Origin of the sequence: uncultured Enterococcus sp., from assembly GCF_913775425.1 — a bacterium.
In the GTDB taxonomy this organism is placed as follows: Bacteria; Bacillota; Bacilli; order Lactobacillales; family Enterococcaceae; genus Enterococcus_G.
On the sequence record NZ_CAJYIS010000064.1, the window covers coordinates 1 to 57,005 of the forward strand.

General features: G+C 39.3%; 69 protein-coding genes (1 of these 69 running past the window's edge). 9 read left to right on the forward strand and 60 right to left on the reverse strand.

Translation table 11 applies throughout. The annotated features are described in order from the left end of the window. The first annotated feature begins 19 nt into the window (after positions 1-19). Positions 20-631 (forward strand): 30S ribosomal protein S4, encoded by a 612-nt coding sequence (rpsD, locus tag QZ413_RS07155; protein ID WP_297077932.1) that lies wholly within the window; start codon positions 20-22, stop codon positions 629-631. A gap of 204 nt (positions 632-835) precedes the next feature. Here rpsD and QZ413_RS07160 read toward each other — a convergent pair whose 3' ends face one another. The 3 genes from QZ413_RS07160 to QZ413_RS07170 are packed head-to-tail and all read right to left on the reverse strand — an operon-like array spanning position 836 to position 2,722. Further along, positions 836-1,444, reverse strand: coding sequence for a DUF1054 domain-containing protein (locus tag QZ413_RS07160; RefSeq protein WP_297077933.1), 609 nt, complete (start codon positions 1,442-1,444; stop codon positions 836-838). A gap of 13 nt (positions 1,445-1,457) precedes the next feature. Continuing rightward, the gene (locus QZ413_RS07165; RefSeq protein ID WP_297077934.1) at positions 1,458-2,345 is read right to left on the reverse strand and encodes a metallophosphoesterase; all 888 of its coding nucleotides are present in this window, start codon (positions 2,343-2,345) and stop codon (positions 1,458-1,460) included. Further along, entirely contained in the window at positions 2,342-2,722 is a 381-nt protein-coding gene (locus tag QZ413_RS07170; RefSeq protein WP_297077935.1) for an iron-sulfur cluster biosynthesis family protein, read from the reverse strand. Before QZ413_RS07170 ends, QZ413_RS07165 begins: the two co-directional genes overlap by 4 nt. A gap of 123 nt (positions 2,723-2,845) precedes the next feature. Here QZ413_RS07170 and QZ413_RS07175 point away from each other — a divergent pair, with 123 nt between their 5' ends. After that, positions 2,846-3,280, forward strand: coding sequence for a YueI family protein (locus QZ413_RS07175; RefSeq protein WP_297077937.1), 435 nt, complete (start codon positions 2,846-2,848; stop codon positions 3,278-3,280). Between the two features lie 107 nt (positions 3,281-3,387). Here QZ413_RS07175 and QZ413_RS07180 read toward each other — a convergent pair whose 3' ends face one another. Then, positions 3,388-3,642: a hypothetical protein gene (locus QZ413_RS07180; RefSeq protein WP_297077939.1), complete on the reverse strand. Its 255-nt coding sequence runs from the start codon at positions 3,640-3,642 to the stop codon at positions 3,388-3,390. A gap of 287 nt (positions 3,643-3,929) precedes the next feature. Beyond that, on the reverse strand, positions 3,930-4,451 hold the full coding sequence (locus tag QZ413_RS07185; protein WP_297077941.1) for a hypothetical protein: 522 nt from the start codon (positions 4,449-4,451) through the stop codon (positions 3,930-3,932). 186 nt (positions 4,452-4,637) lie between these two features. Here QZ413_RS07185 and QZ413_RS07190 point away from each other — a divergent pair, with 186 nt between their 5' ends. Continuing rightward, on the forward strand, positions 4,638-5,108 hold the full coding sequence (locus QZ413_RS07190; RefSeq protein WP_297077943.1) for a transcriptional regulator: 471 nt from the start codon (positions 4,638-4,640) through the stop codon (positions 5,106-5,108). Between the two features lie 32 nt (positions 5,109-5,140). After that, positions 5,141-6,658 carry an ABC transporter ATP-binding protein gene (locus tag QZ413_RS07195; RefSeq protein ID WP_297077945.1) on the forward strand — a complete coding sequence of 506 codons (1,518 nt, stop codon included), beginning with the start codon at positions 5,141-5,143 and terminating at the stop codon, positions 6,656-6,658. A 178-nt stretch (positions 6,659-6,836) separates the two neighbouring features. Here the strand turns inward: QZ413_RS07195 and QZ413_RS07200 are convergent, their stop codons facing one another. The 20 genes from QZ413_RS07200 to QZ413_RS07295 all read right to left on the reverse strand — a co-directional run bounded on the left by QZ413_RS07200 (position 6,837) and on the right by QZ413_RS07295 (position 31,321). Continuing rightward, entirely contained in the window at positions 6,837-7,055 is a 219-nt protein-coding gene (locus QZ413_RS07200) for a hypothetical protein (RefSeq protein WP_297077947.1), read from the reverse strand. A 223-nt stretch (positions 7,056-7,278) separates the two neighbouring features. Further along, positions 7,279-9,537 carry a bifunctional glutamate--cysteine ligase GshA/glutathione synthetase GshB gene (gene gshAB, locus QZ413_RS07205; protein WP_297077949.1) on the reverse strand — a complete coding sequence of 753 codons (2,259 nt, stop codon included), beginning with the start codon at positions 9,535-9,537 and terminating at the stop codon, positions 7,279-7,281. A gap of 35 nt (positions 9,538-9,572) precedes the next feature. Continuing rightward, complete coding sequence (gene ftsY, locus QZ413_RS07210) at positions 9,573-10,586, reverse strand: signal recognition particle-docking protein FtsY (protein WP_297077951.1); 1,014 nt, start codon at positions 10,584-10,586, stop codon at positions 9,573-9,575. Between the two features lie 18 nt (positions 10,587-10,604). Next, positions 10,605-11,414 (reverse strand): Cof-type HAD-IIB family hydrolase, encoded by an 810-nt coding sequence (locus QZ413_RS07215; RefSeq protein WP_297077953.1) that lies wholly within the window; start codon positions 11,412-11,414, stop codon positions 10,605-10,607. Then, complete coding sequence (gene smc, locus QZ413_RS07220; RefSeq protein ID WP_297077955.1) at positions 11,411-14,995, reverse strand: chromosome segregation protein SMC; 3,585 nt, start codon at positions 14,993-14,995, stop codon at positions 11,411-11,413. The genes QZ413_RS07215 and smc overlap by 4 nt, the downstream gene beginning before the upstream one ends. A 13-nt stretch (positions 14,996-15,008) precedes the next feature. Then, complete coding sequence (rnc, locus tag QZ413_RS07225; protein ID WP_297077957.1) at positions 15,009-15,701, reverse strand: ribonuclease III; 693 nt, start codon at positions 15,699-15,701, stop codon at positions 15,009-15,011. Positions 15,702-15,989: 288 nt separating this feature from the next. Beyond that, positions 15,990-16,697 (reverse strand): antiholin-like protein LrgB, encoded by a 708-nt coding sequence (lrgB, locus tag QZ413_RS07230; protein WP_297077959.1) that lies wholly within the window; start codon positions 16,695-16,697, stop codon positions 15,990-15,992. Between the two features lies 1 nt (position 16,698). Continuing rightward, complete coding sequence (gene lrgA / locus QZ413_RS07235) at positions 16,699-17,133, reverse strand: antiholin-like murein hydrolase modulator LrgA (protein ID WP_297077960.1); 435 nt, start codon at positions 17,131-17,133, stop codon at positions 16,699-16,701. Positions 17,134-17,260: 127 nt separating this feature from the next. After that, positions 17,261-17,968 carry a LytTR family DNA-binding domain-containing protein gene (locus tag QZ413_RS07240; RefSeq protein ID WP_297077962.1) on the reverse strand — a complete coding sequence of 236 codons (708 nt, stop codon included), beginning with the start codon at positions 17,966-17,968 and terminating at the stop codon, positions 17,261-17,263. A 4-nt stretch (positions 17,969-17,972) separates the two neighbouring features. Continuing rightward, positions 17,973-19,718, reverse strand: coding sequence for a sensor histidine kinase (locus QZ413_RS07245; RefSeq protein ID WP_297077963.1), 1,746 nt, complete (start codon positions 19,716-19,718; stop codon positions 17,973-17,975). A 72-nt stretch (positions 19,719-19,790) separates the two neighbouring features. Beyond that, positions 19,791-21,569 (reverse strand): oligopeptide ABC transporter substrate-binding protein, encoded by a 1,779-nt coding sequence (locus QZ413_RS07250; protein WP_297077965.1) that lies wholly within the window; start codon positions 21,567-21,569, stop codon positions 19,791-19,793. Between the two features lie 20 nt (positions 21,570-21,589). Continuing rightward, on the reverse strand, positions 21,590-22,507 hold the full coding sequence (locus tag QZ413_RS07255) for an ABC transporter permease (RefSeq protein ID WP_297077967.1): 918 nt from the start codon (positions 22,505-22,507) through the stop codon (positions 21,590-21,592). Between the two features lie 19 nt (positions 22,508-22,526). Then, on the reverse strand, positions 22,527-23,489 hold the full coding sequence (gene opp4B, locus QZ413_RS07260) for an oligopeptide ABC transporter permease (RefSeq protein ID WP_016185961.1): 963 nt from the start codon (positions 23,487-23,489) through the stop codon (positions 22,527-22,529). Further along, positions 23,490-24,434 carry an ABC transporter ATP-binding protein gene (locus QZ413_RS07265; RefSeq protein ID WP_297077970.1) on the reverse strand — a complete coding sequence of 315 codons (945 nt, stop codon included), beginning with the start codon at positions 24,432-24,434 and terminating at the stop codon, positions 23,490-23,492. It abuts the gene before it with no gap. Between the two features lie 5 nt (positions 24,435-24,439). Then, entirely contained in the window at positions 24,440-25,438 is a 999-nt protein-coding gene (locus QZ413_RS07270; RefSeq protein WP_297077972.1) for an ABC transporter ATP-binding protein, read from the reverse strand. A gap of 324 nt (positions 25,439-25,762) precedes the next feature. Continuing rightward, a complete protein-coding gene (acpP, locus tag QZ413_RS07275) occupies positions 25,763-26,005 on the reverse strand; it encodes an acyl carrier protein (protein WP_297077973.1) in 243 nt (80 codons plus the stop codon). Positions 26,006-26,071: 66 nt separating this feature from the next. After that, on the reverse strand, positions 26,072-27,121 hold the full coding sequence (gene plsX, locus QZ413_RS07280) for a phosphate acyltransferase PlsX (protein ID WP_297077975.1): 1,050 nt from the start codon (positions 27,119-27,121) through the stop codon (positions 26,072-26,074). Positions 27,122-27,169: 48 nt separating this feature from the next. Further along, the gene (gene recG, locus QZ413_RS07285; RefSeq protein ID WP_297078860.1) at positions 27,170-29,197 is read right to left on the reverse strand and encodes an ATP-dependent DNA helicase RecG; all 2,028 of its coding nucleotides are present in this window, start codon (positions 29,195-29,197) and stop codon (positions 27,170-27,172) included. A gap of 57 nt (positions 29,198-29,254) precedes the next feature. Then, entirely contained in the window at positions 29,255-30,922 is a 1,668-nt protein-coding gene (locus tag QZ413_RS07290; RefSeq protein WP_297077977.1) for a DAK2 domain-containing protein, read from the reverse strand. A 36-nt stretch (positions 30,923-30,958) separates the two neighbouring features. After that, positions 30,959-31,321, reverse strand: coding sequence for an Asp23/Gls24 family envelope stress response protein (locus QZ413_RS07295; RefSeq protein ID WP_016185968.1), 363 nt, complete (start codon positions 31,319-31,321; stop codon positions 30,959-30,961). A 261-nt stretch (positions 31,322-31,582) separates the two neighbouring features. Between QZ413_RS07295 and rpmB the strand changes: the two genes are divergently transcribed. The 3 genes from rpmB to glnA all read left to right on the forward strand — a co-directional run bounded on the left by rpmB (position 31,583) and on the right by glnA (position 35,990). Further along, complete coding sequence (rpmB, locus tag QZ413_RS07300; RefSeq protein WP_016185969.1) at positions 31,583-31,771, forward strand: 50S ribosomal protein L28; 189 nt, start codon at positions 31,583-31,585, stop codon at positions 31,769-31,771. A 127-nt stretch (positions 31,772-31,898) separates the two neighbouring features. Next, positions 31,899-34,487 carry a YfhO family protein gene (locus QZ413_RS07305; protein ID WP_297077981.1) on the forward strand — a complete coding sequence of 863 codons (2,589 nt, stop codon included), beginning with the start codon at positions 31,899-31,901 and terminating at the stop codon, positions 34,485-34,487. Positions 34,488-34,649: 162 nt separating this feature from the next. Continuing rightward, the gene (glnA, locus tag QZ413_RS07310; RefSeq protein ID WP_297077983.1) at positions 34,650-35,990 is read left to right on the forward strand and encodes a type I glutamate--ammonia ligase; all 1,341 of its coding nucleotides are present in this window, start codon (positions 34,650-34,652) and stop codon (positions 35,988-35,990) included. 166 nt (positions 35,991-36,156) lie between these two features. Here glnA and truA read toward each other — a convergent pair whose 3' ends face one another. The 35 genes from truA to thiD form a co-directional block, all read right to left on the reverse strand. Continuing rightward, positions 36,157-36,897 (reverse strand): tRNA pseudouridine(38-40) synthase TruA, encoded by a 741-nt coding sequence (truA, locus tag QZ413_RS07315; protein ID WP_297077985.1) that lies wholly within the window; start codon positions 36,895-36,897, stop codon positions 36,157-36,159. Between the two features lie 64 nt (positions 36,898-36,961). After that, a complete protein-coding gene (locus QZ413_RS07320; protein ID WP_297077987.1) occupies positions 36,962-37,762 on the reverse strand; it encodes an energy-coupling factor transporter transmembrane protein EcfT in 801 nt (266 codons plus the stop codon). Next, positions 37,752-38,618 carry an energy-coupling factor ABC transporter ATP-binding protein gene (locus tag QZ413_RS07325; protein ID WP_297078862.1) on the reverse strand — a complete coding sequence of 289 codons (867 nt, stop codon included), beginning with the start codon at positions 38,616-38,618 and terminating at the stop codon, positions 37,752-37,754. The genes QZ413_RS07320 and QZ413_RS07325 overlap by 11 nt, the downstream gene beginning before the upstream one ends. Next, a complete protein-coding gene (locus QZ413_RS07330; protein ID WP_297077988.1) occupies positions 38,594-39,433 on the reverse strand; it encodes an energy-coupling factor ABC transporter ATP-binding protein in 840 nt (279 codons plus the stop codon). The genes QZ413_RS07325 and QZ413_RS07330 overlap by 25 nt, the downstream gene beginning before the upstream one ends. Before the next feature lie 276 nt (positions 39,434-39,709). Further along, on the reverse strand, positions 39,710-40,090 hold the full coding sequence (gene rplQ / locus QZ413_RS07335) for a 50S ribosomal protein L17 (protein WP_016185976.1): 381 nt from the start codon (positions 40,088-40,090) through the stop codon (positions 39,710-39,712). 25 nt (positions 40,091-40,115) lie between these two features. Continuing rightward, positions 40,116-41,054: a DNA-directed RNA polymerase subunit alpha gene (locus tag QZ413_RS07340; RefSeq protein ID WP_016185977.1), complete on the reverse strand. Its 939-nt coding sequence runs from the start codon at positions 41,052-41,054 to the stop codon at positions 40,116-40,118. Positions 41,055-41,133: 79 nt separating this feature from the next. Beyond that, positions 41,134-41,523 (reverse strand): 30S ribosomal protein S11, encoded by a 390-nt coding sequence (gene rpsK / locus QZ413_RS07345; protein ID WP_016185978.1) that lies wholly within the window; start codon positions 41,521-41,523, stop codon positions 41,134-41,136. 27 nt (positions 41,524-41,550) lie between these two features. Further along, positions 41,551-41,916, reverse strand: coding sequence for a 30S ribosomal protein S13 (gene rpsM, locus QZ413_RS07350; RefSeq protein WP_016185979.1), 366 nt, complete (start codon positions 41,914-41,916; stop codon positions 41,551-41,553). 18 nt (positions 41,917-41,934) lie between these two features. Next, positions 41,935-42,051 (reverse strand): 50S ribosomal protein L36, encoded by a 117-nt coding sequence (gene rpmJ / locus QZ413_RS07355; RefSeq protein ID WP_002288710.1) that lies wholly within the window; start codon positions 42,049-42,051, stop codon positions 41,935-41,937. Between the two features lie 32 nt (positions 42,052-42,083). Then, positions 42,084-42,302, reverse strand: a complete 219-nt coding sequence (gene infA / locus QZ413_RS07360; protein ID WP_002288695.1) for a translation initiation factor IF-1 — start codon at positions 42,300-42,302, stop codon at positions 42,084-42,086. A gap of 183 nt (positions 42,303-42,485) precedes the next feature. Further along, the gene (locus QZ413_RS07365; protein WP_297078823.1) at positions 42,486-43,130 is read right to left on the reverse strand and encodes an adenylate kinase; all 645 of its coding nucleotides are present in this window, start codon (positions 43,128-43,130) and stop codon (positions 42,486-42,488) included. A 58-nt stretch (positions 43,131-43,188) separates the two neighbouring features. After that, positions 43,189-44,484, reverse strand: coding sequence for a preprotein translocase subunit SecY (gene secY / locus QZ413_RS07370; protein ID WP_297078825.1), 1,296 nt, complete (start codon positions 44,482-44,484; stop codon positions 43,189-43,191). Beyond that, the gene (rplO, locus tag QZ413_RS07375; RefSeq protein ID WP_016185982.1) at positions 44,484-44,924 is read right to left on the reverse strand and encodes a 50S ribosomal protein L15; all 441 of its coding nucleotides are present in this window, start codon (positions 44,922-44,924) and stop codon (positions 44,484-44,486) included. Before rplO ends, secY begins: the two co-directional genes overlap by 1 nt. Positions 44,925-44,972: 48 nt before the next feature. Continuing rightward, positions 44,973-45,152 (reverse strand): 50S ribosomal protein L30, encoded by a 180-nt coding sequence (gene rpmD, locus QZ413_RS07380; RefSeq protein WP_016185983.1) that lies wholly within the window; start codon positions 45,150-45,152, stop codon positions 44,973-44,975. A 14-nt stretch (positions 45,153-45,166) separates the two neighbouring features. Next, complete coding sequence (rpsE, locus tag QZ413_RS07385) at positions 45,167-45,667, reverse strand: 30S ribosomal protein S5 (protein ID WP_016185984.1); 501 nt, start codon at positions 45,665-45,667, stop codon at positions 45,167-45,169. A gap of 20 nt (positions 45,668-45,687) precedes the next feature. Then, positions 45,688-46,044, reverse strand: coding sequence for a 50S ribosomal protein L18 (gene rplR, locus QZ413_RS07390; protein ID WP_016185985.1), 357 nt, complete (start codon positions 46,042-46,044; stop codon positions 45,688-45,690). A gap of 61 nt (positions 46,045-46,105) precedes the next feature. Continuing rightward, the gene (gene rplF, locus QZ413_RS07395) at positions 46,106-46,642 is read right to left on the reverse strand and encodes a 50S ribosomal protein L6 (RefSeq protein WP_016185986.1); all 537 of its coding nucleotides are present in this window, start codon (positions 46,640-46,642) and stop codon (positions 46,106-46,108) included. A 30-nt stretch (positions 46,643-46,672) separates the two neighbouring features. Then, positions 46,673-47,071, reverse strand: a complete 399-nt coding sequence (rpsH, locus tag QZ413_RS07400) for a 30S ribosomal protein S8 (protein ID WP_297078828.1) — start codon at positions 47,069-47,071, stop codon at positions 46,673-46,675. 35 nt (positions 47,072-47,106) lie between these two features. Next, entirely contained in the window at positions 47,107-47,292 is a 186-nt protein-coding gene (locus tag QZ413_RS07405) for a type Z 30S ribosomal protein S14 (protein ID WP_016185988.1), read from the reverse strand. 18 nt (positions 47,293-47,310) lie between these two features. Continuing rightward, entirely contained in the window at positions 47,311-47,850 is a 540-nt protein-coding gene (rplE, locus tag QZ413_RS07410; protein WP_016185989.1) for a 50S ribosomal protein L5, read from the reverse strand. Positions 47,851-47,878: 28 nt separating this feature from the next. After that, positions 47,879-48,190, reverse strand: a complete 312-nt coding sequence (gene rplX, locus QZ413_RS07415) for a 50S ribosomal protein L24 (RefSeq protein WP_297078830.1) — start codon at positions 48,188-48,190, stop codon at positions 47,879-47,881. A 35-nt stretch (positions 48,191-48,225) separates the two neighbouring features. Next, entirely contained in the window at positions 48,226-48,594 is a 369-nt protein-coding gene (gene rplN / locus QZ413_RS07420; RefSeq protein ID WP_016185991.1) for a 50S ribosomal protein L14, read from the reverse strand. A gap of 58 nt (positions 48,595-48,652) precedes the next feature. Then, the gene (gene rpsQ, locus QZ413_RS07425) at positions 48,653-48,919 is read right to left on the reverse strand and encodes a 30S ribosomal protein S17 (protein WP_016185992.1); all 267 of its coding nucleotides are present in this window, start codon (positions 48,917-48,919) and stop codon (positions 48,653-48,655) included. A gap of 23 nt (positions 48,920-48,942) precedes the next feature. Continuing rightward, positions 48,943-49,131: a 50S ribosomal protein L29 gene (rpmC, locus tag QZ413_RS07430; RefSeq protein WP_016185993.1), complete on the reverse strand. Its 189-nt coding sequence runs from the start codon at positions 49,129-49,131 to the stop codon at positions 48,943-48,945. Then, positions 49,121-49,555 (reverse strand): 50S ribosomal protein L16, encoded by a 435-nt coding sequence (gene rplP, locus QZ413_RS07435; RefSeq protein ID WP_016185994.1) that lies wholly within the window; start codon positions 49,553-49,555, stop codon positions 49,121-49,123. Before rplP ends, rpmC begins: the two co-directional genes overlap by 11 nt. Positions 49,556-49,557: 2 nt before the next feature. Next, positions 49,558-50,214 carry a 30S ribosomal protein S3 gene (gene rpsC, locus QZ413_RS07440; RefSeq protein ID WP_016185995.1) on the reverse strand — a complete coding sequence of 219 codons (657 nt, stop codon included), beginning with the start codon at positions 50,212-50,214 and terminating at the stop codon, positions 49,558-49,560. Positions 50,215-50,229: 15 nt separating this feature from the next. After that, positions 50,230-50,577, reverse strand: coding sequence for a 50S ribosomal protein L22 (gene rplV / locus QZ413_RS07445; protein ID WP_016185996.1), 348 nt, complete (start codon positions 50,575-50,577; stop codon positions 50,230-50,232). A 20-nt stretch (positions 50,578-50,597) separates the two neighbouring features. Further along, positions 50,598-50,876 carry a 30S ribosomal protein S19 gene (rpsS, locus tag QZ413_RS07450; protein ID WP_016185997.1) on the reverse strand — a complete coding sequence of 93 codons (279 nt, stop codon included), beginning with the start codon at positions 50,874-50,876 and terminating at the stop codon, positions 50,598-50,600. Between the two features lie 42 nt (positions 50,877-50,918). Beyond that, positions 50,919-51,752 carry a 50S ribosomal protein L2 gene (gene rplB / locus QZ413_RS07455; RefSeq protein WP_016185998.1) on the reverse strand — a complete coding sequence of 278 codons (834 nt, stop codon included), beginning with the start codon at positions 51,750-51,752 and terminating at the stop codon, positions 50,919-50,921. A gap of 41 nt (positions 51,753-51,793) precedes the next feature. Next, positions 51,794-52,081 (reverse strand): 50S ribosomal protein L23, encoded by a 288-nt coding sequence (rplW, locus tag QZ413_RS07460; RefSeq protein WP_016185999.1) that lies wholly within the window; start codon positions 52,079-52,081, stop codon positions 51,794-51,796. Further along, entirely contained in the window at positions 52,081-52,704 is a 624-nt protein-coding gene (rplD, locus tag QZ413_RS07465) for a 50S ribosomal protein L4 (protein ID WP_297078836.1), read from the reverse strand. The genes rplW and rplD overlap by 1 nt, the downstream gene beginning before the upstream one ends. Before the next feature lie 29 nt (positions 52,705-52,733). Then, positions 52,734-53,363 (reverse strand): 50S ribosomal protein L3, encoded by a 630-nt coding sequence (gene rplC / locus QZ413_RS07470; protein ID WP_016186001.1) that lies wholly within the window; start codon positions 53,361-53,363, stop codon positions 52,734-52,736. Between the two features lie 25 nt (positions 53,364-53,388). After that, entirely contained in the window at positions 53,389-53,697 is a 309-nt protein-coding gene (gene rpsJ / locus QZ413_RS07475) for a 30S ribosomal protein S10 (RefSeq protein WP_016186002.1), read from the reverse strand. Positions 53,698-53,948: 251 nt separating this feature from the next. Continuing rightward, positions 53,949-54,491: an ECF transporter S component gene (locus tag QZ413_RS07480; RefSeq protein WP_297078839.1), complete on the reverse strand. Its 543-nt coding sequence runs from the start codon at positions 54,489-54,491 to the stop codon at positions 53,949-53,951. Further along, positions 54,484-55,296 carry a bifunctional hydroxymethylpyrimidine kinase/phosphomethylpyrimidine kinase gene (gene thiD, locus QZ413_RS07485; protein ID WP_297078842.1) on the reverse strand — a complete coding sequence of 271 codons (813 nt, stop codon included), beginning with the start codon at positions 55,294-55,296 and terminating at the stop codon, positions 54,484-54,486. Before thiD ends, QZ413_RS07480 begins: the two co-directional genes overlap by 8 nt. Positions 55,297-55,398: 102 nt before the next feature. Between thiD and QZ413_RS07490 the strand changes: the two genes are divergently transcribed. Both QZ413_RS07490 and QZ413_RS07495 read left to right on the forward strand, forming a co-directional pair. Further along, on the forward strand, positions 55,399-56,811 hold the full coding sequence (locus QZ413_RS07490; RefSeq protein ID WP_297078844.1) for a PLP-dependent aminotransferase family protein: 1,413 nt from the start codon (positions 55,399-55,401) through the stop codon (positions 56,809-56,811). Next, a protein-coding gene (locus QZ413_RS07495) for a nitroreductase family protein (protein ID WP_297078846.1) crosses the window boundary here: on the forward strand, positions 56,804-57,005 show its beginning. Its footprint extends 536 nt past the window's final position; 202 of the gene's 738 nt are visible here — the first part of the coding sequence; it begins with the start codon at positions 56,804-56,806; its stop codon lies off the right edge, out of view. Before QZ413_RS07490 ends, QZ413_RS07495 begins: the two co-directional genes overlap by 8 nt.

Sequence of the window (57,005 nt, forward strand, 5' to 3'; positions counted from 1 at the left end):
TTATTGGAGGAAACATTTCATGTCACGTTATACAGGCCCATCTTGGAAAATTTCTCGCCGTTTAGGCATCTCATTATCAGGTTCAGGTAAAGAATTAGCTCGCCGTCCTTACGCACCAGGACAACACGGACCAAACAGCCGTGGTTCTCGTTCAGAATACGGTATGCAATTAACTGAAAAACAAAAACTACGTCACATGTACGGCATGAACGAACGTCAATTCCGTACATTATTCGTAAAAGCTAGCAAAATCAAAGAAGGTAAACACGGGGTTAACTTCATGGTATTACTAGAACAACGTTTAGATAACGTTGTTTACCGTCTAGGTCTTGCGACTACTCGTCGTCAAGCTCGTCAATTAGTAAACCACGGTCACATCACTGTTGATGGCAAACGTGTGGATATCCCTTCATACCACGTTGAAGTTGGTCAAGTGATCGGCGTTCGTGAAAAATCTCAAAACTTAAGTATCATCAAAGAAGCTGTTGAAGCAACTGTTGGTCGTACTGCTTTCGTAAGTTTTGACGATGAAAAATTAGAAGGTTCATTAACTCGTTTACCAGAACGTGACGAACTTTATGCTGAAATCGACGAAGCTCTTATCGTTGAATTCTACAACCAAAAACTTTAATTTTTGGACTTTACCAAAGCGAATTTTCGCTTTGGTTTTTTTATTGCAAAAAAAGCTGTGACAAAAGTGGGCAGCTTAAAAAAATAAGCCGGCATGATTCCAATAATAGATTCCTCTATTTCGGGAGTCATGCCGGCCTATTTATAAAAGAGCTACTTCTGGAACACCGTTTATTCGATTTTTAGAAGATGGGATAGACTTTGGTCACATCTCACTTGTTTCAGCTAATTCTTGCCATAAAGGATACAATTGCTCGATCGTCTTCAAGATTTTATCTGTTAGGTTGGGAATTGTCACTACTTCTTCTTTAGTCAACATTCGACCAATCTGATACTCACTTTTTTTGATCGTAACAAAACGCTCTAAAATTGCATGACTTTCTGATAGCGGTGTACAGTCAGAAACCAAGTGACTCCCGCTGACCACAAAATCAGACGGAAATTTTGCAAGTTCAGCTTTATGTTCGATCAAATATTGGGCCATTTGCGCTTTTGTTTTTGGTTGATCAATCATCGCTAGCCAAATAAACAAACGATCGTCCCATAAACTTAACTGAAAATGGGCTTCCATTTTATAGCCACGCTTACTACGTCCGATTGCTACCCACGTATTCTCTGGGGCATGAACTGTTCGTCTACGGTGTTGGGCAATATGAACATAATACGTTTCGCCTGTTTTTTGTGTTAAATGCTCCGCGATTTCTTGTCCCAGCGTAGCAAATGCCGGCTGGACATCTTTTCTAATCGCATCCATCCGTGCATCCAATCCTTCGACTTCAAATACCGCAAAACTTTCTTTGGTAAATCGCTCCATGTTGACCTCTTTTCTAAAACTCAAAATAACTAATCGATCGTTCAAATTCTTGTTGAAAAATCTTAGGCTTCACTTTTTGATATGCTTCGTGGTGTTGTTGCAATCCTTTTTTGACGGCTGCCATATTCGGCAATGCTTTTTTCGTATACTCTCTTAACCATTTTCTGGTCTCTGGCCACTCATACATATAACCTAATGGCCGACAGTGATACGTAATGCCTTCGATTGTTTTTGTTTCTAACTTACGGTGAGTATGTCCAAAAACAACTTGCTTTACTTGAGGGTATTTTTTTAAAACCTCGTGGATTTTTTCTGAACCTAAAAAAGCATTCATTTGATCCCATTTTTCATAGGGCGGACGATAATCAGGAACAAAGGTGTGATGCGGGACGAAATGGGTCGCTAAAATAAGCTGATCTTGCGTTTTAAACGTCGCTAGATATCGATCCAAACGCGCAGTGATCTGTGCTAATAACTCAGGATCTGGTAACGCACGTGTGATTTTCCGATCATACCAAACAAGTTGCTTAAAGCGCGAAAAATCTCGTGGGATTTTCGCAAAAGAATAATCGTACCAACCATTCATTCCAATCAGATACCTATTTTCGTTTAACTTGTGGTGAGAAAAATTCAAAAACTGCGGGTCAACATATGCTTCGATCTCTTCTTCACCGACTAAATCAGCCATTTCATGATTCCCCCAATGAAAGGTGACCTCAAAAAAATGGCTAAAATAGTTGACCACATCAAGTGCAACAGCTTTGGTATTGGCACTATCTCCGGCAATATGGACGTGAGTAACCCGTTGATCGCTAAGGTGTGCTACCATTTTAGCGTAGTAGTTGTCATCAAACTGATTGATATCAACATGCAAATCCGAAATAACTGCTAAACGACTCACGCTGTAGGCTCAGCCTTTGAACGGGTCACGATCTTCACATCAGAAGCTAAAATCCCACCATCTGATTTTAACTGAATCCGACCATATGTTGGTTCGATCACCAAACGATTTTCTTGATCGAGTAAACGTGTTGCAGATTCTTTAAATGAGACAGGACCAACTGCCGTTTCGACTGTCAGACTATAATCTTTTAGCTCTTCGTCTGTATAGGAATCATCGACTAAAAACAACTGAAAACTAGGATTTAATTGACAAGAGATCGCATGGTCGACAAAAGGCCCCCGTCCATCTTCATTGTCGAGTAAGATGCGCTCGTTTTCTTGTTTTTTGGCTAAAATTTTAGCTGCGACTTCTGGTTGAATATCTAGTTTTAACATATCTCTCACTCCTTTTAAGTAATTTCATCATACCAAATTTTTTTAAAAGAAGCGATTGGTGTGTTCGTTGTATTTTTCTTGCGTTTCATTTCTTGTTATACTGGTTAAAAAAGGAGGAATATTATGCCTGATGAGTTACAAAAGCACCTTGATAGCGGCCGCTACGGTTCTCCAAAGCTCCATCCAGATGAGCAACGTGCATATTTAGGTACTTTTCGTGAACGGTGCTATCTGAAAATGACAATCCCTCAAATGAAAGACTCCACGTGGAGCACGATCTTTTTTGATCATATCACGGACTATAAAGAAGCAAGTTGTTTGATAAATGATCAAGTTCCTCAAAGTGTCCAAGCACTTTATATCAAACAATTAACGGACAAAAGTATTCCTTTTCGAATTGTTTCTTATGAAGGAGCCCTTACTGAAGATACAGTTGGTCTATTAGTGGTCACTGATCATGCGGTTGATGAACCGATTATCGCGATTGATCAAAAATATGAACCAAAATCGACGACTCCCATTCCTGAAAAGCAATCGTTTTGGAAAAAATGGTTTTAAAAAAATAAAGAGCGCTCTAAAAAAAGCCGCACCATGGTCAAAATCGATGAAACGATTTTGACCATGGTGCGGCTTTTTTCTTAAAAGAGTTACTTTGAATACACTGTTTACTTTATCCAATAGAACATTATCAACCACAGACTAAATAAAAAACTGTCGCCTAAAATCACTTTGATCGGTACTTTTCCTAAATAACATAAAAAGTACAGATCAAGTAAAAAATAGCCAAGTACTAGAAAAAATGAGAGTTGAAATGGTGGCTTAAACCAAATCAAGAGAATTAAACTTGTGACCAATAGCCCTAAATAAAAAACATAATATGCTTGCTGCGATGGTTTAAGATAGTATTTATTGCTCCACATCATAAGCCCTCCTCTTTTATGTACTAATTTTTTTACGATAGCGTATCGTTTGATACACAAAATATAGACTACCTAATAAGAATGAATTCAATATCCATGATATACATGCAGTCAGAAGCATCGTGAATACGATCAGTCCGCTTTCCTTTGTATGGATGATTTGTGTGATCCAATGAAACATTGCTACTCTTTACATGATCACTTGATACACAACCTTAAACAAAATAAAAACGAACAGAAACAGACTTGCTTTTTTGACTACAACAGTAAATTTTGGTCTCACTGGATCATTCATTTACTCCACTTTCAAGACTTCCGTAATGGATAATTTCAGCAATCAAATAGACCAATATACCCATAAATGTTTGATATCCCAGACCAAAAACAATATAGTAACCTTTTTCCATTCCGATCGTTACCAACAGTGAATAGACTAATGGTTCCACTAGACTGACAATCAGCAAAATAATCGCAATTTGCTTAATGACGCGGTAGTTTTCTGTTGTAAATGGAGTCTGACCTTGTGATATGCGTGCACATACTTGACTCCCTCTAAACAATAAGAAGCTGTCAATCAAAGCCGAACAAAATCCGACAATGGCACTCATATTAGAGACCAATTGTGTTGATGGTGTTTCATAACTACGAAATAGTGAAAATACCGGTGCAGTGAAGCTAAACGTCACCTCGCCATTTAAAAATAGTAAGGCATACCCTACCATCAAACTGATCACAATCGTCACAAGAGCAAAAGCTTTCAATCCCAAATCGAATCCTCTAGCAAATAATTGAAAATGTCGTTGATCCATCTTAAACACCTGCCTTTTATAGTTATTATACGCTTACATTGTGAAAATTAAAACTATCAATATGACAACAATACTCTCGAAAATAACTATTGCAAATAAAAACCAAATGCTTTATATTTGTATTTATAAATCGATTTGTAAATACAAATATTTGATAAATCAAAGAATAGAAAGGATAGCTGCCTTATGAAATTTTCACAAATGAATGAAATGGAGATTAATTGGGAGCAACAAAAAGTGCTCGCTAACCCTACTCGCTCCAAAATAGTCGCCATGCTATATGAGACACCTATGACCTCAAAACAAGTAGCAGATACATTAAAATTGAATCCTGGTACGACGTATTATCATATCCAACAATTATTAAAACATGGTATTTTATCGATTCATAATACAGAAACAAAAAAAGGAATCATCGAGAAATACTATACCGCTAAAACAAAATTATTTAAGCATCAAACAGATCAATCTGTTTCTGATAAAGTACACCATGCAAAAACATCTATCTTTTTATCCGAGACACTTTTAGAGCAATTCAATCAAGATATGCACGCCTTACTTTTTAAATATGGACACTTATCTTTCAATGAACAACATGAAGCAACACAGATGCCCTATGAAGTGGAATATATGATTAAAAAAATAGAAGAGGAATAACACTCTTCACTTGATGAAAGGAGAGTCAACTTATGAAACAGATTATGCTAGCATTTTGGAAAGAAAACTCAATCATTTTGTTTTTTATGATTGGTTCAGCAATTAGCATCTCCATTATTAGTTTTATTAATGCTGATATTGTCAATGCATTAACATCACGTAACCAATCGATTTTTTTTACTTCTGCTTTGAAATTAGTAATCTGTTATACCTTCTTTTTATTATTTACTTATCTAAAAATGCGACAAGTTAGCGCAACTACACAGTCAATGGCCACACATCTTCGCGTCCAAACGACTAAAAAATTAGTGTATAGCGGATATCAAAATTTTGCCAAACACTCTACTGGAACTTACGCTTCTTGGTTAACTAATGATATTTCTCAGATCGAGCAATTGGGATTTGCCCCATTTTATGAATTAGTCGCAGGTTTGATTACCTCTTTCATCGCATTAGGTTCACTTTTTTTCTTCCACTGGTCTCTTGTTGTACTTACTTTGTTTGAAGTTGTCTGTTTATTACAAATTCCCCGCCTTTACAAAAAAGCAATCGCAAAAAAAACTCACCATGTAACGAAACAAAACGAACTATTTTTAGAAAAAGCAACGGATTTTTTTAACGGTTTTTCTGTTTTATATTCTCTCAATAAGCAAGAATTCATTTTAAAAAAAATAATGTCGTACTCTACTTCTCTTGGACAAGCAAAAAACAACTATGTTAAAACTATGGCTAATGTAGCCATTACCGGAGGAATCGGAAATGTTCTAGGCCAAGTATCGATGTTTATTCTAACGGGATTTTTGATCTTAATCCAAAAAATAGCATTAGGTTCGATTGCTGCTACAGGTTCACTTTCAGCCAATATTTTTAATACGGTGGGGAATATTAGTCAGTTTATGTCCTCGATTAACGGAACGAAACCACTCTTTGAAAAACTAGCAGCGATTCCCGAATGCGACACGCATCCGTATACTACGTCCACTCCCATGCATTCTGGTATTGTATTAAACAATTTACGGTACCAATATGATTCCAAAGTCGTTCTAGAAGACATTACTTTTTCTTTTGAGTTAAATAAAAAATACGCGATTGTAGGTGCTAGTGGTACCGGAAAATCTACTTTACTCAATATTATTACTGGTAAATTTCTCAATTACACTGGTTCCGTAATGCTCAATCAGCACGAAATCGCCGCTATACAGTATGAGGAAATAACCAATCAAATCACCTATATTGATCAACATACACATTTATTCAACACCTCTGTCAGAGAAAATCTAACTTTAGATGATTCATTTTCAGACGAACAGCTATGGGCTGTTCTCGAGTTGGTCGATTTGAAAGAATTCGTTGCGCAATTACCTGAACAATTAGATACGAATGTTGGCGAACGTGCCAATCTTATCTCTGGAGGACAAGCACAAAGAATTGGTTTAGCAAGAGGCTTAATTAGAGAAAAACACATTCTAATCATAGATGAAGGCACTTCCAGTTTAGATCAAAAGAATCTTTTGATGATTGAAAAGTATCTCGTCACAAAAAAGAATTAACTTTAATCATGGTAACGCATCATTTGCATCCTGAAATCAAAGAAAAACTAGATGGTATACTTCAGCTGTAACAATCAAAAAAACTCACTAGCAAGGACTAGTGAGTTTTGGAGAAAGAAATGAATATGTTTGGTTTGTTTGGGTATATTGAGAATATCTTATTAAGCTTAAATTGAACTTAAAACGTCAAACTCAAGACAAAAATCAAATATAAGCCTGCTATTATCAATCCAATCGTGATCAATACTGTACTCCACATCGTCATTAAAAAGAAAGGCGACGTTTCTTGTCCACCTTTAGTCTTGACGTAATGAAACAATCTTTGAGTAGCATAAGCTTGATATATACCTAGACCAATACAGATAATTCCAACTATAATTGAAACGATCGTACCCATTCCTACCACTCCTCTTGTTTTGATATACTTGTAGTATACGCTTTTTTTCCTAAAAATGCCTATCAAAGCCCTAAAAACGAATACACCATAATCGGAAAATCACTTCTTTAAAAAATCAGCCGAATCATTACCGAAATAAGGAAAACTATTGTCGGAATGATTCGGCTGATTTCTTTATGCTGTCAATTTTTATCACAGCTGCTTTTTATCTAGAGTGTGATGATCAGACTTTTTCTGGGAACAATAAATGCAAGACATCCATCGTCAAACGACGACCTGTACCTGAAAATGGATACGTATGCATATGCATAGCTGGATTGAAGTTTCCTTCAATGATTCCATACGCATTTTTTGCTGTAGCAGACACTTCTTTATCTGGAATGATCAAATCGATTCCACATACGACTGCACCTAATGCTGCAACTGCATCGATAGCGACTTGTTTGTAATCATCTGAAAATGTATCGGTAACATCGATCGAGTCGCCCCCGGTACTGATGTTTGAATTTTCTCTTAAATAGACGATCGTATCTTTTTCTGGGATACTATCGATCGTATACCCTTGTTCTTTTAACATCAATTGTTCTAAAGAACCAAGTTGAATCAATTCCAAAGGCGCACGATGATGCGTGCCACGCAATGGATCTTGATTTTTTTCTGCTACAAGTTCTGTAATCGTACGCTTACCATCTCCGACTACATTCGCGGGTATGCGCAGTAAAATGGCTTTGACCTGACCGTCGATCACAAAGAAACGATATTCTGTACCCGATAAAAATTCTTCGATCAAAATCGATGTATCTTCAGCAAAAGCAATATCTAATGCTGCTGCAAAATCTTCACGAGTAGCCCCTTCTTTAAAAATCGAGATCCCCAATCCATAATTTGTCGATTTAGGTTTTACGACAAAACCTTGGTGTTGATAGCGGGCAAAGTCTGCCAAGGCACGTTCTTTAGTCTCATATTCGCCACCTGTTGGCACACGAAAACCAGCTTGTGCTAACACTTTTTTTGTGACAGTTTTATTTTCCATCAATAGCGGTACGATATACGAATCTTTTGCAGTCATATTGGCATTTTTGACCCACTCGCGATGTTCACCTACTGATAACTGTAAGAATTGATCTTGCTCATCTAAAACAGCGACATTGATTCCTTTTTGAATCGCATCAAATAAAAGAATTTGGGTCGACAGTTCCATATCGCGAAAGCCGGCTAATTGATAAGGTTTAGCCCAAGCCAATACAGCATATTCATCTGCTAAAGCAGTCGCAGCTTTGGCTTGTGTACTTTGTTTTGCTTCTTGATACCAACGAGCAGCTAATGTTTGAGTATGATCTTGTTGAACCATTTTCAACCAGTCAGCTAGCTCTGTCGAGATCGGTAGCTTGGCTTGCTCGATAAATACTAAAAATTCAGCAATCAATGCATCGATTTCCTTTTGATAAGCAGATTCATGCAATGGATGTTCTAACGCAATCGCATTATTTTTGAGATCACCTCGTTTTAAGAGGACACTTTCATCTGTTTCTTCTTTGGCTAACATAAACAATAAAAATAAATGTAAACATTCGACTTGTTCTTTCGAGATCCCATACTGAGCATACGGATTCAAGTCGATATTCCGCAGTTCGATATAACGAATACCTGAAGTCGCAAGATCCGCAACTTTTTTACCACCTCGTAAACGAACAGAGGCATAAAATTCTTTTTCCTCAGATAATTTACCGTCTTCAACCATTTGTGTCAAATCAGCTAGATACGATTCGATCGAATCATAACGAACTTTGACATCCTCTTTATTTTTATATCCAAAAGAACTATTACGCAAAGAACGAACGGGCTCTTTAGGACCAGCTGCTCCGACGAAAAAGTTTTTTTCACTCATCGGTGAAGCTCCAAACAAATACGTGATCAAAAAGCGGTATGCTAAATAATTACGTGTCACTTTTAAGTAAGCATTTGTTTTAAATCGTATAAAGTCTGTTTCTTCTGTTTGGATCGCAAACATACGTTGCAGTAATTCTTCAGATAATTCGATATTAAAATGAATCCCACTGACCATTTGTTTACGACGTCCATACGTTTTGGCTAGATAGCGACGATACAAGACATCTTCAAAGCGATCTAATTTTGCCAGTGTAATGGCTTCGTCTTTTAATGGTAACGCTGGTGGCATACTTAGTGGCCATAATCGTTCATCGTCTTCTAATGAACGATAAGCAACGTCATGGATTGCCGCTAAGTAACGAAACAATTCCTCTACAGAATCGGTTACTGGTGTAATAAGTTCCATTTGTGTCTCAGCAAAATCTGTCTGAATATATGGATGTGATGAGCGGTTCCCTAATGTTTTAGGATAAGCCGTATCAACTAGTTGACCTGTTTTTGTAATTCGTTGACCTTCACGTTCAATTCCAAAACGTGCACTTAGCGCATAAGGTAAGACTGTTTCATGCATCAATAATGTTTGGTAATCCATGGTTCCCCCGATCTAGAAAGGCTAGCTTTCTATCCCTATTCTTCTTTTAATAAACCTTTGAACAGACCGATCACAAAGTCATTTGGATCAAATGGCTCTAAGTCATCGATTTTTTCACCTAATCCTACCAGTTTTACTGGCAAATGTAACTCATTTCGAATCGCTAAGACGATTCCACCTTTAGCTGTACCATCTAGTTTTGTCAAAACTAAACCTGTAACATCAGTCGTTTCTTTGAATTGCTTTGCTTGGACCATCGCATTTTGCCCCGTGGTAGCATCTAAGACAAGCAATACTTCATGTGGTGCATCGGGTTCTTCACGCTGAATGATGCGTTTGATTTTCTCTAACTCATTCATCAAATTGACTTTATTTTGTAGCCGTCCTGCGGTATCGATCAACAGTACGTCGGCTTGTTCAGCTTTCGCACGACGCATTGCATCGAATACGACCGCAGCTGGATCACCATTGGCCTCTCCGCGTACGACTTCAACACCTGCCCGTTCGCCCCATACGACCAACTGATCGATCGCTCCAGCACGAAATGTATCGGCAGCGGCTAATAAGACTTTTTTACCTTCTTGTTTGTATTGATGCGCTAATTTCCCAATACTGGTCGTCTTTCCTACACCATTGACGCCGACGAATAACATCACGGTCAAGCCTTCTGGTTTTAGGTTCAACGTGTTGATCTCATCGACTCCTTCTGCTTCATAAAGGTCGACTAGTTTTTCAATAATCGCATTTTGGACTTCAGCCGGTTTTTTCGCATTGCGTAATTTCACTTCTTCACGTAATGCTTCTGAAATTTTGATTGCCGTATCAAAACCAACATCTGCTCCAATTAGCGTTTCTTCTAACTCTTCAAAAAAGTCTTCATCAACCGTTCTAAAATTGGCAAACAATTCATTCATACGTTCCCCAAAAGTTTTACGGGTCTTTTCTAGACCTTTATCATATTTTTCTTGGACTTGTTCTTGTTCGACGCTAACTTCTTCTGGTTTTTCTTCACCAGTAAAGGCGCGTTTGATTTTATCAAAAAATCCCATAGACTCACTTCCCTTAGCTTAGTTTAGTACAAATTTTTCGATAGCTAATGCTACCCCGTCTTCTTCGTTTGTTTTCGTAATAAAATCAGCTGCTTCTTTGACAGGCAAAACTGCATTTTCCATCGCTACTCCGATTTTAGCATAAGAGACCATCGACAGATCGTTTTCTTCATCTCCGATTGCCATAACTTCAGTTTGTTCAATTCCTAAGTCAGTTGCTAGACGAGCGATCCCAGCAGCCTTTGTTACGCCTTTTGGCATAAATTCTAACAGATTATTACGTGTTTTGATGACTTCAAATTTTTCTTTGATAGCATCAGGGATCTTCGTGATCCATTTATCTAAAACCTCTTGGTCATATGCCGTAACTGCTTTATTAAACAGCGTATACTCGGCTAATTCTGCTTCTGTTGCTTCTTTATAAGTCAATAACGGATTAAGCGATGGATAGATCGTTTGATACGTCGATGAAGTCCGAATGCATAACACGATTTCATCTGATAAAATATCCAGTGGCATATCGAGTTCTTTTGCTAGTGCGATCAATTCATCCACATTTGCTTTCGTCAAAGTGACTTTTTCTACGATTGCTCCTGTATCATTTTTTTGAACTAATCCACCATTAAAGGTGATACTGTAATCTCCTGCTTCACGCAAGTTCAACGAATCCAAATAAGGACGGATTGCCATCAATGGACGACCCGTGCATAACACGATTTTGACTCCTTGTGCCTTCGCTTGAGTCAGCACATCATGATTGCGGACGGAAACTGTTTTTTTATCGGTCAATAATGTACCATCTAGATCGATTGCGACTAATTTAATCATTTTACTGCTCCTTTTACTTCGATTTGGCCATCGTCTTTTACCTGATCTAATTTTACAGATAAGACTTTAGAGACCCCTGATTCTTCCATAGTAACACCATATAAAGCATCTGCAGCTTCCATTGTTCCTTTGCGATGTGTGACCACAATAAATTGTGCGTGGTTTTGATTTGATTTCAAATAACGACCAAAACGCGACACATTCGCTTCGTCTAAAGCAGCCTCGACTTCATCTAAGATACAAAACGGTACTGGACGAACTTGAATGATCGCAAATAATAATGCGATCGCTGTCAACGAACGTTCCCCACCGGATAGTAAACTTAGGCTTTGTAATTTTTTCCCTGGTGGTTGCGCTTCGATCTCGATTCCTGTGTGTAATAAATCATCCGGTTGTGTTAAAACAAGTTCTGCTCGCCCACCACCGAACATGTTAGGAAATACTTGACTAAACTGACGTTTGATCGCATTAAACGTCTCTGAAAAACGTTGTTTCACTTCTTCATCCATTTCAGACATCGTTTCTTCTAATTGTTCTTTTGCTTGGGTCAGATCATCTTTTTGGCTCGTTAAAAATTCATAACGTTCATTCACTTGTTCATACTGCTCAATCGCTTGCAAGTTCACAACCCCTAAAGAGGTGATTTGTTGCTTCAAACGACTGATTTGCTTTTTTTGCTCCTCATCAGGTGTGACAAATGGATACAATGCTTTTGCTTGTTCAACTGTTAAATGGTAGTTCTCATCCAAATAACTGATTTGTTGTGCCATTTTGGTTTGAACACGGTCTTCTTGTAACGCATATTGATTGTGTAGTGCTAATCCTTCTTTTTGTTGACGATAAATCAATGCTAATGCATCGTCTTCTTTACGGATTTGCTCATGGCAAGCATATCGTTTTTCACGGATCATTTGCAATTGTTCTTCTAGATCCAGTTTTTTTGTTTGTGTCGTTGCAATCAATTCACTTAACGACTCTACTGTTTCTTCTTGGTGTTCATCTGATGAAGCCAATGCTGCCAATTGACGCTCTAATGTCGCTTGTTTTTGTTCAGCTTGCGTCAATGAGGTATTGGTTTGTGTAAAGCGTTCTTTCAAATGTGTGACTTTTTCTTTTGCCACAGCTTCTTTAGCTTGCAACTGGCTGATTTCATCGCGTAGTACTTGTCGACGCTTTTCGATCCCATCTTCTTCTTTAGTCAATGTATCCATCTCTTGTTGGATTTTCGTCAGCCGTTCGGTGATTTGTACTTGTTCGCTAGTCAATTGCTGATGTTGCTCTGTATAATCGGTAACAAATCGTTGCCATTCGCGTAGTTCAAATGCATAGATTTGTTGATCTTTTTCTAGACGTTCGATCGTACTTTGTAACACTTGCGCTTTCGAGGCAAAGTCTTGCGTTTGCACTTGATCATCTTGATATTGCATACGTAATACGTCTAAGCGTTGTCTAGTGGTGCTATCTAGTTCTTGCAATTCTTTAACCTGACGTTCGGTCAATTGTAATTGTGTCTCTAGACGTTGTGCCGTTTGGGTCAATTCTTGTAATTGAGCGCCTTGTGTAAACATACTCGATTGGCTATTGCGTTTTGAAGCTCCACCAGTCATCGATCCACCAGCATTCATCACATCACCTTCTAGTGACACGACACGATAGCGAAATTGAAGTGCTCTTGCGATTTGGTTTGCCGCGGCTAGGTCTGTCGCCATCAACACCGTCCCCAATAGATTCTCAATGATCGTCTGGACGCGTTCTTCGTATTGAACTAATTGACTGGCCACGCCTACAAAACCAGTAATTTCTTGCACTTGCGCGAGTACTGATGGTGGTAGGGTACGTGGTTTGATTGTCGTCAACGGTAAAAAAGTCGCACGTCCAGCTTGGCGTTTTTTCAAAAATGTAATCGCAGCTCTGGCGTCCGCTTCATTTTCCATTACGACATGCTGTGATGCTCCACCTAACGCGGTTTCGATCCCTAATGTATAGTCTTCAGGGACCTCGATCAATTCAGCTACTGCTCCTATGATCTGTAAATCTTCCCGATGTTTTAGCGCTTCGCGTACACCTTGATAATAACCAGTATAATTTTCTTTGATTTCTTGCAAGCTTTTTTGACGAGCTTTGACTTGTTGAACTTCACGCATCAAGTCATACATTTTCGCTTGTGCTTTTTCAATACGTCCTTTAGTCGTTTCAACTAAGCTTTGAAGCTCACTTACTTGTTTCGTGTGTTCAAGTTGTTGCGCTTTTTCTTTAGATAAAGAACTTTGGATTGCTTCTAATTCTGCTGTTTGTTGCGCCAGTTGCTCTGAGACTTCCGCTTGTTTTTTTAGTGTTTGCTCATTACGCAGACGTTCTTGTTCGTGTTGACGCTCCAAGTATTTGTGCTCATTGCTTACATTTACTTGTTGTTGCATCACGTCTACATATTCTGCTCGTAATTCTTCGACTAATTCTTTCGTCGATTTTTCATAATTTTTCATTTCTTTCATTGCTTGAGCGATTTGCTTTTCAACTTGTTGCAGTTCACCGTTTTGTAACGACAATTGCGCGATCACATGCGCTTTTTCATCTTCTAAGCGTTCAATCATATCCATGACTTCATCCAGTGACTCTTGATATTCTTGGCTACTCTTTAGCGTATGTTTCGAACGTTCTTTTAATACATCCAACTGTCCTTCTGCTTGTTTCAATCGTTCTACTAACGACAAAAGTGTTTGGTTTTCTGCTTCGATCGTGGTATCAAATTGTTCACGTTGCGCACGCAATTGTTGTAAAAGATGTTCTTTATCCGTAAGATTCGTTTGGATTGTATCCAGTTCTTGCTGTGCTAGTCGCGCTTTTTCAACGATCTGTTGATGCGTCGCCTCATGTTGGGCTAAACTGCTGATCGTATATGTGACGTCAAGTTGTGTCAACTCTTCTTTTAATGCCACATATTTCGTTGCCGTTTCTTTTTGCTGACGTAACGGACTAAGCTGTTCGTCTAATTCGTAGACGATATCATTTAAACGACTTAGATTTTCTTTAGTCTCAGAAAGTTTTGATTCCGCTTGTTTTTTACGTGACTTGTATTTTAAAACTCCTGCGGCTTCTTCAAAGATACCGCGTCGTTCTTCTGGTTTACTACTAAAAATCGCTTCGACTTTTCCTTGCGAAATAATAGAAAAGGACTCTTTTCCTAAGCCAGAGTCCATAAACAATTCTTGTATGTCTTTTAGGCGGCAAGCTTGTTTATTTAAGAAAAAATCACTCTCGCCAGTTCTACGTAATCTTCTTGTTACACTTACTTCGACAAATTCTACTGGAAGATAATGGTCTTCATTATCGAGCACTAGCGTGACTTCAGCGATATTTAGCGGTTTGCGTGACTCTGATCCGGCAAAGATGATATCTGGCATCTTGCCACCACGTAAACTTTTAGCCGAAGACTCTCCTAAAACCCAACGAATCGCTTCTGTGATATTACTTTTACCACTTCCATTTGGTCCTACGATCGCTGTTACTTGATTTTCAAATTCGATCGTAGTGCGATTGGCAAAAGATTTGAATCCTGCCACTTCAATACGTTTTAAATACACATGACTTCCCCACTTATTCTTCTAATTCTTCCAATGCATTTTGAGCTGCAGCTTGCTCAGCTCCTTTTTTTGAACGACCTGTTCCTTGACCAATCAATTTGCCATCACAATAGACATCTGTCCAAAATATCCGTTCGTGTGCTGGTCCTTCTTCTTTGATCAAACGGTAATCGATAAACACGTCGCCGCCACGTTGCAATACTTCTTGTAACTTTGTTTTATGATCCATTTCATGTGAAAAAGCACCCGCTTCAACTTTAGGGAAAATTACAGTTTTTAAAAAGCCATGAACTGCTTCTAATCCTTGATCTAAATACAATGCACCTAAAAATGATTCGAATAAATCACATAACAGTGCTGCACGTTGACGTCCACCAGAGTTTTCCTCGCCTTTTCCAAGACGGATAAATTGATCAAAAGCACATTCTCGAGCAAATTCAGCAAGTGAATCTTCTCGTACGATCGAGGCACGTAGCTTTGTTAATTTTCCTTCTGGCATTTCTGGAAATTGACGGTATAAATATTGTGATACCAATAGCTCTAATACCGCATCTCCTAAAAATTCTAAACGTTCGTTGTCGCATAAGTGTAGATTTCGATGCTCATTCACATAAGATGAATGGGTAAACGCTTGGTCTAGTAACCCCATTTCCTCAAAAACAATTTGGTAGTTTTCTTTTATTTTTGTTACTAACTGGTTATCCATGAAATCCATTCCTTTTTTGTTTTTTTACAACTTAAAGCTGTAAGTGACATCTTCTCGTATTATACCAAATGCCGCCCCGGCTGTTAACTATTCTTACTGGATTCTTTTAAGGATTGCTTAAGTCAGATGATCTGGACTTTATTCATATCAAGACCAGCTGAATAGTTACTTTCTTTCTCCTCACCAAAAACATAAAAAGAGCCGTGACAAAAATCCGTCACGACCCAAAATAAATAGAGTTCTAGAAGTAACTATTTTAGAAATAACCCACTTCTAGAACAACCTTTTTTACAATAAAATTTGTCCAGCAATCGGGACAACAACCGTTACGATCACTCCAACAACAACTAATGCAATACTTGCCATTGAGGTTTCGACTTCTCCCATTGGTTGTGCGGCAGAAACACCTAATGAATGACCAGAAGTTCCTAATGCCAATCCTCTAGCGATTGGATCTTTGATTTTAAAGAAATCAACTAAGGGACGTGCTAGTGCATAAATGATGACTCCATTTAAAATACAAGCTAGCGAAGTTAATTCACCTGATCCTCCCATTGCAATTGATGTTGGCATCGCAATTGCAGTCGTTGCTGCTTGTGGAAGCATAGAAGCTGTTACGACTTTACCTAGTTCAAATACATTAGATACGATATAGATCCCATAGATCGCTACGATGCTTCCTAATGTGATTCCGCCTAAGATCTGCGCCCAGTATTTTTTTAAGACCTCGCGTTTTTTATAAAGTGGGATCGCAAAACAAATCGTCGCAGGTTCCAAAAAGAAACTCACTACTTGTCCGCCTTTATTAAACTCTGGAAATGAGATTCCAGTTGCCATCAATGTCAAGATCCCCAAAACCATCGCAACAAATAGTGGTGCAAATAAGAAGAAGCCCTTTGATTTTTTAAATAAAACTTGTCCAATATAAAACGTACCTAATGAAAGTAAGACGCCAAAAACAGGTGTTTGTTTAAATAATTCAATGATCATATCCATCTTATCTCACCTCATTTGCTGTTGATTTTTTGATTGTCGCAATTTTAGGAAAAGTAGCCGGTTTTTTGGCAACTTTTTTATGCCCGATACTCAATAATAATTGCGCCATCCAACCTGTACCGACTAATAAAAATAACGTAGAAAAGAAAATCAAGGCGATCGTCAATAAAAAGTGCCCTTTCAATAAATCAAGCGAATTGATTGCTGAAATTCCTGCTGGCACAAAGAACAATCCAATATTATCTACCAATGCATTGCCGACTGTCTCGATTTGCTCTAAACGAATGATGTTTGTGCATAAAGCAATAAATAATAACACCAATCCAATCACTGAAGATGGCATCGCAAAGGGCAAAAGCGCCTCAATAAATTTTGAGATCATCATAACGATACTGATCATAACTCCTTGGTAAATAATTGAATAAGTTTTTTTCATCTTATTGTCCCCCTTGATTTCTCTTGTTTTCTTGTCTTTACTATATAAAAAAAACCACTTTAAAAGTGGTTTTTTTCGCTATTTACTGGAATCAGGGTATAACTTACTGGATACGCTTCCTAAAATGCTACAATCCAATTGCTTGTTTAAACGATTTGACGTACGAACGGCTTACTGGCACCTTTTCTTGATTGCTCATCGTCACTTGATAGGTCTGATTAAACCACGGTTGGATCTCAGTGATTTTTGCCGTATTGATGATGTAACTACGGTGTACTTTTAAGAAATTGATACTTGGTACCTGTTGTTCTAGAGCAGCCAATGTCAATGTAGTGATAAATTGGCGCTCTTCCGTATGGATCGTTGTTTGTTTCCCTTGAACTTCCGCATACAAGATCTCATCAAACGGGACAAGAAAAATCCGTTCATCCGTTTCGATCGTCAAACGAGGATTGACTGGCATAGCCGTCTGTTTCACTAGCGTTTGTTGGGCTTTAGCAACTGCTTTTTTGATCCGCTCTTGTTCGAACGGTTTTAAAATATAGTCTAACGCATTTAATTCAAAAGCTTCTACTGCATGGTTATCATATGCTGTAGCAAAGATAATCAAAGGCGGGTGTGGGACTTGCTGGATTTTTTTGGCTAGATCTAGCCCACTCTCATCGGTCAGATGAATATCTAAAAACAAGAGATCAATCGTTTCCTGTAACAATAAAGCAAACGCTTCTTCAATCGATTCTCCTTCATAGATGTTCTCGACACCTTCAACTTGTTGCAGTAAATAATGTAGCTCCATTCGTGCTAAACGTTCATCATCTATAATTGCGATGTTCATCGACTCACTCCTTTTCTAAAACCGGAATCGTAAAGGAAAAACAACTTCCATCCGGTGTAGATTCAATCACCAAATGCGCCTCTTGCCCAAACAAACTGACCAAACGACGATTAATATTTTCTAGTGCCGAACCGGTACCACTTTTCGATTCAACGACTTCTCGTCCAAGACGGGCTTGTTTAACTGGATCAATTCCCTGACCATTATCTTTTACACTAATGGTGACGGTCGTTTCATTTTTTTGTGCGGTCACAAAGACTTGATTGCCTCTTTTGCGTCCAATAAACGCATGCTTCAACGCATTTTCCACTAAAATTTGAATAACAAATGGTGGGATCTGGATCGTATGCAAGACGGGATCGATCGCAAAGTTTATCGTATAGCGCTCAGGAAAACGTGCTTGTTCGATCGCTAAATAGGCTTCCACATGGGCTAACTCTTCTGATACCGGGATCAGATTATTTCGGTGTCCATTTAAATTGGCACGAAAATAATGACCAAGTTGCAGTAATAAGTGCCGAGCCTGTTCACTGTCAAAACGCATCAAAGCCGAAATCGTATTGATCGCATTAAATAAAAAGTGCGGATTGACTTGCGCTTGTAGCGATTTGATCTCGGCATCCTTTAACAGTCGTTGCGCGTTATCCATTTCGCCGAGTTCGATTTGCGAAGAAAAAATCTCGCCTAATCCTTTAGCTAACTGCTCTTCAACATAGGTCAACTCACTTGCATCAGTAAAGTACAATTTAAATGTTCCAATAACTTTTGCTTGTACCATCAATGGCACGACGATCGCCGCTTCTAGCGGACAATCTGGATGGCTACAGCCGATTTCGCGTTTCGTGCGGACAACATGAAGTTCTCCAGTTTTGAGTACTTCTTTTGAGAGGTCCGTAATAATCGCTTCTTTAGCGATATGATGATCACTCGCTTCGCCGACATGTGCTAAAATTTCCGTTTGATTGGTCACACTAACGGCTGAAACACGCATAAATTTCTTGATTTGCTCGGCCGTTTGATAGGCTGATTCTGCCGTCAATCCTTGTCGAAAATAGGGTAATGTCGTATTGGCTAATTCCAATACATCATGGGTTTGAATCGCACGCGTACTTTCTTCTTGTTTTAATGTCGATAAAATAATCGATAAAAACAGACTTGTTCCTAGAGCATTCACAAATATCATCGGTAATGCGATCGTTTCGATCAACAGGATCGCTTGCGTTCGGTCTGGTAAAAAGAGAAAAATGCACATCATTTGAATCACTTCCATCAAGACTCCGCAAACTGCTCCTTGAACGATACTAGGATAGGTTTGTTTTTTTAAACTGAAGTATCCGAAAATTCCAGATGCACACCCGATGACGATCGACGAGATAAAATACGTATAGGGTGCCGTTCCCCCTTGCATGAAACGCACAGTTCCTGAGATCAACCCAACAAAAAGACCAACGACAGGACCACCGATCAAGCCGGACATCCCGATCGTAAGCGTCCTTGTATTGGCGATTGAGGCATGGCTAGCTAGATTCACAAAAGCTGATGAATCGATCTGCCTAGCATCTGTCACTAAAACACCTGTAAAGTTACTAATGATCGCAAAGATACTAAATGTTAGGATCAACACGATTTGTGCCAGTCGTTCTTGGCGATGGTACATCAATTTTTTGTAATATGGGCTATTCATGAGTAGATTGGCTAATAAAATAATCAATCCCACTCGTTCTAATAATGGCAGTACTAACGCAAACATAATTTTCACTCCCTTAGTGTCAGTATAACAAAAAAATAGACTACGCGAGGGCGTAGTCTATTTACTGATCAATTATTTTGCTTCAGTCACACCTAAAGTTGTGAATGTGTTGTAATCTAGATCACGTGTGATATCGTAACCTGTTACACGATCGCTAACTGGTGTTACTAGATAAGAGTAAGTCGTTGGAATTACAAATGCTTCTTCATTTGCATATTCTTGCCAATCTTTGTAGATTTTCGCTGCTTTATCTTCATCTAAAGCATCTTTTGATGACATTTGATCCAATAATTTGGTGTTTTCATCCGATACAAAACGAGTGAAGTTAAATTGTGCATCTTTTCCATAAAGACCAGCTTGGTTTGGATCAAATCCAGTTGACCAACCTGCTTGATACATATCGATTCCTGGATCATCTGCTTGTAATTTATCATAGAAGCTATTTACTTCGATTAAACGTCCAGTTGCTAGTTCAACATTCAAACCAACTTCTTTCCAAGCTTGAATGTAGTATTCAGATAATGACTTCGCAGTCGTTCCGCCATCACGGAAGGCAAAGTTGATCGTTAATTTTTTGCCGTCTTTATCTTCACGTAAGCCATCGCCATCGACATCTTTATAACCGGCATCATCTAATAATTTTTTCGCTTTATCGACATCTTGTTTGTAGCCAGCAAGATCTTTGTCATAAAGTGATGCAAAGCCAGGTACGACTAATGAATTCGCTTCTGTTTGCAAGCCATTGTATAATTTTTCTGCAATGGCTGCGTTGTCAACTGCATAGCCAATTGCTTGACGTAATGATTTATCTGCCATTTTAGCATTAGCATCCATTACGTTTTCACCTTTATCGGCATCCCATTTACCTAGTTTGAATCCAATGTAGTTATAAGCTAGTTCTTGTTGACCTAATAGCTCATAACCATCTAAATCTTTCCAAGATGTGTATTCTGAGTTTGGCATGCCATCATAGATATCGTATTCTTTTGATTTCATTGACGCTACAGCTGAAGACGTTGGAATACTCTTCATCGTTAATTTAGATAGTTTTGGTTTGTCACCATAGTAGTATTCATTTGGTAAGAATTCTACAGACTCACCTGTTGTAATTTTACTGATGTAGTAAGGTCCAAAAGTAATTGGGTTTTTACGAACTGGATCAGATGCTGCCATATCTTTGACTGCGATTCCGTCAAACGCATGTTTTGGCATTGCGTAAGATAATACGCCGCCTCCACCTTGTAAGATAGATGGTGCAAATTCTTTGTATGAGATCACGATTTCTTTGTCATTCACTTTTTTGATTCCTGAAATACTATCTGATTTTCCATCATGATAGTCTTCGATTCCAACGATGTTTTTCATTGTAGAATCATAACGTACACCAGTATAATCTTTATCTGCAATTACTTGATATGGGAAGATCAAATCGTCGGCTGTAACGTCTTTGCCGTCACTCCATTTTAATTTATCATTTAACGTAATCGTAGCCGTTTTTGCATCTTCATCAAATTTGATTTTCGCTGCGCCACCATCTTTGATCTTTAAATCTTTGTCATAGTAAAACAATGGCTCATTTGCTGGTGCAAAATAAGTTGAATCTAAATTCATTTCTGAGAACGCATCTGAGAAGATCCCAGTAAATGCTGTATCGGTTACTTCGGCAATTTCTAAGGTACCATCTTTCATCGCTTCTTTATCGTTTGAGGTTTTGACTTTGAAATTTGCAGTATCGGTTGCTGTATCGCTAGATCCTTTACTGCTATTGTCTTTACTTCCATTGCCACAAGCAGCTAAAGTTAAGCTTAACCCTGCCACTGTTACTAAACCTAATAATGCTTTTTTCTTCATTCCTTTTCCCCCGTTTCTGATTATCCTAAACGTTGACGCGCATCTGCGGAACGTTTAAAGGCTTGACCGACATAATTTATACTTAACATCAAGACTAAAATTAGTAATGATGCTGGTATCCATACCCATGGTTTTGATGTGATGACTTCTGAGTTGTTCGCATACGAGATCAAGGTTCCTAAACTTGGTGTTTTGATTGGTAATCCAAAGCCTAAGAACGTCAAACTTGTTTCGATCCCGATATTTGCGGCGAAGTTCATCGTTAAATTGGTGATAATCAATGAACTTAAGTTTGGCATCACTTCAAAAAACATGATTTTAAAATTCGATGTCCCTAATGTTTTTGACGCACTCACATAGTCACGACGACTTTCAGAGAGCGTTTTAGCACGAAATAGCCGTGCTTTTCCGACCCAATAAAAGGCCGACATAATCCAAACTAAACTTAACGCATTGTATTTTGGTACGATCGTTACCAATACGATAATGATCAATAAAATCGGTAAGATCATGATAAAATCGACGATCCGCATCAATACTGTATCGATTACGCCGCCGTAATATCCTGAGATGATCCCAACCGCTACCCCGATAATCGAGGTAATAATCGTGATCAAAAAACCGATCATGATTGAATTACGGGCTCCAATGACTAATAACCCAAAGACGTCACGACCACCTTCATCAGCACCCAATAAGTAATACCGACCATCGACTGCAGTCGATCCTGGTGTAGCATAACGATCAAAAATACTGACTTTATTGACCGTGTCTGCATCTAAAACAAAACTGCCAATAAAGGCAAATAGTAAGACAAAGATCAATAAACCAAGCGAAAACATCGCTAATTTATCTTTTTTGAATTCTCGTGCGATCACTCTGATTCCCATAGGGGGTGTCGACACGGTTTCTACTGTAGCTGTTTCTTTTTTTGCCATTGTGTACACTCCTCCTATGTTATTGGATTCGAATTCGTGGATCCACGATACTCATAATGATATCGGATAATAACGTTCCTACTAAAGTCGCTACCCCAAAGATCAAGGTCAATGCGGTGATGACTGAATAGTCACGTTGGCCGATACTTGTAATAAACAAGTTTCCGATCCCTGGATAATTAAAGATGATCTCGATCATCACCGACCCTGAAATCAAACCAGTGATCTCATAACCCAAAGTCGATGCAATCGGTAGTGAAGCATTTCTAAAAATGTGACGATTGAAAACGGTACTTGTCGGAACACCTTTAGAGCGCGCAGTACGAATGTAATCCATTTTCTTCGCATCGATTACTTCACTACGTAAATACTGGATCGTGACGGCTGTTCCTAATAGTGCTTGCACGATCGATGGCAAGAGAACATGATACAATTGACTCATAAAATAGCCAATCGTCCCAGGCGTCGCATCTGTTGCAACACTTCCACTTGTTGGGAACCAATGCAAAGTATACCCAAAGAAGTAGATCATCAATAAAGCCAAGACAAAAACTGGAATCGCAAAACTAATAAAGTTATAGCCTACAACAAATTTATCTAACCAAGAGTTTTCATAACGACCAGCATATAATCCTAATGGGATCGCTAAAGCATACGTTAAGATCACTGATACGATCGCTAAACGAACGGTATTGCCGATCCGTTGACCAATAACGGTCGCGACATCATATTTATACGTATAACTTTTCCCAAAATCACCATGTAAGGCATTGGTGATCCAATTGTAGTATTGTTGATACCATGGATCATAAAAACCAGAAGCTTTTTTTAATTCTTCGATTCGCGCAGGATCCGTATTGGGATTGATCAATCCTGTAAATGGATCACCCGGCATCATTTTTGCTAGAATAAAGATCAGTAAACTTAAAATAATGATTTGGGGAATCATTAAGATCACGCGACGTAAAATCGTTTTCCACATTTAGCTTTTCCCCCCATCTTTTAATGCGACTTGATGTGTCGGTGAAATGCTCGTTAAGTCATACACACGACCCGTTTCGTCGTAGTAATTTTTTTGATTATTGATATACTCCGCTTCCACTAAGCGTCGTGTTTCTTTATGGGCATCACGATTTTTAACATCGATCTGAGGAATTGCTGATAATAAACGTTTCGTATAGATATGCTGTGGATTCGTATAAATATCTTGTTTTGTTCCAATCTCAACAAAGCGGCCTTTATACATGATCGCGATATTGTCACACATATGTTTTACGACTCCAAGATCATGCGAGATAAATAAGAAACTTAACCCATACTCTTCTTGAATCCGTTTCATAAAGTTCAATACTTGTGCTTGTACCGATAAATCGAGTGCAGAAACTGGCTCATCGGCTACGATCAATTTAGGATTTGATGCTACTGCACGGGCTACCCCGATACGTTGCCGTTGTCCACCTGAAAACTCATGCGGATACTTATATAGTGCATCTTCTGGCATGCCAACGATATCAAGTAATTCCTTCACGCGTTTTTTCTCTTCTTGGTCGCTCAAACGCTCAAAATTGCGTAAAGGTTCCGCAATGATATCAATCACACGACGTTTCGGATTCAAACTAGACATTGAATCTTGAAAGATCATTTGGACATCTTTATTGTATTGCATTTTTCTTCGTACCGATGATTTGGTCACGTCTTGACCTTCGTAAATAATGCCACCAGCAGTTACTTTTTCTAGTCCGACGATCGCTTTTCCAGTCGTCGATTTCCCAGAACCTGATTCACCAACTAATCCATACGTTTGGCCTTTTTCAATCACGAAATCGACCCCGTCTACAGCGTAAACATAGTCGGTCACACGATTCAAAAATCCACTACGAATCGGATAGTGAACTTTTAGGTCTTTAATTGTAATCAATTCTGACATCTACACTACTCCTTTTCGTCTCTAAAATGAAAGTGCTGATAGCACGTGCAACGGACTAAATGGCCAGGAGATACTTCATGAAGGGTCGGATTTTCTTCATGTGCTGACGCTGGAATCCAGGGAATCCGTGGTGCAAAACGGCAGCCATCACGTACCATATTTTTTAAAGAAGGGACGACACCTTCGATCACGTGTAAATCACCTTCTTGATCTTCTTGAGGAATCGAGTTCAGTAAAGAGCGGGTGTACGGATGTTTAGGGTTATTAAATAACTCTTCAGCTGTTGCTACTTCCACAAACTGTCCACCATACATTACCGCTACTCGATCGGCCATTTCAGCTACGACACCAAGGTCATGCGTGATCAAGATGATCCCTGCTTCAGTTTCACGTTGTAGATCAGTCAATAAATCTAAAATTTGTGCTTGAATTGTTACGTCAAGAGCTGTTGTCGGTTCATCTGCAATGATGATTGGTGGCTTACAAGCAATAGCGATTGCAATAATTACCCGTTGGCGCATCCCACCAGACAATTCATGCGGATATTGGCGACCGATTCGCTCTGGATTTGGAATCCCAACTTGTGTCAACAGTTCAATCGCACGTTGTTGTCTTTGTTCGCTGGTCATTTTTGTATGATACGATAGTCCCTCTTTGATCTGGTCTTCGATACGCATCAAAGGGTTTAGGGCTGATAAAGGATCTTGGAAAATCATTCCAATATCATTTCCTCGAATCTTGTTATAAAGTGTCTCGTTTAGATTGGCTAGGTTTAAATCCTTGTACATGATCTCACCAGTGATTTTTGTGTTTGCCAAGTCTTGTAATCCCATGATGGTCGTAGCTAATGTACTCTTTCCACAACCTGATTCACCTACGATCGCTAAGATTTCATTACGATTTAGTGTAAATGAAACATCATCTACGGCATCGTAAAAATCATCTTTGATCCGAAAGCTAGTATGTAAATGTTGTACGTCTAATAACTGTTTTGCATTTGCCAACGAAAAGCCCCCTTCAATAGTATCGATACTCAGTTTGATAGTGCTTGTTTTTTTATTCTAATAGAAATATCATATTTTTTTAATAATTATATAGAATATGTCAAAAAAATACAAGACCAAAAAAATCGGTATCCGGATATTTACTTATAATAGCATAGTTTTCAGTCGGTTCAAGGGCAATAAAAGAAAAAGTGCTATAAAATGTAACCGTTTTTCAACTTATTCTAAAAATAAAGCAAATTCTTAGTAGATTTTCACTTAATATAATTAATGTTTTGTTTGAAAACAAAAAAAGTTTGAAGGAAATTCCTTCAAACTTTTTTGTTATGCGATATTATTGGTAATATAATCCACTGCAGCACCTACAGTTTCAATTTTTTCCGCATCTTCATCTGAGATTTCGGTACCGAATTCTTCTTCTAATTCAAGAACAAATTCCATTACACTAATTGAGTCCGCGTTTAGATCGTCTTTGATGTTCATTGCTTCGGTTACATTCTCTGCATTTACTTCAAAGTGATTGGCGATCACTACGGCTACTTTTTGAAATACTTCATCGTGTGTCAACTGTTTTCACCTCCACCTTAGTGACGAGACAGTAAAATAACTAAGCCCATTCTAACGAGTTCTCGCTTATTTGTCTACCTTTTTTTGTAGCTTCTCATTAATCGAGAAAGTACCTTCTTGTTTTTTCTTTTCGTCAAATTGCGTGACTAATTCTTCGACCATTTTGGTTTCTAGCATGGTATGGATTTGACGAATCGTTTGTGCCACTGCTTCTGGACCGGTTGCTCCATGTGTTTTGATCACAGGAGCTTTTAATCCAAATAAAACTGCGCCTCCATATTTAGCGTAGTCCATTTTACCTTTTAATCCACGTAGACTATCTTTTAACAACAATGCGCCGAGTTTACCTTTAATTCCTGCGTCTAAAATCGATTCCTTTAAAACAGCCATCAGATTCAAAGCTGTTCCTTCGATCGTTTTCAAGACTGCATTCCCAGTAAAACCATCCGTCACGACAACATCTGCTACACCATTTAATAACTCGCGCGCTTCGACATTTCCAATAAAATTGATTCCTGGTTCTGCTTGTAGTAATTCATATGTTTTTTTCGTTAGCTCACTACCCTTAGTTTCTTCCGTTCCATTATTTAACAGACCCACACGAGGTGTAGTGATCCCACGAACATGTGACGCATAAAAAGAGCCTAAAATCGCATATTGAACTAAATGCTCAGGCTTGTTTTCGGCATTAGCACCTAAATCTAACATATCAAATCCGGCATCGCTTGTCATCACAGGTAAAGTCGACATTAACCCAGGTCGGTCGACCCCTTTGATGCGTCCGATAATAAATAGCCCTGCTGCAAGTAATGCACCGGTATTGCCTGCACTAAAGATCGCGTCTGCACGCCCTTCTTTAACTGCCTGTGCCGCTAAGACCATTGATGCTTGTTTTTTCTTGCGAATCGCTTTTACCGGTTCGTCTTCACTATAAATTTTTTCATCAGTATGAATGATCGTAACATTTGTTTCATCTGTTACATATTTACGGATCTCCGCTTCTTTTCCATAAAGTTGGAATTCAATCATCGGAAAATCTTTTTTTGCTAGCATTACGCCTTCAACGATTGCTTGTGGCGCATGATCGCCACCCATCGCATCGACAGCAATTCTCATGTCTGATGCACTCCTTTCTTTTGAACTCATCTAGTATAGCATAATTTATTAATCAAATGAGCCATTTTGCTGCTGATTTTGTTGCAAATACGCTTGAAGAGCCGCGTATTCAGGCAAGACTTGCCAATTGGTTTGTTTGAAAATCGCACTGGCTTCTTGTTGGGCAACTTCTAATATATGCGCATGTTCGACTAAGTCAGCGATCATAAATTCAGGCAAGCCAGATTGCCGATTTCCAAATACCTCTCCTGGTCCACGTAATGCAAGATCACGTTCACTCACGATAAATCCATTAGTCGTTTCTGTCATGATCTTCATTCGTTCTTTTCCGACATCATTTTTTGGTTGGGCAACTAAGATACAATAAGAAGCTGTTTGGCCCCGTCCAACTCGACCACGCAATTGGTGCAACTGTGCTAAACCAAAACGATCAGCATCCATAATGACCATCACTGAAGCATTCGGGACGTTGACACCGACTTCAATCACTGTTGTTGAAACTAAAATTTGCGTTTGGTTGTCTTTAAATTCTTCCATGATTTGATCTTTTTCACTAGGACGCATTTTCCCATGCAAAAGACCTACAGTAAACTCAGGAAACGTTTGACATAGATCTTCATAGATCGCCTGAGCATTTTTAACATCTAAAGTTTCTGATTCTTCAATCAACGGACAAATCACATACATTTGATGTCCTTTTTGCAATTGTTGACGTGCAAAATCCAAAGCATCTATCAGCTGTTGTGGTTTGATCCATCTCGTTTCAATCGGGATCCTTCCTTTAGGCAACTCATCGATGATCGACACATCCATCTCACCGTAAGCTGTTATCGCTAATGTTCGCGGGATCGGTGTTGCCGTCATAAATAAGACATCTGGTTTTAAGCCTTTTTCACGTAAAATCTTGCGCTGGTTGACGCCAAAACGATGTTGTTCATCGGTGATCACTAGGCCAAGATGCGAAAAGACGACATCTTCTTGAATCAACGCATGTGTCCCGATCACGATATCGATCGTACCTTTTGCTAAACCAGCTAAAATCTCTCGTCGTTCTTTTGTTTTAGTCGAGCCTGTTAGTAAAGCTACGGTAAGTTTGGTGTGCGCAAACAATCCGCTTAAACTTTCCATATGTTGTTGTGCCAGTATCTCCGTTGGGACCATTAAAGCACCTTGAAATCCTGCTGTTTTGGCTGCAAATAATGCAATGGCCGCAACGATCGTTTTACCACTTCCTACATCGCCTTGCAATAAGCGTTGCATATGCTTAGGACTCTTTAAGTCTGCACAGATCTCATTGGTTACTTTTTTTTGTGCTTGTGTAAGTTCAAATGGTAACGTATTGATAAATCCTTTAAGTGCTTGAGGATCGTAATCGATCGCTAACCCGACCGTAGCATCACGCGCTTTTTGTTTTAACCCTTGGATCGTCATTTGGAATAAGAAAAATTCTTCAAAAATCACTCGCCGTTTTGCTTGTTCGTACTCTTGACGTGATTGTGGGATGTGCATGGCGCGTACCGCTTGGTTACGTGCCATCAGACGATATTTGTCAATCAAACTTTGTGGCAGATTTTCTTCGATCTGTTCTTGATAAGTGCTCAGTGCTTTTAAGATCAAGTCTTGTAGCGTTTTTTGACGAATCGTTTTATTTACGTGATACACGGGTGCAAAATCGGATTGCTGCCCACTACCTAAAATCTTCATTCCCGCTAAAGATGCCCGAGCAGCATCCCATTTACCGTATACTACCAATTCTTCAAATGGTACGACCTTGTCTTTTAAATAGGCTTGATTAAAAAAAGAAACTTGAAACACATCATCATTTTGTTTCATTTTAAATTGTAGTCGATTTTTTTTATACCCAAAGCGACTGACAACTGGCGGCGTCACTACAATTCCTTTTAGTGTTACTTTTTCTTGATCTAAAATTTCTGAGAGTTGTCTTTCTTGTACATCTTCATAGCGAAAAGGATAGTAAGTAATCAACTCTTCGATTGTAAAAATCCCTAAACTTGCTAATGTTTCGGCGCGTTTTGCGCCTACACCTGAAAGTGTCGTGACCGACTGAGTAAACATCATATCCTCCTCATGAAAAAAAGCTTAGACGAGCCTTTGACTAGTCCAAGCTTTTTTTTATTCTGCTGCAAACAAATACGGGTAAACCGGTTGTTGCCCTTCATGAATCTCAACTTCTACATCTGCAAACTTCGCTTGCATCGCTTCAGCCATTTTTTCTGCTTCTTTCATCGATCCATCTTCACCGATGATCAACGTTAAAATTTCAGTTTCATCTGTTGCCATACGCGTCATCGTTTCGATGCATGTTGTATACATATCTGGATTTGAAACCACGATTTTACCATCGATCATTCCCAATACGTCTCCGTCTTGAATCGTGATGCCATCGATTTGTGTATCGCGAATCGCATGCGTCACAGAACCACTTACGATCTCTTTAGCTGCTTGAGTCATTACTGTTTGATTTTCTTCTAAAGTACTTGCTTCATTGAACGCTAGCATCGCAGCCATCCCTTGAGGAATCGTTTGTGTCGGTACAACGACAACAGGCAATTCTGCAACTTCTGCTGCTTGATCTGCAGCCATAAAGATATTTTTATTGTTTGGCAATAAAATCACTTTATCTGCATTGACTTCATCGATAGCTTTTAAGATATCTTCCGTACTAGGGTTCATCGTTTGACCACCACTGATGACATAGCGTACACCTAAACTAGTGAACAATTCTTTGACACCGTCTCCTGCTGCAATCGCGATCACTGCGTAAGGCGTACGTGGTGCTTTTGCTTTTGGTGCTTCTTCTTGTTCTAAAATCGTTTCGTGTTGGACACGCATATTGTCGACTTTGATTTTAATCAATGAACCAAATTTTTGACCGTAGTTCATGACTTCACCAGGGTGTTCTGTATGAACGTGAACTTTGATGATTTCATCATCATTGACCACAAGTAATGAGTCCCCTAATTCATTTAAATAACCACGGAACGTGTCATAGTCAAATTTATCTGTCACTGTAGGACCTTCACCGATTTTCACCATGATTTCCGTACAATAACCAAATGTAATGTCTTCAGTCGCCATATGACCTTGCACACTGCGATGGTGTTCGGCATTGACCATTTCATCCATTACTGCTGGTGATTTTTCAACAGCTTCTGCTTTAAATTCGCCCGTTAATGCGCCTAAAAAGCCTTCGTAAATAAATAAAAGTCCTTGACCACCACTATCGACAACACCGACTTCTTTTAAAACAGGAAGTAAATCTGGTGTTTTTTCTAATGCCTTTGTGGCACCAGTTACTACAGCTTGCATGACCGCTACACAGTCATCGGTTTCTTTGGCTTTTTTCTCACCAAATTCTGCAGCAACACGCGCTACTGTCAAAATTGTCCCCTCAACTGGTTTCATCACCGCTTTGTACGCTGTCTCGACCCCACGAGTAAATGCTTTAGCCAATTCAGGTGCAGTCAACGTACTTACCATCGGGATCTCTTTTGCAAATCCACGGAATAATTGAGATAAAATCACCCCAGAGTTCCCTCTAGCGCCCATCAATAATCCTTTAGATAATCGTTTTGCTAGTTCTCCAACTTCTTCTGAAACAGAATCACTAACGGCCTTTGCCCCACTCGTCATCGATAAATTCATATTGGTTCCTGTATCTCCATCTGGTACAGGGAACACGTTTAATGAATTGACATATTCTGCATTCGCATGTAGACGATTGGCGCCGGCTTGTACCATTTCTTGGAACTGACCTGCGCTAATATTCGTTACTTTCACTGTAATAAATCCTCCTTAAGATCGACAACTACTCTACTAGTCTGGTAACACGCGCACACCTTGAACAAAAACATTAACTGAATTTGCGCGTACTCCTAACATGGTTTCCAAATTGTATTTCACTTTTTCTTGCACATTGCGTGACACTTCAGAAATTTTCGTGCCATAGCTGACGATCGTGTAGACGTCTACTGCAATTCCATTTTCTTGTTGGCGTACCACGACACCGCGTGAATAGTTTTCTTTACGTAAAATTTCATTGATATTATCTTTAATTTGATTTTTGCTTGCCATACCGACAATCCCAAAAACATCTGTTGCAGCTCCGCCGACAACCGTTGCGATGACTTCATTTGAGATTTCAATAATTCCTGATGCAGTTTTAATTTTAACAGCCATTAGATAGCCTCCTTAACAGGTTTTTCGCCTATTTCTACTATAGTATTTTACCATAGTTGTACCCCAAATAAAAGAACGATACCCAAGTTCAGGTTTAACCGTATTTGAAAAACAAACAACTGCTTAAATTTACAACGTTTTCAGGAAAAAGTCAATCTAGACTCAGTTTTTTCTTGCAAAGAAGTGTAAATTGTGGTAAATTCATTTAGTATGAGCCGAATTATAGCGCTCCACAACAAGGCAAAAGGAGGAAATAAACACATGGCTAAAGTTTGCTACTTTACAGGACGTAAGACTAAAAGTGGAAACAACCGTTCTCACGCAATGAACGCGACAAAACGCACAGTAAAACCTAACTTACAAAAAGTTCGCGTGATGATCGACGGAACACCTAAAAAAGTTTGGGTGTCAACTCGTGCTTTGAAATCTGGAAAAGTTGAGCGCGTTTAATCTAATCCACATGAACTAACAACCGTTCGCTTATGGACGGTTTTTTTCTTTGCTCTAAATTCAGTGCTTTTTGAATTTCCTTCTTATGGTACACTACATTTAACGAATTTGTTATTGGAGGTTTTTTATGACAACACGCGCGTATCTTCGTTACAATTGGCGCTATCTAGCAGCTAGTTTCTTTCTCCCTTTAGTGATCATGGCTTTGATTTATTTGAGTATTGGCATTTATCCTGGGAGTAGCCGAAGCATTTTAGCTAGCGATGCATTTGCCCAGTTTTCAAATTTTCATGCTAGTTTTCGCAATATGTTGCTTGGTAAGCAAAGTCTTTTTTACACATGGAGCGGGTCACTCGGGTTGAATTACCTTTCGTTGATCTCTTATTATCTAGGCGGATTTTTCACACCACTTGTGATTTTCTTTCCAAACCAATTGATGCCAGATGCTTTATACGTGATCACATTACTTAAAATCGGTAGTGCTGGCCTGTGCTTTTGGTTATTTGCGAATCACACCTTCCAGCTTAACCGTTGGAACCAGCTCATTTTGTCCCTTTGCTATGCATTGATGTCGTTTGCTATCGCCCACTCTGAGATTATTATGTGGCTAGATACCTTTACTTTTTTACCCTTAATCATTTGGGGGATCTATCGCTTAGTGTATCTACATAAACCTCGCCTTTTATTTTACAGCTATCTTTGTTTATTTATCAGTAATTTTTATATGGGATTTATGGTTGCTCTATTTTCGGGACTGTACTATCTAGCTCTTTTATTCTCAGAATGGCCAAACAGCAAAAAAACCGTGATCCCTTATAGCATCACAGCCCTTTTAGCTAGTGGTGCTTCATTGATCATGGTTTTACCAGCGATTTTGGACCTGCGTACAAATGGAGAAGAATTTACAAAAATCACTTCATTAAAAACGGAAGCGACAGGTGTCTTTGATTTCTTTATCAAAAACATGGTCGGCGTCTATGATACAACTAAGTATGGATCGATCCCTTTTATTTATATCGGATTATTCCCTTTAACCTTAGCAGTCTTCTTCTTTTTGACGCGAGTGATTACTAAACGACAAAAAATCAGTTTTGGTGCGATTGCATTATTATTGATGATCAGTTTTTATTTCCAACCATTCAACTTATTTTGGCAAGGGATGCATGCTCCAAATATGTTCTTATTCCGCTTTGCTTATTTGTTTTCCTTTTTAGTGATCGTTTTGGCTGGTTTTGGTTGGGAACGTTTAACAAAACACGAATTACCCACTTACTTGTTTAGTATCTTACTACTTTTACTTGGTTTCACCTTAGCTTATGGAGCTGTCGATAAAACGACGCATGCGTATCTTACCATCACTTCATTTGCATTGACGATTATTTTCTTGTTGATTTATTTCGTTTGTATGAGCGGCAACTCGCTCAAACTGTTATCACGAAAACAGCTCTCCCTTTTATTATTGCTAACGATCGGTGTGGAAATGAGTTTAAATGCGAATGCCATGGTACATGGTATCTTAGAAGATTGGAACTATGCCTCACGTAGTTTATATACCGATCCACAACCTTCGCTACAAGCGTTGGTAAACCAAACAAAAAAAGAAAATCAAACATTCTACCGTTTAGAAAATCTTGATCCAGTTTCATCTAACGATAGCTTTGCCTATAATTACGCGGGGATCAATATGTTTTCGTCGATTCGCAATCGACACTCATCGACCTATCTAAATGATCTAGGATTTCGTTCACGCGGAACGAATTTAAACATTCGTTACAACAACAACACGTTACTTATGGATGCTTTTACAAGTATCAAATACAATATCGCATCTACTGGTTTTGATAAATTCGGATTTGAAAAAGTAGCGCAAAAAGGTGCGTATTCACTTTATGAAAATACCAATGCACTCCCTTTAGGCTTTACGATCCCTACAACTAGAACCGAGCCAAAGATCATTGCCAATGACAACTTGCAAAACCAAACGAACCTGATGAATTACCTATCGGGACTTGAACAAACCTATTTTGCATTTGAACCGATCCAAATGATCGATTCAAAAAATACGGAGATCACCACAGTCGGACAACAAGTTACCTATAAAGAGATCACGCCGAATACTGCGAAGGAATTGACATATGAAGTGACGATCCCTGCACATACACAGGCATATCTAAGCCTATTTCCAACTGACTTCAATCAATTGCAAAGCTCTTCTGCTTCGATTACAGTCAATGGTCAACAACGAAAAACACAGATCAATATCAATGGTCAATATTATGATTTAGGCTATTACGATCAAACACAAACGGTAACGTTCACACTGAGTCTTTACGGTACTGATCAAGTCAGTTTCCAAGAACCCAAAGTTGTTACACTAGATACTGACGCTTATCAAAATGCGGTAACGGCTATTAAACGTGATGGTGTCGACTTTAAAACTGGAAATAGAAGTGCAACTGCAAGCTTCACGACAAAAGAAGCAACGACCTTGGTCACAACGATTCCTTATGATAAAGGTTGGAGTGCGACTTTAGATGGAAAAAAAGTTCCCATCACTGAATTTGAAGATGGTCTGATCAGCTTAACTATTCCTAAAGGAAAACATACCTTAGTGTTACGTTACGTACCACCTGGCTTAAAAATCGGTATCGCAAGCTTTATCCTTTGTCTCATTCTATTTGGAATTTATCAACGTTTCTTCAAAAAAAACGGATAAATAACCAATAACCTAGCGCTTTTTCAAGCGCTAGGTTTTTTTTCATGACTTTTTTCAAAAAAAGAGTTTACAAGCGTTGAGTACTCATGTTATATTTCTTTACATGAAAGATTGATTAAAATGAACCATTAGAAAATTACGGAAAAAGGATGGGAAGTTATTATGCCAAAAGTAAATACGACAGCAGCAGAGATCAAAGAGATCGTGAAAAAAGAACATGTACGCTTTTTACGTTTAATGTTTACCGACATTATGGGAACAATCAAAAACGTAGAAGTTCCTGTTTCACAATTAGATAAAGTATTAGACAATAAAATGATGTTTGATGGTTCATCAATCGAAGGTTTCGTACGTATCGAAGAAAGTGATATGTACTTACGCCCTGACTTAGATACTTGGATGATCTTCCCATGGGAAAATGATCACGGTAAAGTAGCTCGTTTGATCTGTGATATCTACAATCCAGATGGTACACCATTTGCTGGAGATCCTCGTGGAAACTTAAAACGTGCGCTAGCAAAAATGGAAGAACTTGGCTTTACTTCATTCAACTTAGGACCTGAACCTGAATTTTTCCTTTTCCGTTTAGATGAAAATCGCAACATTACAACTGAATTAAATGACCAAGGTGGGTATTTTGACTTTGCACCAACTGACTTAGGTGAAAACTGCCGCCGCGATATCGTATTAGAGTTAGAAGACTTAGGCTTTGAAGTAGAAGCTTCTCACCATGAAGTAGCTCCTGGACAACACGAGATCGACTTTAAGTACGCAAATGCAATCGAAGCTTGTGACAATATCCAAACCTTTAAGTTAGTTGTCAAAACGATCGCTCGTAAACATGGATTGCATGCGACGTTCATGCCTAAACCATTATATGGAATCAACGGCTCAGGGATGCACTGTAATATGTCATTATTTAAAGGTGACGAGAATGCGTTCTTTGATCCAAAAGGCGAGATGCAACTAAGCGAAACAGCTTACCAATTCTTAGCTGGTTTGATGAAACATGCCAAAGCGTATACTGCAGTATGTAACCCAACAGTAAACTCTTACAAACGTTTAGTTCCTGGCTTTGAAGCTCCTGTTTACATCGCTTGGTCTGGTCGCAATCGTTCACCACTAATCCGTGTTCCTGAATCTCGTGGATTATCGACTCGTTTAGAATTACGTTCAGTTGATCCAAGTGCAAATCCATATTTAGCTCTAGCTGCACTATTAACTGCTGGTTTAGATGGAATCGAAAATAAATTAGAAGCTCCAGCACCAGTCGATCGCAACATCTATGTTATGACTGAAGAAGAACGTGAAGCAGTAAACATCTTTGATTTACCAGGTACATTGCGTTCTGCATTAAAAGCTTTACGTAAAGATGATGTTATGGTCGATGCATTAGGAAGTCATATCTTCAACAACTTCTATGAAGCAAAAACGATCGAATGGCAATCATTTAGACAAGCCGTTACCGAATGGGAACGCGAACAATATTTAGAATTATACTAAAAAGAGGCTGCTTTAAAAGTAGGCAGCTCCAATAAATAAGCCGACCCATTCCGATAATAGGTTCTCCTATTTCGGTAATGAGTCGGCTTATTTTTGACAGCGCTACTTTTGGAACACCGTTCATTCATTTTTTGGAGACTGTGACAGATTTCTGTCACAGTCCTTTTTAATAGCGTACTTCTTTTAAGTAAAGCCCTTCTGGATGAGCAGTCGGTCCTGCAAGATCACGATTTTTCGCCGCAATGATTTGCGGAATACTTGTTTCATCCATACGATGATTCCCGATTTTCAACAGCGTTCCTACCATGATGCGAATCATCTTATATAAAAATCCATCGCCTCTAAATGTAAAAACCAACTCCTGAGTTGATTCGCTATAAACTACACTTGCTTCTTTTATCGTGCGTGTCTTATCTTCAATCGAGCTACCTGAAGCACAAAATGAGGTAAAATCATGTGTGCCTAAAAAATCTTGCAGCGCACGTTCAATTTTTGCTAGCTCGATCTCGTAAGGAAAATAGCTCGCATAAAAACGAGTAAAAGGACTTCTTGGTTTTCCTAACTGAACTCTAAATTCATAGGTTTTTTCTTTTACTAAGTAGCGCGCGTGAAAATCTTCTGCTACTTCTTCTACCTGGATCACTGCGATATCTTCTGGTGTTTGAGTATCTAACCCAAAACGCATTTTTTCTAATGGACGTGGATAAGGAAAGTCAAAATGGATGACTTGACCTAAAGCATGAACACCGGCATCGGTGCGGCCAGAACCATGGATCTCGATTTTTTGACTTGCCATCTTTGTCAAAGTTTTTTCTATTTCCTCTTGAACTGTACGGGTATTTTGTTGACGTTGGAACCCATGAAAATTTGTCCCATCATATGCGATGATTGCTTTATATCGTACCATTTTTTTCTACTCCTAAAAAAAGCAAAGCGACCGGAAAGTTCACAGTGGCTTTGCTCGAATTTTTTTATGAACTCTTTAACCAAACTAAAATAATCGTGACGATGACAAACACTAAAATGGTGAGCGTGTCTCTTAGTTGCCAGTGTAAAATCCGGTATTTTGTCCGACCCTCGCCGCCTTGATAGCCTCTAGCTTCCATCGCTGTTGCTAAATCTTCAGCACGATTAAAACTACTGACAAATAACGGGATCAATAACGGGACGATCGCCTTCATTTTTTGGACGATACTTCCTTCACCAAAATCGACACCACGTGCACGTTGCGCGTTCATGATCTTCTCCGTTTCATCCATCAATGTCGGTACAAATCGTAGCGCGATCGACAGCATCAATGAGATCTCATGTACTGGAAATTTAATGACTTTCAATGGTCTTAAAACGGCTTCAATAGCGTCTGATAATGCAAGTGGTGGTGTACTCAATGTGAGTAGAGTAGAAATAAAGATAATCAGCACAAAACGGCAAAAAATAAAAATCCCATTTAACACTCCAAATTCTGTTAAACGAAAGATCCCCCACTGCCAATAGACTTGACCACCAGATGTGAAAAACATCTGCAATGCCACTGTAAAAATAATCAACCATAATAACGGACGAACGCCACGTAAGAAGAAGCCTAAATTGATTTTAGACAGCAAGATCGCTACAAATGTGAAGGCTGCTAAAAATAGATAACTTTGCCAATTATTTGCTAAAAAAATGATCCCGATAAAATAAAAACTCGTTAATAGCTTTGTACGCGGATCTAGACGATGAATGATCGAGTCACCAGGAATATATCGTCCAAAAATCAATTTATTCATCATGGGCTGCTTCCCCCTTTGATACGATCCATTCAGCCAACTGTGTTGCAGTCAACGGTAACTCAGCAAACTGACAGCCTTTTGCTTGTAATTTTTTTGCAAAAGCCGCTGCTGTTGGAACACCCAATTGTTTTTCTTCTAACCAAGCAACTTCTTGAAAAACCTCTTTAGGTGTACCTTGTTTGACGACGCGTCCTTTTTCCATGACCGTCACGTAATCAGCAAAATCTGCTACGTCATCCATCAAATGGGTAACCAAAACGATCGTGAGTTGTTTTTGTTTTTGTAGCGCTGAAAACATCGCCATCATTTCACGTCGCCCTTGTGGGTCTAGTCCTGCTGTTGGCTCATCCAAAACCAATACCTCTGGTTCCATCGCCAAAACACCAGCAATCGCTACCCGACGCATCTGTCCTCCTGAAAGATCAAAAGGCGATTTAGTTAACGTTTCAGCAGGTAAGCCCACAAGTTCAATATACTCTTCAGCTAATCGTTGGGCTGCTTCTTCTGACACACCAAAATTTTTAGGTCCAAACATAATATCTTTGGCTACAGTTTCTTCAAACAATTGTGACTCTGGAAATTGAAAAACGATCCCAACTTTTTTACGTAACGGTTTTAAATTTTTATTATTCGTATCTGGTTTGATGGCACGATCACCAATCATTACTGTTCCACTCGTTGGTTTTAACAATGCATTCAGATGCTGTAAAATCGTGGATTTCCCGGAACCGGTATGGCCAACGATCGCATGATAACTTCCATCTTTGATTTCAAAATCTAAATCAAATAAGACTCGTTGTTCAAATGGACTATTCGGCTGATATGTGAAATTTACTTGTTCAAAACGGATGTCCATAACCATTCCACCATCCCTTCTTCGGTTAAATAATGATTCGGTACAGTAACCCCTTGTGCTTTTAATGCCAATTTCAATTTTTCTGGAAATGGCAGATCTAATCCAAGTTCGATCAATTCAGGTCCAGCCGAAAAAATCTCTTCTGGTGTGCCTTCTTTGATCAAACGACCTTGCTTCATCACTAAGACACGATTCGCATTTGCTGCTTCATCGATATCATGGGTGATTGAGATTACTGTTAATTGATTTTTCTCTTTGATTTTTTTTACTGCTTCAATGACTTCATAGCGCCCTTCAGGATCTAACATACTTGTCGCTTCATCCAATATGATCACATCTGGTCTTAGCGCTACGACTCCGGCAATCGCTACCCGTTGTTTTTGACCACCAGATAGTCTTGCTGGCTCTTTGGTCGCAAAAGGCGTCATCCGTACTTGTTCTAGTGCTTCTTGTACACGTAAGACCATATCTTCACGCGGAACGCCTTGGTTTTCCATTCCAAACGCAATATCATCTTCGACAGTTGCGCCAACGAATTGATTATCAGGATTTTGAAACACCATGCCGACTGCACGACGAATATTCCAAATCGTTTCTTCAGCTAATGCTTGCCCTTTAACACGCACTTCTCCATGTTCAGGTAATAATAAGCCATTGATCGTTTTGGCCAAAGTGGATTTTCCGGAACCATTATGCCCGATAATCGCCACCCATTCTCCTTCATTGATCGTCAGTGACACTTGATCTAAAGCTGGTTTTTCATCATCTGGTTGATATCGAAATGTTAAGTCTTGTAATTGAACAATCGGTTCCATGTTATTCCCCTCACTCTTTGGTCTACTTTCAAACACTACCAAAAAAAGCGCTCAAACGCAATGATTCGTTGACGTTTTGCGCTTTTTCATTCTTTTTCACTTTCCAAAAGCTGTCTTGACAGCTACTCGAGAGTAAAAAAAAACACTTACACTTTATGATGAGTGCATACCCCCTAGTCAAACTAGGGGGTAGCGCTGAGCTAGACTCGGAAAGTCTGAACTTTCCAACATCATAACACTCTTGTATGCATCTCTAAAGTGATGATAAGTGTGATTTTAAACAAGTTCTAGGATAACCATTTTAGCAGCATCTCCGCGTCTTGGTTCTGTCTTCAAGATACGAGTATAGCCACCTTGGCGATCTGTGTAACGAGGTGCGATATCATTGAATAGCTTTTGTAAAGCTGATTCAACTACGATCCCTTCGTTTTCTTCACGAACACTTGCTACTTCATTACGAACGAATGCCGCAGCTTGGCGACGTGCGTGTAAATCACCACGTTTACCTAAAGTGATCATTTTTTCTGCAGTTGAGCGAACTTCTTTCGCACGAGCTTCAGTCGTCACGATACGTTCGTTAATGAATAAATCAGTTGTTAAATCACGCAACATCGCTTTACGTTGACTAGACGTGCGTCCTAATTTACGATAACTCACTTGGTTTCCCCTCCTTCAAAAAGGTTTAATCGTCTTTGCGTAACCCAAGACCAAGATCATGTAATTTCGCTTTCACTTCTTCAAGTGATTTACGACCTAAATTACGAACTTTGATCATTTCAGGTTCAGACTTATTAGTTAATTCTTGTACAGTATTAATTCCTGCACGTTTTAAACAGTTATAAGAACGTACAGATAAATCTAGTTCTTCAATCGTCATTTCCAACATTTTTTCTTTTTGCGTTTCTTCTTTTTCTACCATGATTTCAGCATGTTTAGCTTCATCAGTAAGATTCACGAAAATGTCTAAATGTTCAGTCATGATTTTTGCAGCTAGACTCATTGCATCTAATGGTTCGATTGAGCCATCTGTCCAAATTTCCATTGTTAGTTTGTCAAAATCATCTCTATGACCGACACGAGTGTTTTCTACTTGGTAGTTTACACGACGTACTGGTGTATAGATAGAATCAACAGGTAACACACCGATTGGCATGTCTTCTTTTTTATTTTCGTCTGCTTGAACATATCCACGTCCAGGTCTCACGGTTAAGCGAGCATTGAAAGTAGCACCTTCAGAAACAGTACAAATATACATATCTTTATTTAAGATCTCTACATCACTGTCAACAAGGATGTCACCAGCTGTAACTGTAGCAGGACCTGCAATATCGATTTCAAGGGTTTTTTCATCTTCGCCATACATTTTTAATGCTAGGCCTTTGATATTCAAGATGATTTGCGCCACGTCTTCTCGAACACCTTTTACTGTGGAGAATTCGTGCAATACGCCATCAATTTGAATATTCGTGATTGCTGCCCCTGGCAAAGAAGACAATAAAATACGACGTAAAGAGTTACCTAATGTCGTACCGTATCCACGTTCTAACGGTTCAACGATAAACTTGCCATAATCTTTTTCTTCATCAATCTTTGCGATTCTTGGTTTTTCGAATTCGATCATTCTTATCTCTTACCCCTTTCAAAACGAAAAGTGTCTTGTTCAATGACGTAATACTTAAAACTCAAATGAGAAGCACTCATTAAACACGACGGCGTTTTGGAGGGCGGCACCCATTATGAGGAACTGGAGTCACGTCACGGATTGCAGTCACTTCTAAGCCTGCTGCTTGTAATGAACGGATTGCTGCTTCACGTCCTGAACCAGGACCTTTTACAGTTACCTCTAATGTTCTTAATCCATGTTCCATTGCTACTTTAGCTGCAGTTTCTGCTGCCATTTGAGCGGCAAAAGGAGTTGATTTTCTGCTTCCTCTAAATCCTAATGCACCAGCTGATGACCATGCTAACGCGTTACCATGAGTATCAGTAATCATTACGATTGTATTATTGAATGTTGAGTGGATATGTGCAATCCCAGCTTCAATATTCTTTTTGACACGGCGTTTACGATTTACTTTTTTTGCTACCATGAAGATTTAACCTCCTTCACTTAAAAATTATTTTTTCTTGCCTGCAACTGTTTTAGAAGGGCCTTTACGAGTACGTGCATTATTTTTCGTGTTTTGTCCACGAACTGGTAATCCACGACGGTGACGGATTCCACGGTAAGAACCGATTTCCATCAAACGTTTGATGTTTAAGTTAACTTCACGACGTAAGTCACCTTCAACTTTTAGTTTATCGATTTCAGCACGGATAGCGTCAGTTTGTTCGTTTGTTAAATCACGTACACGAATTTCTTCTGAAACACCAACGTTAGCTAAAACTTTTTTCGCAGTCGTGTTCCCAATACCATAAATATAAGTAAGAGAAACGACTACACGTTTATCACGAGGAATATCTACTCCTGCAATACGAGCCATAGTTTGTTACACCTCCGGTTATCCTTGACGTTGTTTATGTTTTGGATTTGCTGGGCAAATCACCATAACGCGTCCTTTACGACGAATTACTTTACAATGTTCACACATTGGTTTTACTGATGGTCTTACTTTCATGATAATACCTCCTGTGTTTTTACGGAGTACAATTATTTAAAGCGATAAGTAATACGGCCACGGTTCAAATCATACGGTGATAATTCAACCGTTACTTTGTCTCCAGGTAGAATACGAATGTAGTGCATTCTGATCTTACCAGAAACTGTTGCTAGAACTTGATGTCCATTTTCCAATTCGACTTTAAACATTGCATTCGGCAAAGTTTCGACGACTGTACCTTCGACTTCAATCATATCTTCTTTTGCCACGCACAGTACCTCCTTGTACTTTTTCGCATTTTCACACGATAAAACGGCGGAATGCAATGCTTCCACCTAATATTCTCAAAAACTTCTCGTTAAAGAAGTCGGACTGACACATTATAACATGCCAGGTTAATTATATCAAGAGAAAGTCACTCAGCCTTCAAGTCGGTTACGGGCAATCGATCGTTATTCGATGATCTTTTGTACATCTGCAAACACAGCATCGATTTCACGATTCCCATCAATAGACTGTAATAAACCTTCTTCTTTATAATAATTTAAAATTGGTTCACTACTTTTGATATTGACAGCTAGACGATTTTTGACCGTCTCAGGCTTATCATCTTCTCGTTGATAAAACTCGTGCTCACCGCATTTATCACAAGTACCTTCCACTTTTGGAGGATTGAACTCACGATGATACGTTGCACCACAATTGCGGCACATAAAGCGACCAGTTAAGCGATCAACTAAAATTTCTTCAGGGACATGAATATCAATTACAGCATCTAATTTCTTTCCAAGCTCGTTTAGCATCTCATCCAACGCTTTTGCTTGATCCAATGTACGAGGAAAGCCATCTAATAAGAAGCCATTCTCTGTATCTGGTTGAGCTAAACGTTCTTTGACGATTCCATTCGTTACTTCGTCAGGAACTAGATTTCCTTGATCCATGTATGATTTGGCTTTTAAGCCTAGCGCTGTTTCATTGGCCATAGCCGCACGAAACATATCGCCGGTTGAAATGTGCGGTAAGTTGTAAGAAGCGACGATACGCTCTGCTTGTGTTCCCTTACCAGCACCGGGAAGTCCCATTAAAACGAGGTTCATTCTGTTTCCTCCTAAGTCATTGAATAGTGTTGAGGAAATCCTCAACACCTCAAGAACCTTAATTCAAAAAACCAGTATATTGGCGTTTTAGCATTAACCCTTCAAGCTGTTTCGCCGCTTCAAGTGCAACCCCAACAACGATCAATAAACTTGTTCCGCCTAAACCAATTGATTGTGGTAAGTTCCAGATCATTTGCGCTAAAATCGGTAGCAAGGCTACTAATCCTAGGAAAATGGCTCCGACAGTACTTAAGCGCATCAATAATGAAGAGACGTATTCTTCTGTTCCTTTACCAGGACGAACACTTGGGATATAACTTCCTTGTTTTTGCAAGTTTTCGGATAACTTTTCAGGATTGACCTGAACAAAAGCATAGAAGAATGTAAAGGCCACGATCAACACGGTATAAATCGCTGCCCCAGGGACAGTGTTATAACTGAAGATCGTTTGGACGATAACAAACCAAGATTCATTTTGGTAAGAACTACCTAGAGCTTGAATGATTGCACTAGGCGTAGTAATAAATGAACTAGCAAAAATTACAGGGATAACTCCGGCAGCATTTACTTTCAATGGAAGGTAACTACTTGTAGGAGCACCAGTAATTCGTTTGGTATACTGAATTGGGATTTTTCGTTCTGCTTGTTGGAAAAATGTAACTAGTGTGACGATTACTAATACAGCAATGATTAGTAACACCATAAAAATAGTTGATTTCCATAAATCAGATGAAGGTACGTTAATGAAGTAATCTTCATAAAGACCCTTCACACTTACAGGTAAGCGTGAGATGATCCCAGCGAAGATGATCATTGACACTCCATTTCCGATTCCTTTTTCAGTGATTTGCTCTCCTAACCAAGTCACAAACATTGTGCCTGCAGTTAAGATGATCCCGATGGTAACGAATGTTTGCCAACTAGGATTTGAGACAAAACCAAATTGAGTGTAGAAGTTAAATCCAGCAGTTAATGTCATTGATTGTAGGAAACCTAAAACCAATGTCAAGTAACGTGTTGCTTGATTTAATTTTTTACGACCAACTTCACCCTGTTTCGACCATTCCACAAAACGTGGAACGATATCCATCTGCAACAATTGAACGATAATTGATGCAGTGATATAAGGAGAAACTCCCATCGAAAAGATCGAGAAGTTTTGGAGCGCACTACCACTCACCAAATTTAGCATGTTCAAAAATGGTAGATCGGCGATATCTTTTAACTTATTTGCATCGACACCGGGCACAACGACATGTGCACCGAGACGAAATACAAACAGGATAAATACTGTAAACAAAATTCTTGAGCGAATATCTTTTACTTTAAAAGCATCCTTCAAAAGTTTCAGCATTAGATCACCTCGATTGATCCACCAGCAGCTACGATAGCTTCTTCTGCTGTTTTAGAGAATTTTGCTGCTTTGACAGTTAATTTTTTCGTTAACTCGCCATTACCCAATACTTTAATTCCAGCTTTTGCGTTTTTCACGATTCCAGCTTCAACTAAAGCAACTGGTGTAACTTCAGCTCCATCTTCAAAACGATTTAAAAGATCTAAGTTCACAACTGCGTATTCTTTACGGTTCACGTTTGTGAATCCACGTTTTGGTAAACGACGGAATAAAGGAGTTTGTCCCCCTTCAAATCCTAAACGTACACCGCCACCTGAACGAGCTTTTTGACCTTTTTGTCCGCGTCCTGCTGTTTTACCGTTACCAGATGAAGTACCACGTCCTACGCGATTGCGTACTTGGCGAGATCCTTCTGCAGGTTTTAATTCATGAAGTTTCATGGTTTGGCACCTCCTTAATCAAACTACTAACTCTAAATCTATTTCTAATTAAACTTCTTCAACGTCCACTAAGTGAGAGATTGTGTTAACCATGCCTTTGATTGCATCATTAGCTGGTTTAACAACAGTGCTGTTCACTTTACCAAGACCTAACGCTTTAACAGTTGCGCGTTGGTTTTGAGGACGTCCGATAACACTGCGTCTTAAAGTAATTTTTAATTCAGCCATTATACTTGTCCTCCTTAACCGATAATTTCGTCAACTGATTTGCCGCGAAGTGCTGCCACTTCTTCGACACGTTTTAATTGTTTTAATCCATCAATTGTTGCGCGAACAACGTTGATAGGTGTGTTTGAACCTAATGATTTAGATGTGATATCAGCTACCCCAGCTAATTCTAATACGGCACGAACTGGTCCACCAGCAGCAACTCCAGAACCTTCTACTGCAGGTTTCATTAAGATGCGGCCACCACCAAATACGCCGATAGCTTCATGAGGGATAGTAGAACCAACCATTGGTACTTCAACTAAGTTTTTCTTAGCATCTTCAACAGCTTTACGGATCGCTTCTGGTACTTCTTGAGCTTTACCAGTACCGAAACCAACGTGGCCATTTTTATCACCGACAACAACTAAAGCTGCGAAACGTAAACGACGTCCACCTTTTACAACTTTTGTTACGCGGTTGATACCGACAACGCGGTCTTCTAATTCCAAGTGTTTTGGATCAATATAAACCATGAATGGTGTTCCTCCTTCTCCTAAAATTCTAGTCCATTTTCGCGAGCTGCTGTTGCTAATGCTGCTACGCGGCCATGGTAAAGGTATCCACCACGGTCAAAGACTACTACTTTGATACCTTTTGCTGCTGCACGTTCAGCGATTAATTTACCGACAGCTTGCGCTTGTTCAGTTTTTGTTCCACCTGAAATTTCTTTATCCAAGGCAGAGGCACTTGCTAGCGTTACACCCGCTACGTCATCAATTACTTGCGCGTAGATGTTCTTGTTAGAACGGAAAATGTTCAAGCGTGGGCACTCAGCAGTACCAGAGATTTTGTTACGTACACGACGATGTCTCTTTTGACGTGTTTTGTTTTTATCTGGTTTTGTAATCACAATTGTCACCTCTTAATTTTTATCGGCCTAAGCCGTGAATCGTAAACGCAGTGGTTTACGATTATTTACCAGTTTTACCTTCTTTACGGCGAACAAATTCACCAACATAGCGAATCCCTTTACCTTTGTAAGGTTCTGGAGGACGAACGCCACGGATGTTAGCTGCTAATTCACCAACAACTTCTTTGTTCGTACCTTTAACGATTACTGAAGTATTTGATGGTACTTCAATCGTGATGCCTTCTGGGGCAACGATTTCAACCGGATGAGAGTAACCAACGTTCAATACAAGTTTGCTTCCTTGTAATTGAGCACGGTATCCAACCCCGATTAATTCTAAAGCTTTTTGGAAACCTTCGCTTACACCAACAACCATGTTATTGAAGTTTGCACGAGTAGTTCCATGAATAGTTTTCATTTCTTTACTATCATTTGGACGAGTAAAAGTAACTTCGTTTCCTTCGATGTTCATTTGAATATCAGAAGAGAAAGTACGAGTTAATTCACCTTTAGGTCCTTTAACTGTAATGTCATTGCCTTCTTGCTTGATTTCAACACCAGCAGGAAGAACGACAATCTTATTACCGATACGACTCACTTAGAGACACCTCCTTGTGTATTATTTAAATTACCATACGTAAGCGACAACTTCGCCGCCGATGTTTTTAGCTCTTGCTTCTTTATCAGTGATTACACCTTCAGAAGTCGAGATAATTGCGATACCTAAACCGTTTAATACTTTAGGTACTTCGTCAGATTTAACGTAAGCACGTAGACCTGGTTTAGAGATACGTTTCAAGTTAGTGATAACACGTTCACCGTTTTTACCGTATTTCAAGAATACGCGGATCACGCCTTGTTTGTCATCTTCGATATATTCAACATCGCGGATGAAACCTTCTTTTTTCAAGATTTCAGCGATATCACGTTTGATTTTTGAAGCAGGTACTTCTAATACTTCGTGTTTTACCATGTTGGCATTACGAATGCGTGTTAGAAAATCTGCAATTGGATCTGTCATGACCATTAGATGATTTACCTCCTTTATGCGAGTTTACTTGTTTACCAGCTAGCTTTCTTCACGCCGGGAATTTGACCTTTGTAGGCAAGTTCGCGGAAGCAAATACGGCAAAGTTTAAATTTACGATAAACTGAATGTGGACGTCCACAACGTTCACAACGTGTGTACTCTTGTACAGCGTGTTTAGCCGGACGTTTGTTTTTAGCAATCATTGATTTTTTAGCCACGTAGTTCGCCTCCTTTTTTTATTTTTGGAATGGCATGCCTAATTGTGCTAACAACTCACGAGATTCTTCATCTGTGTTTGCTGTTGTTACAATAACGATATCCATCCCACGTACTTTATCTACCAAATCGTAGTCTACTTCTGGGAAGATTAATTGTTCTTTAACACCCAAAGTGTAGTTTCCGCGTCCGTCGAATGCTTTTTTGCTTACACCGTGGAAATCACGTACACGTGGTAAAGAAACAGATACTAATTTATCTAAAAATTCGTACATTCTTTCGCCGCGTAGCGTTACTTTCGCACCGATTGGCATTCCTTCACGTAGACGGAATCCAGCGATAGATTTTTTAGCTTTTGTAATTAAAGGTTTTTGACCTGAAATTAATTGTAATTCTTCTACAGCTTTATCTAAGCTTTTAGTGTTAGATACAGCATCACCCACACCCATGTTGATAACGATTTTATCAACTTTTGGTGTTTGCATGATTGAACTATAATTAAATTTTTCCATCAATGATGGTACAACTTCTTTTGAATATTTTTCTTTAAGGCGGTTCATTTAGCAAGCTCCTCCTTCCTTGATTTGATTATTTATCTAAAACTTCACCGGTTTTTTTAGAAACACGGACTTTTTTACCGTCTACTTCTTTATAGCCGACACGTGTAGCTTCACCGTTAGAAGGATCAATGACCATCACGTTTGACACATGAATTGGTGCTTCCATTTCAACGATTCCGCCCTGAGGAGCAGCTTGAGAAGGTTTTTGGTGTTTTTTCACGATGTTAACACCTTCGACAATAACTTTATCTTTCTTAGGCATTGCAGCTAGTACTACGCCTTCTTTGTTTTTGTCTTTACCAGTGATAACTTTAACTTTATCGCCTTTTTTCACGAACATGAGTGTTTCGCACCTCCTTTGGGTATAAGTGACAATTATAATACTTCTGGTGCTAGTGAAACGATCTTCATGAAGTTGTTTTCGCGTAATTCACGAGCAACTGGGCCAAAGATACGTGTTCCACGTGGGCTCTTATCGTCACGGATAATAACCGCAGCATTTTCATCAAATTTAATATAAGAACCGTCTGTACGACGAGCGCCTGATTTGGTACGAACGATAACGGCTTTAACGACGTCACCTTTTTTGACAACACCACCTGGCGTTGCTTGTTTAACCGTAGCAACGATGATGTCACCGATGTTCGCTGTTTTGCGACCTGAACCACCAAGGACCTTGATTGTCAAGATTTCGCGAGCACCAGAGTTATCAGCAACTTTTAAACGACTTTCTTGTTGGATCACGATGTGTATCCTCCTTTCAGATTTTGCAATTCAATCTATATAGGAAAACTTCGTGTGATTAGATAATCACTGCCTTTTCGACAACTTCTACTAGACGGAAACGTTTCGTAGCTGATAATGGACGAGTTTCCATAATTTTCACGATATCGCCAACTTTTGCTTCGTTGTTTTCATCGTGTGCTTTGTATTTCTTAGAATAGTTCATACGTTTACCGTAGATAGGGTGGTTTTTTTTCGTTTCAACTACTACTGTAATTGTTTTGTCCATTTTATCAGACACCACGCGACCTTGGTAAACTTTACGTTGATTTCTTTCTTCAGTCATACCTAGATGGCCTCCTTCCACAATTAATTAGCTTGTTGACGCACTACAGTTTTAATGCGTGCAATCGACTTACGAACTTCTTTAATACGTGCAGTGTTTTCTAGTTGGCCAGTAGCTAATTGGAATCTTAGATTAAACAATTCTTCTTTTAATTGTTTTTCTTGATCTAGCATTTCGGCAGTGGTTAATTCTCTGATTTCTTTAACCTTCATTCGATTCACCACCCATTTCTTCACGTTTTACGATTTTCGTTTTCATTGGTAATTTGTGAGAAGCAAGGCGTAGCGCTTCACGTGCTACTTCTTCAGGTACACCAGCGATTTCAAACATGATTTTTCCACGTTTTACTGGAGATACCCAACCTTCAGGTGCCCCTTTACCAGAACCCATACGTACCCCAATCGCTTTGGCAGTATAAGATTTATGAGGGAAAATTTTGATCCATACTTTCCCACCACGTTTCATGTAACGAGTCATTGCAATACGAGCCGCTTCGATTTGGCGGTTAGTAATCCAATGAGAATCAACAGCTTGTAAGCCATATTCACCAAATGCAACTTCTTTGCCGCCTTTAGCTTCTCCGCGCATTTTTCCACGGAATTCACGACGGTGTTTTACACGTTTAGGTACTAACATGCTTATTTCCCTCCTTTCTCAGTGTTTTTTTTAGTTGGAAGAATTTCTCCACGATAGATCCACACTTTAACTCCTAGTTTTCCGTATGTTGTATCTGCTTCTTCCCATGCGTAATCAATATCCGCACGTAATGTGTGCAATGGAACTGTTCCTTCAGAGTAACCTTCGCTACGAGCGATATCCGCACCGTTTAAACGACCTGATACTTGAGTTTTGATTCCTTGCGCGCCAGCACGCATAGAGCGTTGGATGGCTTGTTTTTGAGCACGACGGAAAGCAACACGGCCTTCTAATTGACGTGCAATTCCTTCAGCTACTAATTTAGCATCTAGATCTGGTTTTTTGATTTCCACGATGTTGATGTGTACTTTTTTACCAGTTAATTTGTTTAATTCTTTTCTTAGGCTTTCAACTTCAGATCCGCCTTTACCAATAACCATACCTGGTCTAGCTGTGTGGATTGAAACGTTCACGCGGTTTGCAGCGCGTTCGATTTCAACCGTTGACACGGCAGCATCAGCAAGTTTAGACGCGATGAATTTACGAATTCTTAAATCTTCGTGTAGAAAATCAGCATACTCTTTTTCAGCATACCATTTTGCATCCCAGTCGCGGATGACGCCTACACGCATTCCAATTGGATGTACTTTTTGACCCACTGAATGTCCCTCCTCTTATTTTTCTGATACGACTACCGTAATATGACTAGTACGTTTGTTGATTGGTGAAGCTGAACCTTTTGCACGTGGACGGAAACGTTTCATTGTCGGTCCTTCGTTAACAAATCCTTCAGATACTACCAAGTTTTCAACATCTAAGTCGAAGTTGTTTTCTGCATTAGCAATAGCTGACATTAGAACTTTTTCAATAATTCCTGCAGCTTTGTTCGGTGTGAACTTTAAGATTGCGATGGCTTCAGCAACGTTTTTTCCTCGGATTAAATCCATCACTAAACGTGATTTGCGAGGAGAAACGCGAACTGTTTTCGCAACAGCTTTAGCTGATGTAATTTGTTCTGCCATTCTGATATCCTCCTCTCAAATTAGCGTTTAGTTTTCTTATCGTCACTTCCGTGTCCACGATAAGTTCTTGTCGGTGCAAATTCACCTAATTTATGTCCTACCATATCTTCTTGAATGTAAACTGGTACATGTTTACGTCCATCATAAACAGCAATCGTAAATCCGATAAAGCTTGGGAAGATTGTTGAACGACGAGACCAAGTTTTGATAACTTTTTTCTTTTCGGCACCTTGTTGTGCGTCGACTTTTTTCATCAAATGATCATCGACAAAAGGTCCTTTTTTTAAACTACGACCCATGGTGTACCTCCTCTCAAAATATGCGACACATGGTCAATAAAATTATTTAGCGTTACGACGACGAACGATAAGTTTGTCTGATTTCGCTTTTTTGTTACGAGTTTTGTATCCAAGAGCTGGTTGACCCCATGGAGATACTGGCGCTTTACGTCCGATTGGAGCTTTACCTTCACCACCACCGTGTGGGTGATCGTTAGGGTTCATTACGCTACCACGTACAGTTGGACGTTTACGCATCCAACGAGAGCGACCCGCTTTACCAATGTTGATTAATTCATGTTGTTCGTTACCTACAGCACCGATAGTTGCACGACATGTTGCTAAGATCATGCGCACTTCGCCTGAGTTCAAACGAATCAATACGTATTTGCCTTCTTTACCAAGTACTTGAGCACTTGTACCAGCAGAACGGATTAATTGTCCGCCTTTTCCTGGTTTCATTTCGATGTTGTGGATAACAGTACCCACTGGAATGTTTGCTAATGGTAACGCGTTACCAACTTTGATATCTGCTTCTGGTCCAGAAACGACAGTCATGCCAACTTCTAGTCCTTTAGGTGCTAAGATATAAGCTTTCACTCCATCTTCGTAATGAACTAACGCAATGTTAGCAGAACGGTTTGGATCATATTCGATTGTTTTAACTGTAGCAACAACGTTATCTTTGTTACGTTTGAAATCGATCAAACGGTATTGACGTTTGTGACCGCCACCTTGATGGCGAACAGTGATACGTCCGTTGTTGTTACGACCGGCATTATTTTTCAACGGCGCCAATAATGTTTTTTCTGGTTTTGAAGTTGTAATCTCAGCAAAATCAGAACTTGTCATATTACGACGACCATTTGAGGTAGGTTTGTACTTTTTAATAGCCACGTCTGTTTTCCCTCCTATTAAAGTTTAGTTAGTTTCTTTGCTTATTCAGCAGAGAATAATTCGATGTCTTTAGAAGCTTCTGTTAAAGTAACAACAGCTTTACGACGTTTTTTTGTGTATCCTGCATATTTACCCATACGTTTAAATTTAGGACGCACGTTGATGATGTTTACGTTTTTCACGTCAACACCAAATGCTGCTTCAACAGCTTGTTTTACTAAAGTCTTGTTTGCGCGTACGTCTACTTCGAAAGTGTATTTCTTTTCGTCCATAGCTAACATAGATTTTTCAGTAATAACTGGTTTTTTAATAATGTCTAGTAAGTTCATTATGCAAGCACCTCCTCAATTTGAGTAAGAGCAGTTTGAGTTGCTAACACTTTAGTGCTTGACACAACGTCTAATACACTTATGTTATCAGCAGATACTACAGAAACGTTTGGTAAGTTACGTGCAGCTAAAGCAGCGAAGTCATTACCGTTTTCTAAAACTACTAATACTTTAGTGTCAATAGACAAGTTAGCAAGAACTTGTTTGAATTCTTTAGTTTTTGGTGCGTCAAAGCTTAAAGCTTCGATTGCTACCAAGTTATTTGATGCAACTTTCTCTGATAATACAGATTTGATTGCTAAGCGACGAACTTTTTTAGGAAGTTTGTAGCTGTATGAACGTGGTGTTGGTCCAAAGACAACTCCACCTCCACGCCATTGTGGTGAACGGATTGAACCTTGACGGGCACGACCTGTTCCTTTTTGGCGCCATGGTTTACGGCCACCACCACGAACAGCGCTACGGTTTTTCACAGCGTGTGTTCCTTGTCTTAATGAAGCGCGTTGCATGATGATTGCATCAAAGACAACTGTTTCATTAGGTTCGATTCCGAAGATTTCTTCGTTTAAAGTAATTTCGCCATTTTGGCTTCCATCTTGTTTAAATAATGCTACATTCGGCATTCCTTAGTTCCTCCTTTCTTCCTATCTAATTATTTAGCTTTCACAGCTGATTTAATTGTAATCAATGATTTTTTCGCTCCAGGAATGTTACCTTTGATTAAGATAACGTTACGTTCAGCATCAACACGTACAACTTCCAAGTTTTGGATAGTTACGCGGTTTCCGCCCATACGTCCTGCAAGACGTTTGTTTTTGAATACACGGTTAGGTGCAACAGGACCCATTGAACCAGGACGACGGTGGTAACGAGAACCGTGAGACATAGGTCCGCGGCTTTGTCCGTGACGTTTGATAACGCCTTGGAATCCTTTACCTTTAGTTGTTCCTGTCACGTCAACGATGTCTCCAGCTTGGAATACGTCAACTTTAACTTCTGATCCTACTTCTAAGCCCTCTAGCTCAACATCCTTGAATTCGCGAATGAAGCGCTTAGGAGCCGTGTTTGCTTTTGCAACATGACCTTTCGCAGGTTTGTTACTTAAAACTTCACGTAAATCTTGGTATCCTACTTGAACAGCTTCGTAGCCGTCATTTTCCATTGTTTTCAGTTGTAATACTACGTTAGGAGTAGCTTCTACAACAGTTACTGGAATAAGTTCACCAGATTCAGTAAAGATTTGAGTCATCCCCACTTTTTTCCCTAAGATTCCTTTGGTCATGATTACACCTCCATCTTATTTTTAATTATAGTTTAATTTCAATGTTTACGCCTGATGGTAAATCAAGTTTCATCAATGCATCAACAGTTTTTGGTGTTGGATTCACGATATCGATTAAACGTTTATGTGTACGCATTTCGAATTGTTCACGAGAATCTTTGTATTTATGAGTCGCACGGATTACAGTGTAAAGACTGCGTTCAGTTGGTAATGGAATTGGACCAGAAACGTCAGCTCCAGTTCTTTTTGCAGTTTCTACGATCTTTTCCGCAGATTGATCTAAAATACGATGTTCATACGCTTTTAAGCGGATACGAATTTTTTGTTTTGCCATTGTTTTCCCTCCTTCGCCTATTTTGAAAAGTAGACATAGCTCCACGAAAATTTTCCGTCACGCTCGTCCATGGCAAAGCGTCCGGGCGTGTCGCAACCTCTCGTTTCTTAGCCGGCAGAACAAACTGTTCTACCAATATTACTAGCTCTACAGCTAAGCAACACCTCTACGATTATAGTATGGATGAACTTAAATAGCAAGTATTTTTTCATGAAAAACGGAACTTTTTCAAAAAAGTCCCGTTTTCTCTTTTATTTAGCTATTCGCAAGCGATTAAAGGCTTTAACTAATGGAAAATAAAGCAATGCGATGGCAAAAATCGTTAAAACCACATTAGTCAGCGTCGCAGGTAATTTCACCGTCGCCGCAAAAAAAGCCGTGGTGAGATTGGGTGAACCTAACCATAATTGCATAACCGTATTTTTTAGTTGCGTCATACCTATTTTCGCAACACCAGCTGCACTTGCAATCACCAGCAATTGCCATAAAGCATGCGGCTGTTTTTTAAATAGTAAAAAGGCGCCATACGTCACACCGCCGACGATAAAGGCCTCTAGTAAGAAATACGGTGCTTCAGTCGCATAGCCGTTGACGAGATCAAATAAAAAAAAGCCGATCCCACCTGCAAGCGATCCTCTAACGAAACCTAACAGCAAAACGGAAAGCACCAGTACGGCATTTCCCAAATGAACAAATGCACCTGTCGGTAACGGAATTTTGATCGTAGTAGCAATAAATGTCAGCGCAGAAAACAAGGCGATCAATACGACGGTATGAATCGATGATTTAGCCATGATTTTCTCCTTTTCTAAAATAAGCTGAGTGATTCAAATGTCCCACGTAAGCATTAAACGATGCTCCATGTAAGATCCCTTGGTAAACGACTTCTTTCGCCTTGATCACAGCATCCAAATAGCTCATCCCCGTTGCAACGCCTGCAGTAATCGCTGCGGCAAACGCACATCCTGCACCGTGATTATTTTGCGAATCGATTTTAGCAGACTCTAGCATTTCAAAACTTGTCCCATCGTAAAACACATCCAGTGCGCGATGTCCGGCAAGACGTTTCCCACCTTTGATCACCACACGCTTCGCTCCTTGATCATGGATTTTTTTTGCAGCTTCTTTGATCAATTCCACACTCGTCAACTCTCCTAAATCAGATAAAATACCTGCTTCCACTAAATTGGGCGTTACGATTTGCGCTTTGGGCAATAAAAACCGTTTGATCCCGACAACACTTTTTGGCTGCAAAATTTGGGCAGTCCCCTTACACGCAATCACTGGATCGATGATAATATGCTCGGTAAACTCTGGAGATAAATAATGGCTGATGTTCTCAATAATCGTTTCATTGCCTAACATCCCTGTTTTGATTGCAGCTACTTTACCGCCATCTAACGCAGACTGTACTTGCTTTTCAACCAATGTAACCGGCATTTCAGTAACCTCGTGATGCCAATCTTTAGGATCCATTGTAACGATCGTTGTAATCGCCGCTTGTCCAAATAATCCATATTCTTCAAAAATCTTCAAATCAGCTTCTAAACCCGCTCCACCAGTTGCATCAGAACCAGCAATCGTTAATACTCGTTTCATTAAATCCCTCCTTATCGTAAATTTAGCATAAAGAAAAAGTCAGTTGACGAAAAGAGCCAATTGGATTATTTTTAAACCAACCATTTATCTAGGAGGAACGTCATGCCCAAAAAAACGTTGTATCGAAATATCATGGACCATTACATCACTCAAATCGAAAGTGGACAGTTACTCCCTGGCGAACGTTTAGCCCCTGAACGTGAGATTGCTAAAAATTTTTCTGTTAATCGTTCGACAGTCGTACGTGCCCTAGAAGAATTGCAAAGCTTAGGTTGGATCACTCGAAAACAAGGAAGCGGCACAAGAGTCAATGACGGTCAATTAGCCAATCGTCGTTCCCCACTTTCTTGGCTGCAACACACCCACTATGCTAGAAAAAAACCAGAGGACCCTTATTTGACCAAAGTACATGAACAAAAAACAACACCCGATGTACTCGATTTATTTAGCGGTGATCTACCTGAACAACTCATACCAGACTTTTCTTTTCCAGAAATGTCATGGGAAACAATTTTAAAGCAAGCACAACAAACAACTACTGCCGGTTATACACCTTTACTAAACGCATTGGTGCAGCATTTACAAAAGCGCATGACGATACCGATCACATCTAGCGAGTTACTGATCACATCTGGTGCGACTCAAGGACTTTCTGTAATCCTTCAAACCCTTTTGGCACCTGGTGCTTGCGTGGCAACAGAAGATCCATCTTTTTTATTCGCTTTACCTTTTTTTGCTACACTAGACCTCCAACTAAAAGGCTTGCCACAAGACCAATATGGGATTTTGCCAGATGCCTTAGAAACGTTGTGCCAGCAACAAAAAATCGATTTACTGTATGTCAACCCTACCCATCAAAATCCAACTGGGCGCACATTGTCTTTAAATAGAAGAAAAAAAATCGTGGATATCTGTAAAACCTATGATATCCCGATCGTAGAAGACGATGTGTTTAGCGAATTAAGCTTTACCGCACCGCCAAAACGCTTGATCGAGCTTGCTCCAGAACAAGTGATCTATCTTGGCTCATTATCGAAATTATTTTCACCCTTAATTCACATCGGCTGGATCATTGCACCAAAACGTTTGATCACTTCATTTTTAAAAACCAAAGAAACAACCGAATTAACGACGGATATCTTTCCACAATTATTTGCCACAGTTGCCTTAAAGGATCCATCCTATACCGAAAAACAACATTACTTGATCCAACAGTTACATATACGTAGCAAACGTTTTGAAACCTTTTTAGATACTTTAAAGGATTGGCACTATCAACCGATCAATGGCGGGATCTATTACTGGCTGACCTATACAAAACGTCGTCTCACGCGTAAAGATTGGCAACTTTTTTTGGATCAAAACATTCTACTTGCTCCCGCTTTTTTGTTTAGTCGTGATACAATAGCCTGTAGAATTAACTATACTCGGTTAGATGAGCATGATTTTTCAGTATTTCAGGAACGTTTTTTGTTCATCGATGCCCAATTAAGAAAGGATGATTGCAATGAATGACACGATTAAATTACTAACCTCACACCGAAGTTACCGTCATTTTGACGAAACGTACAAGCTACCTACTGAGGATCTAGAGCAGATTTTAGCTGCTGCTAGACAAGCACCGAGTTGGATGAATGGTCAATTTTATTCGATTATCGTACTAGACGATCCAACGATTCGCAAGGAGTTCGTGCGACTAAATCCTGGTA

Coding starts and splice junctions, on each gene's coding strand:
- QZ413_RS07325 (WP_297078862.1), bottom strand. CDS start 38,618: ATGGACATCCGTTTTGAACAAGTAAATTTCACATATCAGCCGAATAGT.
- QZ413_RS07160 (WP_297077933.1), bottom strand. CDS start 1,444: ATGGAGCGATTTACCAAAGAAAGTTTTGCGGTATTTGAAGTCGAAGGA.
- QZ413_RS07200 (WP_297077947.1), bottom strand. CDS start 7,055: ATGGGTACGATCGTTTCAATTATAGTTGGAATTATCTGTATTGGTCTA.
- QZ413_RS07265 (WP_297077970.1), bottom strand. CDS start 24,434: ATGTCAGAATTGATTACAATTAAAGACCTAAAAGTTCACTATCCGATT.
- rplC (WP_016186001.1), bottom strand. CDS start 53,363: ATGACCAAAGGAATCTTAGGGAAAAAAGTGGGGATGACTCAAATCTTT.
- QZ413_RS07180 (WP_297077939.1), bottom strand. CDS start 3,642: ATGTGGAGCAATAAATACTATCTTAAACCATCGCAGCAAGCATATTAT.
- rplO (WP_016185982.1), bottom strand. CDS start 44,924: ATGAAACTTCATGAATTAAAACCTGCAGAAGGATCTCGCCAAGTACGC.
- QZ413_RS07245 (WP_297077963.1), bottom strand. CDS start 19,718: ATGTTTGCGTTAGTACTGCCATTATTAGAACGAGTGGGATTGATTATT.
- QZ413_RS07480 (WP_297078839.1), bottom strand. CDS start 54,491: ATGGCTAAATCATCGATTCATACCGTCGTATTGATCGCCTTGTTTTCT.
- rpsJ (WP_016186002.1), bottom strand. CDS start 53,697: ATGGCAAAACAAAAAATTCGTATCCGCTTAAAAGCGTATGAACATCGT.
- QZ413_RS07175 (WP_297077937.1), top strand. CDS start 2,846: ATGCCTGATGAGTTACAAAAGCACCTTGATAGCGGCCGCTACGGTTCT.
- QZ413_RS07215 (WP_297077953.1), bottom strand. CDS start 11,414: ATGATTAAATTAGTCGCAATCGATCTAGATGGTACATTATTGACCGAT.
- rnc (WP_297077957.1), bottom strand. CDS start 15,701: ATGGATAACCAGTTAGTAACAAAAATAAAAGAAAACTACCAAATTGTT.
- rpsM (WP_016185979.1), bottom strand. CDS start 41,916: ATGGCTCGTATTGCAGGAGTAGATATTCCTCGTGATAAACGTGTAGTC.
- QZ413_RS07330 (WP_297077988.1), bottom strand. CDS start 39,433: ATGGAACCGATTGTTCAATTACAAGACTTAACATTTCGATATCAACCA.
- lrgB (WP_297077959.1), bottom strand. CDS start 16,697: ATGGATATGATCATTGAATTATTTAAACAAACACCTGTTTTTGGCGTC.
- QZ413_RS07295 (WP_016185968.1), bottom strand. CDS start 31,321: ATGGCTGTTAAAATTAAAACTGCATCAGGAATTATTGAAATCTCAAAT.
- recG (WP_297078860.1), bottom strand. CDS start 29,197: ATGTTTACTCAGTCGGTCACGACACTTTCAGGTGTAGGCGCAAAACGC.
- QZ413_RS07490 (WP_297078844.1), top strand. CDS start 55,399: ATGCCCAAAAAAACGTTGTATCGAAATATCATGGACCATTACATCACT.
- ftsY (WP_297077951.1), bottom strand. CDS start 10,586: ATGGGATTTTTTGATAAAATCAAACGCGCCTTTACTGGTGAAGAAAAA.
- lrgA (WP_297077960.1), bottom strand. CDS start 17,133: ATGAAAAAAACTTATTCAATTATTTACCAAGGAGTTATGATCAGTATC.
- opp4B (WP_016185961.1), bottom strand. CDS start 23,489: ATGTGGAAAACGATTTTACGTCGCGTGATCTTAATGATTCCCCAAATC.
- thiD (WP_297078842.1), bottom strand. CDS start 55,296: ATGAAACGAGTATTAACGATTGCTGGTTCTGATGCAACTGGTGGAGCG.
- rpsQ (WP_016185992.1), bottom strand. CDS start 48,919: ATGACTGAAGAAAGAAATCAACGTAAAGTTTACCAAGGTCGCGTGGTG.
- rpsD (WP_297077932.1), top strand. CDS start 20: ATGTCACGTTATACAGGCCCATCTTGGAAAATTTCTCGCCGTTTAGGC.
- QZ413_RS07305 (WP_297077981.1), top strand. CDS start 31,899: ATGACAACACGCGCGTATCTTCGTTACAATTGGCGCTATCTAGCAGCT.
- QZ413_RS07190 (WP_297077943.1), top strand. CDS start 4,638: ATGAAATTTTCACAAATGAATGAAATGGAGATTAATTGGGAGCAACAA.
- rpmB (WP_016185969.1), top strand. CDS start 31,583: ATGGCTAAAGTTTGCTACTTTACAGGACGTAAGACTAAAAGTGGAAAC.
- plsX (WP_297077975.1), bottom strand. CDS start 27,121: ATGAGAATTGCTGTCGATGCGATGGGTGGCGATCATGCGCCACAAGCA.
- QZ413_RS07320 (WP_297077987.1), bottom strand. CDS start 37,762: ATGATGAATAAATTGATTTTTGGACGATATATTCCTGGTGACTCGATC.
- rpsS (WP_016185997.1), bottom strand. CDS start 50,876: ATGGGTCGTAGTTTAAAAAAAGGACCTTTTGTCGATGATCATTTGATG.
- rpmJ (WP_002288710.1), bottom strand. CDS start 42,051: ATGAAAGTAAGACCATCAGTAAAACCAATGTGTGAACATTGTAAAGTA.
- rpsH (WP_297078828.1), bottom strand. CDS start 47,071: ATGGTCATGACAGATCCAATTGCAGATTTTCTAACACGCATTCGTAAT.
- QZ413_RS07185 (WP_297077941.1), bottom strand. CDS start 4,451: ATGGATCAACGACATTTTCAATTATTTGCTAGAGGATTCGATTTGGGA.
- QZ413_RS07170 (WP_297077935.1), bottom strand. CDS start 2,722: ATGTTAAAACTAGATATTCAACCAGAAGTCGCAGCTAAAATTTTAGCC.
- rplW (WP_016185999.1), bottom strand. CDS start 52,081: ATGAACTTACTAGACATTATTAAAAAACCAGTTATTACTGAAAAATCT.
- QZ413_RS07240 (WP_297077962.1), bottom strand. CDS start 17,968: ATGAACATCGCAATTATAGATGATGAACGTTTAGCACGAATGGAGCTA.
- rpsE (WP_016185984.1), bottom strand. CDS start 45,667: ATGGTTTATATTGATCCAAAACACTTGGAATTAGAAGACCGCGTTGTC.
- rplP (WP_016185994.1), bottom strand. CDS start 49,555: ATGTTAGTACCTAAACGTGTAAAACACCGTCGTGAATTCCGTGGAAAA.
- rpsK (WP_016185978.1), bottom strand. CDS start 41,523: ATGGTAGCAAAAAAAGTAAATCGTAAACGCCGTGTCAAAAAGAATATT.
- rpmD (WP_016185983.1), bottom strand. CDS start 45,152: ATGGCTGAATTAAAAATTACTTTAAGACGCAGTGTTATCGGACGTCCT.
- rplD (WP_297078836.1), bottom strand. CDS start 52,704: ATGCCGAATGTAGCATTATTTAAACAAGATGGAAGCCAAAATGGCGAA.
- QZ413_RS07250 (WP_297077965.1), bottom strand. CDS start 21,569: ATGAAGAAAAAAGCATTATTAGGTTTAGTAACAGTGGCAGGGTTAAGC.
- rplX (WP_297078830.1), bottom strand. CDS start 48,190: ATGTTCGTGAAAAAAGGCGATAAAGTTAAAGTTATCACTGGTAAAGAC.
- rplV (WP_016185996.1), bottom strand. CDS start 50,577: ATGGCAGAACAAATTACATCAGCTAAAGCTGTTGCGAAAACAGTTCGC.
- rplE (WP_016185989.1), bottom strand. CDS start 47,850: ATGAACCGCCTTAAAGAAAAATATTCAAAAGAAGTTGTACCATCATTG.
- rpmC (WP_016185993.1), bottom strand. CDS start 49,131: ATGAAGGTTAAAGAAATCAGAGAATTAACCACTGCCGAAATGCTAGAT.
- QZ413_RS07255 (WP_297077967.1), bottom strand. CDS start 22,507: ATGGCAAAAAAAGAAACAGCTACAGTAGAAACCGTGTCGACACCCCCT.
- QZ413_RS07195 (WP_297077945.1), top strand. CDS start 5,141: ATGAAACAGATTATGCTAGCATTTTGGAAAGAAAACTCAATCATTTTG.
- secY (WP_297078825.1), bottom strand. CDS start 44,484: ATGCTGAAACTTTTGAAGGATGCTTTTAAAGTAAAAGATATTCGCTCA.
- gshAB (WP_297077949.1), bottom strand. CDS start 9,537: ATGGATTACCAAACATTATTGATGCATGAAACAGTCTTACCTTATGCG.
- QZ413_RS07365 (WP_297078823.1), bottom strand. CDS start 43,130: ATGAACCTCGTTTTAATGGGACTTCCCGGTGCTGGTAAGGGAACACAA.
- QZ413_RS07340 (WP_016185977.1), bottom strand. CDS start 41,054: ATGATCGAATTCGAAAAACCAAGAATCGCAAAGATTGATGAAGAAAAA.
- glnA (WP_297077983.1), top strand. CDS start 34,650: ATGCCAAAAGTAAATACGACAGCAGCAGAGATCAAAGAGATCGTGAAA.
- truA (WP_297077985.1), bottom strand. CDS start 36,897: ATGGTACGATATAAAGCAATCATCGCATATGATGGGACAAATTTTCAT.